The organism is Acinetobacter sp. YH12120 (genome assembly GCF_013418795.1).
Taxonomy (GTDB): domain Bacteria; phylum Pseudomonadota; class Gammaproteobacteria; order Pseudomonadales; family Moraxellaceae; genus Acinetobacter; species Acinetobacter towneri.
In genome coordinates, this window is sequence record NZ_VPBI01000013.1 from 1 (window position 1) to 57,671 (window position 57,671).

A 57,671-nucleotide genomic window follows, 5' to 3' on the forward strand; every position below is an offset into this window, starting at 1 on the left:
GTTCCTGCTTCAGCTTGCTTCAAGATACTCATGATCAAGCTGTCTGAATACTTAGATGTTTTCATAGAAAATCTCCTTAAATCAAGGTTATTCGATTTTCTACTTTTAAACTCAATTATTTTTAGGGGGGATTACCATTGGATCCGCATCGAAGTATACGATTTACACCTAGATCATTATTTCCGATCTAACTCTACTAGACCCTGTCTTGCTTCTGTAATGATCAGCTGAATTTCTTCATTTTGCTTTCTCTTTTGTTCAAAATACACATAAATGCCTAGAGAAAATCCCACAGCTAAAATGATCAGCGTCATCATGATAATTGCATTATGATTCATTATATTTAGCCCCTTTAAACTTCCTCACTATTGTGAGATGCAAGGACTATACACAGCAATAACAAAAATGCTCAATTGCAATAAAGAAAATACACTGTTTTTTTTAATTTTATCTAAGAAAAACACTTTATTATTTAACAATATAATAAAAACCAAAATGTAACACGCATTCAAAAAATACGTTAAAATTCAATTATATTTTGTTCTATCTGTCATGATTATATTTTTAAGATATTTTAATTAATTTTCTCTCTATCTCAATTATCAGTCTGTTAAAATAAAAATTGATCTAAAAAACATAAGCTTATTTAAGCCATTACAGCCCGTTTGAAAAATGCTAATCTACAAAAATACCAACACAAATATGTGACGTAGTTAGCATTTTTAATCAATTCTTCAATTTTTTCTTGTGATGTGAAATACAATTTTTTGCATCCAGTGACTAAAAAAACACCAACTTCGATACGCTCCACTGATGCTCAATCATTCTGCTGTTATATTGAAGCTCTGACTAATCTAGATTGAAATGACTTTAAATCACCAAAACTCTGACAATGATGGTTTGATGTTCTTCATTTTCCTCAATCAACTGTAAACGCTTTTGTTCTTTACTCACCACTTTAAAGCGCAAGTTTTGATATTCAATAATGCTTGGAATTTGGTCAAAATATTGTGCATCAGCATCAATTTCATCCTCAAATAATGATGTACCAAGTTGATAGTCCAAACTTTTTAAAACGATATATTTCACCGTTGTTTTCATCACAGCATCCTTTTTATTACTTTTTGCTTTACTTTTATTTGTATCACCGTTCATGCCACGATTAAACCTATAATTGTAAATTTTGCTGTATTTATAGGCAGTTAAATCGTGAACATTCTTATTTTAGCATTTCACTTTTTGATGTTTTTTCGCACAAGTCGACAAAATTCAGTACACTTGAGCAACTTATTCTATTCACTTGCAGATTTATCATGCTCAAACAATGCTGTGCCATACTTGAACAACGCCAACAGACTGTGGCTTTTATTGAAAGTGCCAGCTCAGGTTACTTATGTAGTCAGTTTTCTATTTATAAAAATAGCGGTGCCAATATTTTACTTGGTGGATTAGTCAGTTACGACCCAAGCATTAAACGTGAGATTTTGCATGTGAATAGTGACTTAATTGCCACCTATACCGCTGAATCCGCAGAAGTCACACAAGCCATGGCAGTTCAAGGCAAAAAACTATTTCAACATGCAGATTTTATTGTGGCATGCACAGGGTTACTGAAACCAGGCGGCAGTGCCACACCAGAAAAACCTGTAGGGACATTTTTTATCGCCATTCATTATCAGCAGCAAACTTTTCAGTACAAATATTTTTTAGATGGCAATCCATTACAACGACTAGAACAGCTCACTCTGTTAGTCGCTCAAGACCTGATTGATCTAATGCAAGATACAAACATTTGTACTGCACCCTGAAGTAAACCTATCTTTTTAAGTCTCTATAAAAATTCTCATGACTGCCCAATTTTAAAAGATAGTAGTGTCATGATTTCGTCATCACTCACAGAGTAAGCCAGTAGCACAAGCTGTTTGTCCATTTTAAATTTATAAACAAATACTCCTGCTAAATCCCCCACTTTAGCTTCTCCGATATCAGGATTATTCCAAACGGTTATTACGGCATTATCAACATCTTTTTTCTGCTGCTTGGTTAGTTTTTTCACTGTCCGTTCAAATAAGGGAGTTTGTTGTATATTCATTGAACTCAACCAAAGCTATATGGTGTTGTATTCCCTGCTTTGACATGCGCCATACTAAGCAACAAATCTGCTATATCTTGAAAAGTTAAATCGGGATTGTCTTGTGCGATTTTTCCAATTTTAGCCCAGTACTCAATTTGTTTAGTTGCACTTCTACTTTCAGCCATCCCGTAAATCTTTGCTGATTCAACAATATCGCTGTCGATTTTAACTGCTACATGTGACATTGCTTTTTCCTCATATTAATTATGGAATAAATTTTAGCCAATCATGCAACCATTTACAACCTTAAGAAACAAAATACAACAACCTTCTTTTATGATCAAATATTTAAAAATGCGCTATCGTACGCCCGATCTTTTTTAATTCTCTAACGCTTCAATAATTACTCATTGTATTTTTGACTACCCTCATCCAAACCTCAAAAAAAATAAGGTTCCATTGCTTAACAATGAAACCTTATCTTCAGCCTAAACTGCTGCATCACATGATGTTCATGCACGGTACAGCTTTTTAGACAACCAATTAAGCAGCCGAACGCTCTGCAATTGGTACAACTTTACGCAATTCTGGGCCTGTATAATCTGCACTTGGGCGGATAATACGGTTATCTGCACGCTGTTCCATCACGTGTGCTGCCCAACCTGTTACACGGCTCATCACAAAGATTGGTGTAAATAGTTTGGTCGCAATACCCATAAAGTGATACGCAGACGCATGGAAGAAGTCAGCATTACAGAATAATTTCTTCTCACGCCACATCACTTCTTCACAACGCACCGATACAGGATAAAGTACTGTATCACCTACATCTTGCGCTAAACGCTCAGACCAGATTTTGATGATGCCGTTACGTGGATCATTGTCTTTATAAATCGCATGACCAAAGCCCATGATCTTTTCTTTACGTTCCAACTTGCCTAGCATTTCACGTTCAGCTTCTTCTGGCGATGTCCAATTTTCAATCATTTCCATCGCTGCTTCATTCGCGCCACCGTGTAATGGGCCACGTAATGAACCAATCGCGCCTGTAATACATGAATGCATGTCAGACAAAGTTGATGCGCAAACACGTGCTGTAAATGTTGATGCGTTGAACTCATGCTCTGCATACAAAATTAATGACACATTCATGACTTGTTCATGCAATTCATTTGGTTTTTCACCACGTAATAAATGCAGGAATTGTGCGCCAATTGAATCATCATCCGTATTTTCTTCAATACGCACGCCATCGTGGCTATAACGATACCAGTAGCAAATAATAGATGGCAAAGTCGCCAAGATGCGGTCTGCTACATCTTGTTGCTGTTCAAATGACTGTTCGGTTTCTAAGTTACCTAGCATTGAAACACCTGTACGCATCACATCCATTGGGTGTGAATCTGCAGGAATACGCTCAAGCACTTCTTTGAGTGCTTGAGGCAATGCACGTAAAGATTTCAATTTTGCTTTATAGGCAGCCAATTGCTCTGAAGTCGGCAATTCACCAAAGAAAATCAAGTATGCAACTTCTTCAAACTGACAGTTTTCTGCCAAGTCTTGCACATCATAACCACGGTAAGTTAAGCCTGCGCCACTTTTACCAACAGTTGAGAGTGAGGTTTTACCTGCCACTTGTCCACGCAATCCTGCGCCTGTGAGTACTTTTCCTTCAGCCATTTTTTTAATTCTCCTGTTTGAACAGCTTGTCTAATGTATTTTCAAAAGTATGATAATCAAGGAATTCGTATAATTCTTTACGTTGTTGCATTTTGTCTAAGACATTCACTTGCGTGCCATCTTTACGAATGGATTGCATCACTTCAAGTGCTGCTTTTTGCATAGCACGAGTTGGTGAAAGTGGATACAACACCATGCGAATGCCCTGCTCAGCCAATTCTTCAGTGGTGTAATAAGGGGTATCACCAAACTCGGTAATGTTTGCCAATACAGGTACACCTACGGCATCACATACAGTTTTATACATGGTAATATCAGTCATAGCTTCTGCAAAAATTGCATCTGCACCCGCTTCCACACATGCGCAAGCACGGTCAATAACCGCCTGTAAACCTTCTTTTTGCAAGGCATCAGTACGTGCCATGACTACAAAGTTTGAATCGGTTTTCGCATCAACAGCCGCTTTAATACGATCAACCATTTCTTGCTGGGTTACAATTTCTTTGTTTGGACGATGTCCACAACGCTTTTGTGCAACCTGATCTTCAATATGAACTGCAGCAGCACCCGCAGCAATCATTTGTTTAATACTGCGGGCAATATTGAATGCACCGCCCCAACCTGTGTCAATATCCACCAATAATGGTGTATCAACACGCTCAGTAATACGACGTACATCTTCCAAGACGTTGTCTAAACTGGTCATGCCCAAGTCAGGTAAACCGTAAGAATAGTTGGCAACACCTGCACCAGATAAATAAATGGCTTTATAGCCCACTTGTTTTGCCATCATGGCAGCATAAGCATTTACCGTGCCGATAATTTGTAATGGCTTTTCGACTTCCAAGGCTTGTCTGAATCTTAAGCCCGCAGATGTTTGTTCTGTCATCTTCCTTTCCGCTTTTCTTACTATATTTTTCGAGATTCGAGTATATCGAGAATGTGAGATCACGCCATGGCTTTTTAGAATCTATACTCTAAAACTTTAGTCAAATAATTTTCAAATTTATTGCACAATAAATTTTCGTGATGTTGGTTATTCTTTATTTTTGATAAACACAGCTTTTTAGTACACTAAATGAGCAAAATTTAAACTATTTTCTAAAAATATGGCTTTTTCAGCTCAAATCATGCCATGTGCAAGTACACTTCGACACAGCACGCTGTACATATATTTGTTATAATGACAATCTCCCTTCTATTTAATTGATGATTTTTTACTCAATATGCACGAACTCGCCCATTTCGCTCCTTTAGGTAAAGATATACCACCAACCAAGCGTGGTCATGAGCGATGTGTAGCGTTATTAGTCAGTGCAACTGAGCTATTTTTAGAGCGTGGTTACGATGCCGTATCCTTAGATGATATTGTGCAACACGCAGGCGGTTCTAAAGCGTCGATCTATAAATACTTTGGCAATAAAGAAGGGTTATTCAAAGCTATTTGTGATTATCGCCGTGATAAATTTTTTCAGGATATTCACATTCCCTTTGAACAAATTGATTCAAATTTACGTGGTTATTTGATTCAAACCTTATTGAATTTTTATCATCATATTTTGGAACCAGAAAATGCAGCCTTTATGCGTCTGGTATTAGAGCAAAGTCAGCGCAATCCTGATATTGCCTTACACATACATGAGCGCGGCCCTTTGCATGTGCAACTTTGTATTGCCAAAGTATTGGAACATGCCAGTCAGCAAGGTTTAATTTGCTGTGAACAGCCTATTTATTCTGCACAACTGTATTTCGGTATTTTAAGAAATTTTGAATGGCGTATCATCATGGGTATTCCAAAACAAGAAACAGAACAAGAAACAACCAATTATGTAAGTTATTGTGTAGATCGCTTTCTAGACGCACATCAAAAAGCTTAGATTTTTTGCAATTTCTGCATCCTATAGTATATTAGCCGATTCCCTTTTTCACTTAACCAACCAACAACTAATTGTTGTTTTTTCTCATTCAGCAATTATTGTGGAGTAACGAATGGCTCTACGTCACTTTCTAACATTACGCGATTTATCGACTTTAGAACTGAATCAAATTTTGCAACGCGCCATTGAGCTTAAGCGTAAACAGCATAACAATGAAGTTTTCCAGCCTTTTCCTGGCAAAGTCATGGGTATGATTTTTGAAAAATCCAGCACCCGAACCCGTGTATCGTTTGAAGCTGGCATGAGTCAGTTTGGTGGTAGCGCAATCTTCTTATCATCACGTGACACGCAATTAGGTCGCGGTGAGCCAATTGAAGATTCTGCTCGCGTCATTTCAAGTATGCTTGATATTGTGATGATTCGTACCTTTGGTCACGACATTGTAGAACGCTTTGCTTCTTATTCTAAAGTTCCTGTGATCAATGCCTTAACTGACGATCATCACCCATGCCAACTCCTTGCAGACATGCAAACCTATGTTGAACACCGTGGTTCAATTGAAGGTAAAACTGTGGCGTGGATTGGTGATGGCAACAATATGTGTAACTCATATATTGAAGCAGCACACATGTGGGGCTTTAATTTAAAAATTGCTACACCAAAAGGTTATGAGCCAGAACAGCGTTTCCTGTCTGAATTTGCACACTGCGTAGAATTGGTCGATTCTGCTGAAGATGCAGCAGTGAATGCTGACCTAATTGTGACCGATGTATGGGCAAGCATGGGACAGGAAGAAGAACAAAAAATCCGTGAAAAAGCGTTTGCAGACTATCAAGTGAATGAACGCTTGATGGATTTAGCACATCCTGATTGTTTATTTATGCACTGCTTACCTGCGCACCGTGGTGAAGAAATTTCTGAAAATATGCTCGATCACAAAAATGCTGTAGTGTGGGATGAAGCAGAAAATCGCTTACATGCTCAAAAAGCATTGGTTGAGTTTTTATTGAATGAAAATCTTAAAAAAGACTAAGCTTTAAAACCCGTCTTAAATATTCGCAAAACTTTGATGAGTTTTGTTACAAACAGCACCAAAAGGTGCTGTTTTTTTATTTGGCTCGCTATAATCTTGAGTTATGGTCTATTTTTCTAAAATTTCTAAAAGAGCCTAGATGAACAATATGATTTATAAAACACTTGCTACAATTACGCTGTGCACCACTACACTGATCGCGAGTGCTTCACTCTATGCCAAAGCCAGTGAATTAGATCAATATTTAGTCCAACAAAAGATTTTAAGTGCAGATTATAAAATTCAAAATGTTGCTGCATTAAATGAAATTTTAGATGTCATTAGTGATGAAGATTCTCGTACTATGCCTTATCAGGTCGATCAAAATACAGTGATTGAACAAAGTACGGCGACAGACAAACAAATCAATATTCGTGGCATGATTATTTCACCTGACTTCAGGCAGTTTGTAGAAAGTACGGGTTATAACAATGTCAAAAATATGATTAAACAAAACTTAATTCATAATTGTGAATCTATTTTTGAGCATCAGTTCCAACGGGTAAATCCCTATGTATTGAACTTAAAACTCAGTGCAGAAAAAACCCAGTTTAATGTGCAATTGGCAAATAGCGAGTGCCAATTTAAAGCAGACTGAACTGTATTTAAAACTAAAACAACCTCAGCTTTAAGATTTAATGCCTAAGGTTTAATGCGTAAACCCAAATATAACCTAACGTATTAAACCTTGCGGTTGTAAAATAATGATCAATGCGCCTAAAACTACTATCATTCCACCGAACATATCCCAACGTGTTAAATTGACTTGATCTACATACTTTAACCAAATCAAGGCTGTACAAATATAAATACCACCATAAGCCGCATAAATTCGCCCCGATGCCGCAGGATGTAGAGTCAATAACCACACAAAAGCCGCTAAGGCTAAAATTGTTGGCAGCCATAACCACTGTGATTTCCCCTGATTTAAAATCAAATAAGGAAAATAACAGCCTAATATTTCCATAACTGCCGTAACAAAAAACAAGAACGTTGTGCTGGCAATTTTAGTGATCTGAAAATCCATAAATCCTGTGTGGTCTCTCTTTTAGCAGTAACGATTCAAGTTCACGCATCTGCGAATTCATAAAAAATAACCCATGTTCAACATGGGTTATTTTCAAAATTCAAATAAGGATTGATTAGGCTGGTTCAGCCGTTTGATCTTCAAAGACTTCAAGTTTCAAACCGACTGCCTTACCGTTCTCTTTCTTCACAGAAACAGCCACATTACCGCCCTGTTCTGCAAGTTCACCAAACAGAATCATTTCTGCCAATGGCTTTTTCAAGTGTTCCTGAATCAGACGTTGCATTGGACGTGCGCCCATTAAGCGATCATATCCATGCTCAGCCATCCATTCACGCGCATCTTGATCAACCTCAAGAATGACTTTTTTATCATCCAACTGCGCTTGTAATTCAGTCAAGAATTTATCCACTACATTTTCAATTACTGTAGTAGGTAAAGCTTTAAATTGAATGACCCCATCCAAACGGTTACGGAACTCAGGTGAGAAGGCTTTTTTCATCGCTTCTTGGTTGTCATTACTGTTGTCTTGATCCATGAAACCAATGCTCACGCGGGAAATACTTTCCGCACCAATATTAGTGGTCAGAACCAAAATCACATTACGGAAGTCTGATTTACGACCATTATTATCGGTCAATGAACCATGATCCATAATTTGCAGCAATAGGTTAAATACATCAGGATGCGCTTTTTCAATTTCATCCAACAACAACACACAATGCGGATTTTTATGAATCGCATCGGTGAGTAAGCCACCCTGATCAAAACCGACATAGCCTGGAGGTGCACCAATTAAACGTGAAACGGCATGGCGCTCCATGTACTCAGACATATCAAAGCGAACCAATTCCACACCCAACAGTTTTGCCAACTGCTTGGTAACTTCGGTTTTACCAACGCCTGTCGGGCCAGCAAATACAAAACTACCCACTGGTTTGTCTGGTGTTTTTAAACCAGCACGTGACAGTTTAATTGCTGATGCTAACGCTTCAATAGCTTCATCTTGACCAAAGACCACACGTTTTAAATCACGCTCAAGATGTTCAAGTACAGTCTTGTCATCTTTCGATACGGTTTTAGGTGGAATACGTGCAATTTTAGAGACGATATCTTCAATGTTTTCTACTGTGATTAAAGTATCATCTTGCTCAGCTCTTAAACGGCGCTGCGCACCTGCTTCATCAATCACATCAATGGCTTTGTCTGGCAAGAAACGGTCATTGATAAATTTGGCCGATAACTCTACCGCAGACACCAATGCTTTATCATCATATTTAACATGGTGAAATTCTTCAAATTTCGATTTTAAACCACGTAAAATATCAATCGTTTCTGAAATTGAAGGCTCATTCACATCAATTTTTTGGAAACGGCGTGAAAGTGCATGGTCTTTTTCAAATACCTGACGATATTCTTGGAATGTCGTCGAGCCAATGCAACGCAAAGTACCATTTGCCAACGCAGGTTTAATTAAATTTGATGCATCCATCGTGCTACCCATGCTTGAGCCTGCACCAATAATCATGTGGATTTCGTCAATAAATAAAATGGCATCAGGTTTCTTTTTCAAGGCATTTAACAGTTGTTTTAAACGCTTTTCAAAGTCACCACGGTATTTTGTACCCGCTACCAACGCACCGATATCCAAACTATATACTTCGGCATTTTCGAGTGGTTTTGGCGCTTTACCATTCACAATCAGCCACGCCAGACCTTCGGCAATAGAGGTTTTACCCACGCCTGGATCACCCACCAACAATGGGTTGTTCTTACGACGACGGCATAGAATTTGTGCAGCACGCTCAATTTCTTTTTCACGCCCAATTAACGGATCGGTTTTACCCTTTTGCGCTTCAGTATTCAAATTTAGCGTGTAAAGCTCTAACGGGCCAGCATTGGCAGAGCTTGAACTTTCGCTATCTAATTCTTCAACCTCTTCTTCCGCTTGCGTTTCGTCTTTACGTGTACCGTGCGATAAGTATTGCGTTAAGGTCAAACGGTTAATTTGATGACGCTTGAGTAGATACACGGCAAATGAATCACGTTCAGAGTACATTGCCACTAAAATATCTGCGCCTTCAACCGTACGGTCACCACCGCTAGATTGCACATGGAAAATACCACGCTGCAAAATGCGGTCAAAACTTTCGGTCGGGTGCGGCGCCTGATCGTTATTTTCAGCAAGTTTAGGGGTATGTTGTTCTACATATTCTTCGAGTTCTTTACGCAGCACAATAACATCTGCACCACACGCCTTGAGTGCATTGACTGCCGAATCATTGTCTAATAAAGCCAATAATAAATGTTCAACCGTTAGAAACTCGTGTCTCTTTTGACGAGCCATGCTAACAGCCAAACGTAGTGATACTTCTAATTGACGACTGAGCATGTAACCCCCTTAATCTTTAGGCTCAATCTGACAAAGTAATGGATGACCTTGTGATCGAGCGTAATTATTGACTTGGTTCGCTTTCGTTTCCGCAATATCCCGCGGATAGACCCCTGCGACACCTTTTCCTTCATAGTGTACAGTTAGCATTACTTGAGTCGCTTGGTCAAGATTCATTGCAAAGTATTGTTGTAAAATTTCAATTACAAAGTCCATTGGGGTGTAATCATCGTTCATTAAAACGACAACATATAAAGGTGGGCGTTTTAATTGTGGCGGCGCAGTTTGTACCGCAATATCACCATCATCTTCATGTCCTGCATCATCCACACTTAAACGCGGGGTTAAATGCCAATCGACATAGCCAGATTGATGAAAAGTGGTTTTAATTTCATTTAAACAGATGGATCTTTTTTGGGTTCGCATAAGTTTTACATATCACACATTATTGAGCGCTAGCTTCTGCTTGTGGAATTTCAGAAATAAAGGCAGAATCTGCCTCCACGGCTTTGCCTTTGCTCCAACTGAAGCGTTTAATCACAGGAGTTGCGCCATTTAAACGGACTTCAATAAAGTCTGGATTAAAGCCTTTAGGCATGCTCCAGCGCCCTGTTAAACGCTCATAATTATCAAAATTAAAATTGCTGTCTTCCATCGGAACAACCAGCACTTCTGTGCCTTGAATTAAACGCAGTTCTACCGTACCACTTGCACGTCGCTTGTTTGGACTCACTTGTACCAAATCGACCTGATATTCATAAGCATTGTCTGGTAATGGTTTCACCCCAAGATTTTGCACGGTCAGGCTTAAACCACCACGTTGACGCAAAACTTCACGATAAATCGCACTCATGCCTTCAGTACGTTGCTTATCTTCAGTTGCTTGAGTGAAAGCTTGATACAAATCATTGGAGTTACTGACCGCAACATCGCGTTCTTGAACCGCAGCATTTAAGCTCTTATTCAGACTTTCCAAACGCGTTTTTTGTTCTTGCACCACTTCAACCAGTTGTTCTGCATCGGCATCGTAACCAACCACAGTTAAGCCCTGACGATGCCCGACTGAATAGCCCAAAAAGCCACTACCTAAAATTAAAATGGCAGCACCAATTGCCAAAGGCGCATTGCTTTCAAGAAATGGCTTTTTTTCTGGCGGTGTAGATGAGGGTGTCATGCTTGAATTCGACTGTGACGTGGTTTCTGTATCGGTGTTATGCATCGTCATCTCTTGTTTTGATTCATTCAAAACACACATTTAAATCGAAATCTAAATGTGTGTGAAGTTGAAAAACGTGTTCTTATGGTAATAAACCAATCACCTCAAGTCCTGCATGTTCTGCAAAACCAAACATGAGGTTCATATTTTGTACTGCTTGCCCTGCTGCACCTTTCACCAAGTTATCTTGTGCCACCAAAAGTACTAATTTTTTCGGTTGTGGCTTATACAATGCGATACGCAACTGGTTAGCGCCACGTACTGAGCGTGTTTCTGGTGAACTGTTGGCTGGCATGACATCTACAAACTGTTCATTGGCATAAAACTGCTCATACAGGCTTTGTAAATCTGCTGCATCACCTGCATCAGTTAAATCTACATAAATGGTGCTGAGCATACCGCGAATCATAGGTACTAAATGCGGTACAAACACAATGTGATTAAACACATCTTTTTGACCCGAAATATTTTCCAATGCTTCTACAATTTCTGGATGATGACGATGCCCCGCAACGCCATAAGCCTTAAAGTTGTCTGCATTTTCAGAATAAATCATGCCCAAACTGGCTTTACGGCCTGCACCAGACACACCTGATTTTGCGTCAATAATAATGCTTTCAGGTTTCACTAAAGCTTCAGCTTGTTTAAATAATGGTGCTAAACCAAGTTGCACTGTGGTTGGATAACAACCTGGGTTACCAATCACCTGTGCGTGTTTAATTTGCTCACGGTTGAGTTCAGACAAGCCATAAACTGAATCTTTTAAAATGTCTGGGCAAGCATGTTGCATGCCATACCATTTTTCAAACTGTGCTAAATCTTGCAAACGGAAGTCTGCTGCTAAATCGACCACTTTGGTGTTGGCTGCAACAAGCTCCGCAGCATGTTGCATTGCAACGCCGTGCGGTGTAGCAAAGAACACCACATCACACTGTTTTAATTCTTCGATGTTTAAATCGGAGTAGCACAGGTCTGTGTGTCCACGCAGGCTTGGGAACATATCATCTACACGGCGACCCGCTTCTGTACGTGAAGTCAGTACATTTACTTTCACATTTGGGTGTCGTAGCAAAAGACGCAATAATTCAACGCCTGTATAACCTGTACCACCGACAATACCAACTGAAATCACGTGCATTACCTCAATTCAAAAGCATGTTTAAGCTAACGCTATAGTATGACAGGAAGTTTTGGTTTTCTGAACTGTTTTACTAGGGTTTTGGGGCTTTTCTTTATTCTGTTGATTTTATAAAAGATGATTTGGATTGTAGTCAATACGTGCAACACCTTTGCATTGTAGTCTTATCATGTGGGTGTTGGCTTTATTATTGATACCACCACCAAGGCAAAGACGTTGTTTTTAACTGCTTGCGATGCTGCAAATAGTGCGCATCATGCCGTTGTACTTCAACCCAAAATGCAGGACTATGATCAAAATGTCGTGTATGCGCCAACTCATGCACAGCAACATATCGCACAATTTGTTCAGGAAACAACACCAAGGCGCTATTGAGCATAATATGCTGTTGCGTACTGCAACTGCCCCAACGGGTTTTCGGTTGACGAATTGCGCACTGTTTAAATGGCAAAGCAATTTCATGACTGACTGTTTGCAAATATATCGGCAACATTTGTTTGGCATAAGCAATAACAAAGGCTTTTAAATATGCCGCAGGTTGGCGGTCACTAACCCATAGGCAATGCTGTTTTAAATCTAAAATAAAACTGTGTTTTTGTGTTTGATAATGAATATTTAAAGGCTCAGGCAAATTAAAAAGTGATAACTGATTTGGCAATTCACGCCGAACAAGTCCTTGCTGCGCCTGCTGTTTATGCCAAGTTTCAATCATCCACTGTTCAGATTGCTGCAAAAAATCCTGAATTTGTCGCTGAGTACAATATTTCGGTACAGTTAAGCGAATTTGATGCGGCTCGACACGCAAACGTAAACGTGTTGCTTTTGCATGTGGTGTGATTTGAATTTCAGGTAAGTCGGATAATGTCATTGTTGTTCTTTTATTAAATCCTCCCCGACCCCTCCTTTAATAAAGGAGGAAGAAAAGTCCCCCATTAAAAACAAGGGACTTGGGAGACGAATTAAACCGCAGTACGTTCTTCAATGCCGTTATTGGTCGCTACAATTGCAATATCTGCTTTATTGATGGCAAAAATACCATTGGTCACAACACCCGGAATATCATTCAAGGTTTTTTCTAATTCCAACGCATTTAAAATATTTAAATTATAAATATCTAAAATCACGTTACCGTTATCAGTTACCACACCTTCACGGTAAGCAGGATCGCCACCTAAAGCCACAATTTTACGTGCTACCGCAGAACGAGCCATTGGAATGACCTCGATTGGCAATGCAAACTCACGTCCTAACTGCTCTACCCATTTTGAATCATCGACAATACAGATAAACTTACGTGCAATAGAAGCCACAATTTTTTCACGGGTCAACGCTGCGCCGCCGCCTTTAATCATGTGCATGTGACGGTCAATTTCATCTGCACCATCAACATAAGCATCTAAACTGCCCACAGAGTTCATATCGACCACTTCAATACCAAGTTTCTTTAAGCGCTCCGCAGTCGCTTCAGAACTTGCCACAGCTGCTTCTAATTGTAATTCAGGCAATAAATCAATCAGGAAATTCACTGTACTGCCTGTACCTACCCCCAAAATCCCGCCTTTAGGCAAATGTTTTAATGCTGCTTTGGCAGCCGCTTGCTTCTTTTCATCTTGGGTAGCATACAGACTCATGACTTCACTCAACTATTTTTGACATTTGTTGCCGATTTTACAGCGCAAATGTGCAGGGGTTTGTTACAATAACCCCCTATTTTAAACTGTTAGATGGAAGATTAACATGCTGTCTCGTTTGGTTCGACAAATTTTACAAGCAACGGTCTACGATGTTGCAATCGAAACCCCACTCGACGCAGCGCCACGAATTAGTGAAAAACTGAACAATAACATTCGCTTTAAACGTGAAGACTTACAACCTGTATTCTCTTTTAAATTGCGTGGTGCGTATAACCGTATTAGCCAATTACCCAAAGACCAACTTGAACGTGGTGTAATTACTGCCTCTGCAGGCAACCATGCGCAAGGTGTAGCATTGTCTGGGCAAAAACTGGGCATTCGCGCCATTATCGTTATGCCTAAAACCACGCCAGATATTAAAGTACAAGCGGTAAAACGCTTGGGTGGCGAAGTGGTATTACATGGTGACTCATTTGATGTTGCCAACAAATATGCAATTCAACGTGCCCAAGATGAAGGCATGACTTTTATTCCACCGTATGACGATGAATTGGTCATGGCAGGTCAAGGTACGATTGCCAACGAAATTTTGCGTCAATGGCGCGATGTCGAATATGTTTTCGTTGCTGTTGGTGGTGGCGGTTTAATTGCAGGTGTTGCAGCCTACTTGGGCGATGTCGCACCGCATGTCAAAGTCATTCCTGTAGAATATGATGAATCGGCTTGCTTAAAAGCGGCTTTTGAAGCCAATGAACGGGTTATTTTGCCGCAAGTGGGTTTATTTGCCGATGGTACTGCTGTCGCACAAATTGGTGAGAAACCGTTTGAAGTTTTACAACTACAAAAATCAGATCAATCAGGCCCAATTGTTGAGCGCGATGTAGTTTTGGTGAATACCGATGAAGTCTGTGCGGCAATTAAAGACACCTTTGATGAAAACCGCAGCATTGTAGAACCTTCAGGTGCAATGGCTTTGGCAGGCATCAAAAAATATGTCGAGCAACACCAATTGCAAAATAAAAATATTGTGTCAATTGTCTGTGGCGCAAACATGAACTTTGACCGTTTACGCTATATTGCGGAACGTACTGAACTCGGTGAACATAAAGAAGCAATTTTTGCCGTGACCATTCCAGAAGAAAAAGGTGCGTTCCTTAACTTCTGCCGTGCGCTGCAAGGTCGTAATATCACCGAGTTTAACTACCGCGCCAGCGATGCTACTGCTGCACAAGTCTTTGTCGGCATCAGCTTAAAATCTGGTGAAAAAGAACGCCACGACATTTATGAGTTACTCAAAACCCAGTACGATGTTGATGATTTGTCGGATGATGAAGTAGCAAAACTACACATTCGTTATTTGGTCGGTGGTCATGCCGATATTGAAAATGAACGTCTATTCCGTGTGGAATTTCCAGAGCGTCCGGGTGCATTACTGACTTTCTTGGAGCGCTTAGGCCCAACCCATAACATCACCCTGTTCCATTACCGTAACCACGGTGCAGCGGAAGGTCGTGTATTGGTCGGTTTAGAAGCTTCGGATGCCAAACAGAACCCAGATGGTTTAATTGAAACTTTGGAAAAGATCACTTATCCATACCAAGAGATTACTAATAACTTGGGTTATCAGCGTTTCTTAAAATAACCGATCACACATCTCAATAAGTGCAAAAAACCGCTGATTTCAGCGGTTTTTTAGTCATATTGCTACAGTATAGAGCCCTAAAATATTTTAGAATATTGGAAGAATAATATAATTTTTCAGGATGATGCTATGACACAATTTGCTGTCATTGGTTTAGGTAGCTTTGGTGCAACTGTGGCGACACAATTGGTCAAACTCAACCATGATGTCATTGGGATTGATAGCAATAAAAAGTTTGTAGAAAACATTGCCGATCAAATTACCCATGCGGTGATTGCCGATGCAACCGATGAACACGTTTTGGAAGAACTGAATATTCAAAATTGTGATGCAGTGGTGGTCGCCATTGGTGAAGATATTGAAGCCAGTATTTTGTGTGTCTTAAATTTAAAGAATTTGGGTATTTCTAAAATTTACGTTAAAGCCAAAAGTAAAGCGCACACCATGATTTTGACCCACTTGGGCGTAAGTAAAATTATTCACCCTGAAGAAGATATGGGCGTTCGCATCGCGCAATCGCTGAGTTATCCGATGGTGAGTCGTTATATGAGCCTAAACGACAACCACTATATTGTAAAAGTAAAAATTAAAGACAACTTGCATGGCACGCGCATTCATAGTCTGATGTCACATGCACCCGAGGTTAAACTTTTACTGTTTAAACGTGCCGAAACGATTTTCTATACGCTTGAATCCAATTTAATGCTACAAACAGATGATATTTTGGTGGTTGAAGGACAACTTGAACCATTAAAACGCTTATCTAAACAATTTAAGTCAGAATGAAAAAAACAGCGAAACAACCAATCAAAACTGTCAATTTAAGCCCACCCAGTCTTTTGGCACTGGGCTTTTTAAGCTTTATTAGCATTGGCACAATCTTGCTGAAACTGCCCATTTCCCATCATGGCGAGATGAGTTGGATTAATGCCTTATTTACTGCTACATCTGCAGTGACGATCACTGGATTGTCTGTAGTGAATATTGGCGATGCTTATACCGTATTTGGGCAAATGGTCATTATGTTGTTGTTACAATGTGGTGGCTTAGGTTTTATGACTTTTGCGATTTTAGCGGTTTTAAGTTTGTCATCCAAAATTGGTTTAAAACAACAAATCATGGCGCAAGACACCATTGGGCAAACCAACCTGTCTAAAGTGTCGATGACCATTAAAAGCGTGTTGCTCTACTCATTGTTTTTTGAAGGGATTGGCACGGTTATTTTAACCTTGGCATGGATGCAGGATTATCCATTTAGCGATGCATTTTTCTATGCGGCTTTCTATAGTGTTTCAGCCTTTAACAATGGTGGATTTTCATTATTTCCCAATAGCTTAATGAGTTTTGCAGATCAATACCTGATTACCTTAACTATTAGTATGCTGTATATCATTGGCGGTATTGGTTTTGTGGTACTCATGGATATTAAACGTGCCAAACGCTGGAAAAAACTCTCACCCAATAGCAAGCTGATTTTATCGACCATTGCTGGTTTAAACTTTGTGGCCTTTCTGCTGATTTGGGCGATTGAAGCCAATAATCCACATACCCTTGCTGCTATGAGCATTGGCGATCAAGCCCTCAATGCATGGTTTCACGCTACCGTTCCTCGCTCATCAGGCTTTAATAGTCTAGATGTCGCAAGTATGCAAAATAGCTCGACCTTGCTCACCATGCTTCTGATGTTTATTGGTGGTGGTTCGCTCAGTACCGCAGGCGGTATTAAAGTTGGCACATTTATTATTGTCATTTTAAGTGTGATCAGTTTTTTAAGACGTTCAGATGAGGTGCGTGTGTTTAATCATGCTGTACCTGAACGTACCACCTTTAAAGCTTTGGCGGTGATCAGCATCACAGGTATGTTAATTTGCCTCGGTTTGTTTAGCTTACTTGCCCTTGAACCGAAACTGAATTTTTTAGACCTGTTGTTTGAGGCTGTATCTGCAGCGTGCACGGTGGGTTTATCCCGTGGTGTTACAGGTGAATTACAACCTGCCAGCTTAATTATTTTAATGTTGTTGATGTTTGCAGGTCGTTTAGGGCCGCTGACTTTGGCTTATTTAATCGCCACACCACAAAAAAGCCGACTTAAACATCCAACCGCAGATATTCAAGTTGGATAAAAGCTGGATACGATCCGACTTCAAAAACAAACGCCAATCTTCAAGATTGGCGTTTTAAATTCAGTTAAAACCGTTTTTAAATCAATGCTAGGTCATTAAAACCAATTCATTAATGAAACACCTAAACCCACATAGGTTGCACGGTGATTATAGTCAATCAAGCTTTCGCCATAACCATCAAACAATTGGAAGTGACCACGTAACTTACCACTAATCGGGAAAACCCAATCAAACTGTGCCGCACCGTGCGCGTCATCACCACCTTTTAGGCTATGACGTAACATCAAAGAAAAGTCATGCTCTTTCCAACGATAAAATGCCAACATGTCACCACGCCCGATATAGTTTTTAATATCTGGGTTGTTGTCATCAGCGCGGTCTTCTTCAATGCGATACCAAGGACGCAACATCAAAGCAAAATTGTCTTTTTCAAAACCAAGATTGAAAATTACTCGATTCCAGCTACGTGACAAAGGGTCTGAACGACCATTGGACTGGTGATTCAGCGTCAGCCCCATCAAACGCCCATGTAAACCAAAAAGCTGATAATTGGTACGGAACATTAAACTGGCTTCAGGCTCATAATTGGTTTCACGAAATGGACGTGACTCATCACCATTATAAACCTGCCAACGTGATGACTGGGTATAACCTAGCCACACATCACCGTTATCACCCAACAGATTTTCTACCGCTTTGGTTTTTAAAGACAGCTGAAATTTGGTTTCCATTGAGGTCAGGTTTTGCTCCTTACCCACGGGAACGGTATTTTGCTCATTCAAGCTTTGTGGACGTTCATTTTTATCGGACGTCCAAAAAGTAGGCATCAAATACACAGGTTGATAAGCACGTAAATTCCATGTACCCAACTTACTGTCTGCCGAAAGTTCCCAACGCTTATCCAGTAAAGATACATTCGGATCAAGCTTTGGTACATCAAAAGAAAATAAATTGCTTACGCTTACTGCAATTTTTTCTGTCACCGTTTCGGGTTCAGGCGCTAGTGCCTGAGCAGCTTGACGTTCGCTAATCAGCGCTGTTTTTTCTGCTTCAGGAATTTTAAACAGAGCATCGTAACACACCAAACGATCAGCATTTGACTCTAAAGCCACACAGGCTTCAGGTGTTGCAGGTGCAACTAAGCTAGCTGGGTCTTGTGCATAGGTTTTCGCCACAAACACAGTGCTGAGTGCGGCAACACTCAGCGACAGTCCTGTGCGTTCAAACAGTTTGAACGCGCTCATAAATCCCCCTAAGTTTTCGTTGTTATTTCACGTATCAGTTCACTTGTTTAATTTCAAAACCAAGTTCGAGCAATGCTTCACGTTTTGACACAGGTGCGACTACGGCTTTAGATGCTTGCTGCTGACGCAAATATTGCTCCGCAACACGTTTTAAATCGTCTAAAGTCACCGCCAATAAACGCTCACGTAATACTGTGCGGAATGAGGGTGTACGCGCGTGCAATAATGCATAACATGCAGTAATCGCTTCACCTGCAGGCGAACCCGGTTTATCCATGCTGGCAATCAAACCTAAAATCGCTTCTTCTAGTTGATGCGGCAACTGCTCTGCATTAAATAACCAATCAATACTCGCTTCAAAGTCTGCAAAAGTTTCTGCCAAGCGTGGGTCACGATAACTATAGAAACGGAATGAACATGCATTGCCATCGTAGCTTGCACCGCCACCGTAAGCGCCGCCTTTTTCACGGATTGCGCTGTGTAAGAAACCATTGCGCAAATATGCAGCCAATACCATCAAAGGTGCAGCATCAGGATGCGACACTTCCACCGCAGGATACGCTGCTGCACAGAATTGCACATTGGCTTGAATCAACCATGCTTGATCTTGCGCTGAATCATCTACAGGAACTTGAGTTAAAGCAGCAGGATTTTCTGCAACAGTAAGTTTATCCCAAACTTCTTGAACTTCTTCGACCAAACGGTCAGATTGATGTTCTTCACATACCAACAAAAATTGTTTAGGTGCTTGCAGTAATTTATGGTGAATCAATTGCAATTCAGCAATCAGTTTCTCGTACTCCGCTGTATCTTTTTCAATTTTAGCAACCAAGTCAGCCAACCAATTTAATGCGCCCAAACCTGTGTTGTTGTAATCACGCTGCGCCAAAGCACTGTGATGACGTCCTGCAATTTGCATGGCATAACTATGCCCCGAACCCGACAAACGCGACTGCCAACGGGTTTTACGTTGTTGTAATAGCTCGATAATACGGTCTTTTTCATCAAAACGTAATTGCTCAAATGCCAGTTTCAGCAAGCGGATGGCTTCAAGATTATTCACCAAAGACTTAGTGGTTAAAGTGAGCCATGCACTGATCTGATTTTTGTCATCGACTTTAGAGCGTAAAGATGCGCCCATGCCCAAACCACCGCTGACTGCGGTTTGTAGCTGTTGTAATTCTAAATAGTCGTATTCACCTGCACCCACTTCGCCCATCAAAATAGACAGCAAATTAAAATATGGCGATTGAACAATTTCATCAGGAATTTGAATCAATACTTGCTGATAGTAAATTCCATTGGTTCCTGCATGATATAAATTTAAAGGATAATCAATGCGGTTACTGATAATTTCACGCAACTCACCCTGCACAATATGCAAAGCTGCAGGCACATCTTCCAAACCAACTTTTGGCAATAAATTCAAATCATCTGGCGTATCTTGACGGACTTTTAAAGCTTCCGTTTGCGCGACGATTTCTGCTTTTTGCTCATCTGTGAGTTGTGCGCCTATCTCAGCCAGACGTGCTTTTTCAAGTGCAGCATCTTTGGCCGATTTTTCTGCATCTGGAACCAAAGTCATTTGAACACGGTGCGGGTTATCAATTAAATGCGTCTGAATTAGCCGTGATAACCACATTGGATCTTTAAGTTCTTCTTTGACTTGCTCAATCGCAGTATCTACATCCCACACCTGAATTGGGTCATTGTGGTGAATTGCACTGCTTAAACCATTTAAAATCAAGCTCAATCCGTATGGCATACCATCGCCATTAATTTCACGCTGATGCAATTCAATTTGATGCAAAATTGCATCGACCAATGCCGTATCCACAGGCTGTGCAGCCACGTCTTGTAAAACTTTTAAAACGCCCGCCTGAAATTCTGCTGCATGTTCAGGGTTAGAACCTTGCACACCACAGAAGAAGGTCATTTCAAAGTTGGAATCATCCACGCCCGTCAATGGCCCTGTAGATTGTGCATGCGCCCAAGTTTCCAAATAATGACGCAGTGGTGATGCAGAATTTTCAAGTAAAACACCTTCAACCAAACGCATACCTAAGCGTAATTTAATATCGCTTGCTTCAGGCAATAACCACGCCAAAACATGATAAGTTTTATCTTTCAGTTCTTCTGCATCGACTGCATAACTTTCAGTCACTGCCACTGGCGCAGCTAAACGACGCTCAGGCTTCGAATACAACGTTTCGCCCTGTTCAAATTTCGCCAAAGCCAACTGTTCAAACTGTTCTTGTAAATCGTATGCAGGCGTATTGCCAAAAGTCATAAATACCGCATTACTTGGGTGATAATGTGACTTATAAAAATCTACCAATTCTTGATAGGTTAAATCTGGAATATCTTTCGGGTCGCCACCTGAATTGTAGTGGTAAGTTGTTTCAGGGAATAAATGATAAGCCAATTGGTGATAAAGCTGATCGGATGGCGAACTCATCGCACCTTTCATTTCATTAAATACCACGCCTTTATAAACAGGCTCACCATTTTCCAACTCAATACGAATACCTTCCTGAGCAAAATCGAGAGGATTTAAATTGGCTGCAAAAGCCGCATCCATATATACCGCAAGCAGGTTTTGGAAATCTTTTTTGTTTTGTGTTGCAAATGGATAAGCTGTCCAATCCGCCGAAGTAAATGCGTTCATAAAAGTATTCAAAGAACGACGAATCATTAAAAAGAACGGGTCACGTACAGGGAATTTTTCAGAACCACACAACACAGTATGCTCTAAAATATGCGCCTCACCTTTGGAATCCATCGGCAGAGTGCGAAATGCGACTAAAAAAACATTTTCATCATGTTCTGTCGCTAAGTGATAATGCACCGCACCTGTAACTTTATGTTTAAATTCAGACACTAAAATGTCTAAGGCTTCAACATGGTGTTGACGTACCAACTGAAACGCAGGATGTACAGTCTGGGAAATGGTTTCAGTGACATCTACAGTCATGTGATCTCCTAAAAATAAGCAAATAAAAAACTAAAGCCATTATAGCTTTAGTTCTTTAGATAATTCACGTTGAAAACCCGACTAAATTGATTGAAATTTGCAAAGTATCAACAAAATCCTGCCTACACTGCTTGTAGCAGAAGCAAAACTAGATCAGGTATTTAAAATAACTATAGTTTGGATGATTTTCGACATACACATAATTCTGTTTTTGATAAAAATGCGCTGCCGATTTAGTATCAGTGTTTAAACACAACGCCGAAAAATTAGCACGTGCTTTTTTCTCTAAATGTTGCAAGAGCTGTTTGCCTACGCCATGTTTACGATAATTTGGCAAAACATAAAAACGACGTACACGTCCAATACGACTTTCAATATCTTGCTCATTCCATTGCTGGTTTAAGCCACCACATGCAACCAATTGATCACCATCGTAAACAAACAATAAAAACTCACCAGGCTGATTAAAGCGGTTTTTACCACTTTCCCATTCTTCAATTAAACGATGGACAAAATCAAAGCCTTCTTGAGCAGCATGTTTGGCCAAAGTCTGAATTTGCGTTGGTAACTCTTGTGCTTCTTTAATTTCGATGTTCATCTAACCTTCCTGATAACTCTGCTAAACCCCTATTTTTCATCAATAACATTCATTCAGCTGAATTTTATTCATGAAACTACAGCAATTCTGAGCATTGGTGTAAACTTAGCGTTTTTAATTTTGACTGTGATTTAAAGACATGGCAACTGTTGACCTTTTTGCAATTGGTAATGCATTAATTGACCAAGAATTTCAAGTCTCGGATGACTTTCTCATTCAACATAGCTTGCAAAAAGGTACTATGCAATTAACCGATGGTGAAACACAAGCAAATTTATACAACAACTTAATTAAAACACAAAGACATAAAGGCCAAGCTTCGGGTGGTTCTGCCGCAAATACCACCGTTGCATTTAGTGCTTTAGGTGGTCAAGCCTTCTATGCCTGCCGTGTTGGTAACGATGAATTGGGTGATATTTACCTCAAAGGCTTAAATGAAGCAGGTATTCACACTACAACCAAATCGGTCAGTGAAGGCGTTACAGGGACTTGTATGGTACTTGTGAGTGATGACTCTGAACGTACCATGCACACTTACTTGGGCATTACCGCAGAACTTTCTGCTACACAAATTGATTTTGAGCCACTTAAAACAGCAAAATGGCTTTATATCGAAGGTTATTTATCTACTAGTGATACTGCACGTGCTGCGGTAAAACAAGCGCGTGAAATTGCCAAAGCCAATCAGGTTAAAATTGCACTGACTTTATCTGATCCTGCCATGGTGCAATATGCGCGTGAAGGTTTGGATGAGTTACTAGATGATGGTGTGGATTTGATCTTCTGTAACCAGCAGGAAGCCATGATGTACACAGGAACGGAAACGGCTGAAGCGGCATTAGAACAACTAAAACAAAAAAGCAAATACATTGTCATTACATTGAGCGCACAAGGTGCCCTAATTTATGATGGCAACAACGCTTTTTCTGTACCAGGTCGTCAAGTCACTGCTGTTGATGCCAACGGTGCGGGTGATGCCTTTGCAGGTTCATTCCTGTATGCACTCAATGCAGGCTTAGGTTTCCAAACTGCAGCTCAACTTGCCATTCTGATTTCAAGTGAAGTGGTTTCTCAATTCGGCCCTCGTCTTGCGGTAGAAGATTACGCTAAACTTTTGCATAGCATTCAAAAGGAATCTGCATAATGAATAAAATTTGTATGATGGAAGACATTCCTGAGCGTGAAGCACGTGCCTACGAAACGCCAAATGGTGACACAATTTTTATCACCCAACGTGATGGCATGTATTACGCTTACCAAAACGTCTGCCCACACCTACAAGTGGAATTAGAATTTTTAGAAAACCAGTTCTTAGACCGCGACCAAGAATATATCGAATGCTCAACGCATGGTGCATTGTTTATGGTTGAAACAGGTGAATGTATTTCTGGCCCTTGTTTAGGTCAATCACTTGAAAAAGTCGAGATCAGCGTTCATTCAGATGGTGGGATTTACTTGATCAACGACTAACTTTTTTGCAACTTTCAGAAAGAAGCGAAAAGTTCCAAATCTTAGCTCTATACAAAACTAGATCATTTATCTATGCTCTCTAAGCAGAGCTAGATCAATGATCTGTGTCTAAATAGCATCACCTATAAATATTTCAACACGTGAGTTTAGCGCATGCATGAGTTTTTATCTGATTTGAACTTAATGCCCTTTCACCTCAGCCTAGTTGTTTTATTGCTACTCAGCACTGTCGAAACGATTGGTTATTACTTTAATTTTCGTCCAAGTCAGTTGCTCAAACGTGCATTTTCACAACGAATTACAGAATCGCCACTTTTAGATGTTAAATTTTCTAAAGTACTGATTTTTGTTTTTTTACTGATGAATTTCAGTGTTGCAGGATATTTTTTACAGTTTTTGATTTACTCACAACAACAACATTTCGTTCCTGCTTATTACATTATTATTCCAGCGTTTATTATTGCCATCTTTTTTACAGTCTTCATGATTCACTGTTTAGACCAAGTGATTAAGCCCAAATATAGCGTGCGCCAAGTCGATTTACTCGGACGTTTAGCCACAATTTCCAGTGGTAATGCCCGTCCTGGTTTTTCTGCACAAGCACGTGTACGTGATGAGTTTGGGCAACTGCATTATGTGCAGGTTGAACCTGAATTTGGTGAGCTTGAATTTCAAGCTCAAATTATTATTGTGCGCAAAAAAAGATCTCACTATCTTGCCAAAAAAATTTCGGCATCAAATAACCTATTTAGCAATCAATAAGTTATTTTTTAAGATTTAAAACCAATCTTGCTGACCTAAGAAAGTTAAAATTTTTCACTCAAACTCAACACAATCTGTTTGTTTATAAACGATACATTTCATGTGATCTGAACAATATTTACACAAAATCATTATGAAAAAATGCTGTTTACCCTAGACTAAGCCAAAGACAAAGCACCACTACATTGTAGGGAAATAAAAAAATATGCGGAATCGTCATTAAACTTTAACAAAAGAATGAGAATAATTATTAGCTGATAATATCTCTAATTTATTGCTATTTTTAGATTGATTTTTATTCATAGCAATTTAGTCTGATTTGCTTTTTTAAAATATAAGTATTTTAGTCAGATTTGGAATTATTAATTACAAGTGTTTCTGTCAAGTTTAAAAAATATTACTTTCCTCCATTTACTCTGCAACACCCAAAAACAAACTATTGATTTATAATAAGTTAACAATATATTTGCATTTTAACTGTGCCAGCTATTTTTTTTTGTATGTTTTTGTTTAATAATATAAAACACAGTTTAAAAAATAGGCTTATAAAAGTGAGCTTAGTTCCTAAAGATTTAAATAGAAAAGTAGTTCGTGAACTCACGATCATTTTAATAATTAAGGTCGTGCTGTTAATGGTCATCAAAAATATTTGGTTTGATGCCCCAACTATTCCTCAAAATTTTGATTCACAAGTTGCTGAGCGTATTGCTGGCAGTCCTTCCTCAATCAAGGAGACACGTTGATGATTTCTGAAAGCGTGGTCGATCTCTCGCGGTTCCAATTCGCAATGACCGCGATGTATCACTTTATTTTTGTTCCACTGACTTTAGGTCTGGCTTTTATTCTTGCCATTATGGAAACCACGTATGTGATTTCTGGTAAAGAAGTTTATAAAGACATGACCAAATTCTGGGGAAAACTCTTCGGTATTAACTTTGCCTTAGGGGTAACCACTGGTTTAACCATGGAGTTCCAGTTTGGTACAAACTGGGCGTATTACTCACACTACGTGGGTGATATCTTTGGTGCACCACTCGCAATTGAAGGTTTAATGGCCTTCTTCTTAGAATCGACCTTCATTGGTTTATTCTTCTTTGGATGGGATCGCCTCTCCAAAGTGCAGCACTTATGTGTAACGTGGCTGGTTGCGCTTGGTTCTAATATGTCCGCTCTCTGGATTTTAGTTGCCAACGGCTGGATGCAGAACCCAGTGGGTTCTACCTTTAACTACGAAACCATGCGTATGGAATTGGTTGACTTCGGGGCGTTAATTTTTAACCCTGTTGCGCAAGTTAAATTCGTACACACTGTTTCTGCAGGTTATGTAACCGGTGCTATTTTCGTTTTAGCAATTTCAAGTTATTACTTATTGAAAAAGCAAGACTTACCATTTGCGCGTCGTTCATTCGCAATTGCAGCAATTTTCGGTTTAGCTTCTACTTTATCTGTAATTCTACTTGGTGATGAATCAGGTTATGAATTAGGTGATGTTCAAAAAACCAAACTCGCAGCAATTGAAGCAGAATGGGATACTCACCCTGCTCCTGCAGCGTTCACTTTATTTGGTATTCCAAACGAAGAAACGCAAACGACAGATTACGCAGTTAAAATTCCTTATGTAATGGGGATTATTGCAACGCGTTCTATCACCGAAGAAGTGACTGGTATTAAAGACCTGATCGCAAACCACGAAGTTCGTATTCGTAACGGTATGGTTGCTTATCAACAACTTGAGCAATTACGTGCGGGCGACCAATCTGCTGAACTTAAAGCTGCATTTGAGCAAACCCAAGTTGACTTAGGTTATGGCTTATTGTTGAAAAAATACACGCCAAACGTAGTAGATGCGACTGACGAACAAATTAAAATGGCTGCTGCGGATACTATTCCACACGTACCAAGTTTGTTCTGGGCATTCCGCGCCATGGTTGCTTCTGGTTTCTTAATGCTGTTGTTATTCGCTCTTGCAACTTTTGCAGTGGCTAAACGCAACGCAGAAAGCAAACCTTGGTTATTAAAATTTGCATTATTCTCATTACCATTACCTTGGATTGCAGCGCAAACAGGTTGGTATGTCGCAGAAGTTGGTCGTCAACCATGGACAATTGGTGAAGTACTTCCAACACACTTGTCTGCATCTTCACTCAGCACTGGCGACGTATGGGGCTCAATCATTGCATTGGCAGCGTTCTATACCGTATTGCTGATTATTGAAATGTACTTGATGATCAAATTCTCACGTCTAGGCCCAAGCTCGCTTCATACTGGTAAATACCACTTCGAGAAAATTGAAGCTGCGAAAAAAGCCAATGAGGAGGCTTAAGCATGATCGAATATGAATTACTCAAAATCATTTGGTGGGTGTTAGTGGGTGTATTACTCATTGGCTTTGCCCTCACCGATGGCTTCGACATGGGCTCAATGGCGATCATGCCATTTGTAGGTAAAAATGACGAAGAACGCCGTGCTGCAATCAACACGATTGCACCGCACTGGGATGGTAACCAGGTTTGGTTCATTACAGCGGGTGGCGCGTTATTTGCTGCTTGGCCAATGGTATATGCAACAGCATTCTCAGGCATGTATTGGGCACTACTCTTAGTTCTGTTTGCCCTATTCCTGCGCCCAGTTGGTTTTGACTACCGCTCAAAACTTGAAAACACCAAATGGCGTACATCTTGGGACTGGGGTTTGGCTGTAGGTGGTGCAGTTCCTGCATTAGTGTTCGGTGTTGCGTTTGGTAATATGTTCCTTGGCGTACCATTTACCCTAGACGAAACTGTACGTTCAACATATACAGGCAGCTTCTTTGCATTATTAAACCCATTCGCTTTAGTGTGTGGTTTAGTCAGCTTGTCTATGCTTTGCGCGCATGGTGGTGCATGGTTAATGCTGCGTACCGATGGTGACTTACGTGCACGCTCTGCAAAAGCAACGCAAATCATGGGCATTGTGTTCCTTGTGTGTTTCTTGGGTGCAGGCGCATGGCTATACTTCGGTGGTATCGAAGGTTATACCCTAGTCACTCCATACGACACGAACGGCGTAGCAAACCCATTGGCTAAAGAAGTTTTAACCAATGCAAACCCAGGTTGGATGAACAACTACTCAGCGTACCCTATTACCATGATTGCACCAATTATGGGCATCTTGGGCGGTATTTTGATTATTCTTGCAGCAGGTAAAAACAAAGCTGGTTTAAGTTTCACAGGTTCATCTTTAGCGGTGATCGGTGCGATTTTAACTGCAGGTTTTGCATTGTTCCCATTCTTAATGCCATCAAGCCTCAACCCAGTTGCAAGCTTGACCATGTGGGATGCGGTATCAAGTAAAAACACATTAACTGTAATGACTGTTGCAGCATGTATCTTCGTACCAATTATTTTGCTATACACCACTTGGTGTTACTACAAAATGTGGGGCGTTATCACCAACAAGCACATTAAAGAGAATTCACACAGCCTTTACTAAGGCTGTGTCTAAGGAGAATAAATTATGTGGTACTTTGCATGGATTCTCGGTATTCTGATGGCATGCTTTGCAGGTGTCTTGAGTGCCCTGTATATTGAATCTCATCAAGACCTTGACGAGGAATAATTAGATGACAGACACTGCAGTGAACGCTGAAACAACAGTTCAAAAACCGAACAAGATTGCGATGGTTATTTCATGTTTATTGGCATTCCCACTCGCAGCCGTTCTGCTTCTTCATCCAGCAGCAATGCTGGATGCCAACGGTGAATATAGCCACCGTGCCATGATGTTTATTATGATTGGTATTTCAGGTGGCTTTGTACACGGTGTTGGTTTTATTCCACGCTTCTGGTTTTGGAAATGGTTATTTAGCCCATTTGTGGCTTGGCCATTGATGATTTGGGGTTATTACACTTGGTTTCTTTAATGAGGTGTAAATAAATTCCTTGAAAAGAGCGCAATATGCGCTCTTTTTTATTGGCTTAATATTTAGGAGCCGCAGATCATTCCTCTGCATCTTCACCATATAAAACAGCGTATAAAATTTTGAAACTTACAATCTAAAAGAAGAACTAAGCTCAAAACTCAGGCAGAAAAAAGCCAAACACTACGGTTTGGCTTTTTTCACAACATATTTTCGCACTTGGCAATGATTATGCACCTTGCTTAAAGCATATTGTTATTTCGGCTCAATGGGTGCAAACGGTGCAACCACATCGGCATTCTGCGCACGATGACGCATGAAATGATCCATCAATACAATCGCAAGCATAGCTTCTGCAATTGGCGTTGCACGCACACCTACGCAAGGATCATGGCGTCCTTTGGTCAGTACGTCTGTATCTTCACGGTTTAAATTAATGGTTTTACCAGGTGTAGTAATACTGGCTGTTGGTTTTAAAGCAATCGCAACACGAATATCTTGACCACTAGAAATACCGCCTAAAATACCGCCTGCATGGTTCGCCAAAAAGCCGTCAGTGGTCAGTTCGTCACGGGTTTCATGCCCAAACTGCGCTGCCACTGCAAAACCATCTCCAATTTCAACGCCTTTCACAGCATTGATAGACATCATGGCATGGGCAATATCGGCATCTAAACGATCAAAAACAGGTTCCCCCCAACCCACAGGAACTTTTTCAGCCACAATTTCCAGTTTTGCACCACAGCTTGTACCCTGTTCACGCAAAGACGTTACCAAAGCTTCAAAACGTGGTACAGCATCGGCATCGCCACAGAAAAATGGATTGTTTGGTACTTCGTTCCAATCTAGCTTTTCAGCTTTTTCTGTACCAATTTGAGTGACGTGACCACGAATCACAATTCCAAATTTTTCGAACAGGTATTTTTTTGCAATTGCACCTGCTGCAACGCGCATTGCTGTTTCACGTGCGCTTGAACGTCCACCACCACGATAATCGCGGAAACCATACTTTTGCGTATAGGTATAATCTGCATGCCCAGGGCGGAAAGTCTGTGCAATATTACCGTAGTCTTTCGATTTTTGGTCAGTATTACGAATCAGTAAACCAATTGAAGTTCCAGTGGTTTTACCTTCAAAGACACCTGAAATAATTTCAACTTCATCGGGTTCTTTACGCTGTGTCGCAAACTTAGACGTACCCGGTTTACGGCGATCCAAATCTTTTTGTAAATCTTCTGCAGACAGTTCAATCCCCGGTGGCACGCCATCGACAATCGCCATCAGACCTACGCCATGAGATTCACCACAAGTCGTTACACGGAAAAGTTGCCCTATACTATTACCTGCCACGTCCAACGACTCCTTATGCTTGAACAGATTGAATAAATAAATCGCGATATTGACGGCATTGTGCTGCAGTCAATGCAAAAATACCTGAACCACCTTTTTGGAATTTTAACCAGTGCAAATCAACCGTGTTGAAATTCTGTTTCATCGCCCATTCAGAATTACCTACTTCAATCACAATCAGACCATCTTCAGTTAAGTAATCTGCCGCCTGCGCCAACATTTTACGGACTAAATCTAAGCCGTCTTGCCCTGCTGCCAATGCCAATTCTGGCTCATGATGGAATTCTTCAGGTAAATCTGCCATATCTTCCGCATCAACATACGGCGGGTTAGATACGATTAAATCATACTGATTTTCGGCTGGGATTTTGGCGAATAAATCAGACTCAAGCAACGCCACTTGGTATTGTTTGTTGTGATGTTCACAGTTAATTTGTGCGACTTCCAAAGCATCTTTTGAAATGTCAGTTGCATCGACTTCAGCATCTGGAAAAGCATAAGCCAAAGCAATCGCAATACAACCTGAACCCGTGCACATATCCAAAATACGTTGTGGGGTTTTAGGCGCAGCATTGGCTGGTAAATTGTTATCTGCTTCGCGCATTTGACCTTCTTCATCTAGGCAATATGGCGCAAAACGATTTTCAATTAGCTCGGCAATAGGTGAACGTGGAATTAGAACACACTCATCGACATAAAATGGTTTTCCGAAGAAATACGCCAAGTTTAATAAGTAAGAAGTTGGTACTTTTTCATTGATACGACGTTCGAGCAAGCTTAAAAATTCAGCTGCTTCGCTCGGCAATAATTTTGCATCTAAAATTTCAGCGTCTGCATTCCAGTCTAAAGACAAAGTTTGTAACACCAATGCAGAACTTTCTGCAAAATAATCTTCTGTACCTTGACCTAAATGTGCATCGTATTGACGTAGTGCTGTAACCCCAAAGCGAATAAAATCACGAATGGTTGATAGGTTTTCAGCAGCTTCCTGCAAATGTTCAGGGCTAATTGTCGGTCGATCCACTTAAGGCGCTCCAAGGTCAAATTTTAAAACGCCTTATGATACCTTGTTTTGCTCGGTTTTATAATGTTTAAGCAGTTTCCAAGTAATTTATTTACTATGGTTTTACTTATTTGATTCCCACAAACTGACCTTGATAATAATCAGCGCGCTCTGCTGTTTGCAGCAAAACACATTGTGCACGTTGTAATGCGGCAAAATCGCTTTGAGTCGATAAATAACAGCGTTGTTTTACACGGTTTTCCCAAAGTTGATGCTGTTGTTGAATATTACTGGCATTGCCTGCGCTGCGTTTTACATAGGCTTTATAGTGTTTTTTGAGTCGTTTGGTTTGTGCTTTTTGCTCAGTTTTAATACATTTTTGCGATTGGGAAATTTTGCCATAACTATTGTTCATACATTGCGTATAGCCTTGTGAAACGCCATTCGCCCAAACTTGAGCTGTACCCAAAGTCAGCATCCCCAATAGTGTAAATATCCAAACTTTCATATTTTCCCCTGAGCGCAGTCTGTTTTTAAAGCGCGGTAAATTTTCAATATTTTATAATTTTACAAAACCCAAATTGCTGCATTGATGCTACAAGATTCAGGTTAAAAAGCATATAGTCAATCCCCTGCTTTTTATGATTCAGTCTATGATAAATGCACAACAATCATTGAAAAATGTGACAATATCCCAATAATTGAATTACTCATTTTATAGATGAAACTTTCAGCCTTATGAGCTACAAACACAATAATTTGATGGCCATGCGCCAAAGCTATTGGAACGACAACCACTCCGAAGCAGTCTTGATTGAAAAACAATTTTTTCAGCAAATTTTGATTGAAAACGGCATTTTTGAAAATTCGTCATTAGATGATGCCAAATATCTATTTTTTAGTTTGCCCAGCGTGATTATTGTTAAGGGATATGCGCATGGTTTTTTACACGATTCTGTAAAATTGATGATTCTCAAATTTATCCAAGACAACAAAGCGCAATTGATGAAAAAAGCCGAAACCAAAGTGCAATATCGGATGTAAAAGTACTTTTAAGCCGTTTTTCATACTTTTTTCACGAGGAAACTCGTCGTTCAGCAAGTTGAACTTTTTTAATACGTTAAGACGCGCTAATATCCGTTACAATCTAATTTTCCTGCGTATTGCTGATTTAAGGATTGATTTTAATGTCAGATCAGAACGATAAGCTTAAACAACTCAAGACTTCCTCTATGGATCGACGCTTATCCATCGCAAAGGCATCTTTACTTGCAGGAACACGATGGGCAGCCTCGAATGCCACCTCTATGTTTTCAAGCGAAGAAGAAAAAGAACGTAAACGAAAAAAAGCCATGAAAGAACAAGCCGATTACTTGGTGGCTGAAATTGGCAAACTCAAAGGCTCTATCGTGAAGATTGGGCAAATGATGGCGCTGTACGGCGAACATTTTTTACCTGAAGAAATTACGCAAGCACTCAACACGCTGAATAACCAGACTGTCGCATTGGCATGGCCTGCGATTAAACAGCAATTACAGGCACAGTTAGGTGCCAAACTTGATGATCTCACCATTGATCATGAGCCATTAGGTACAGCCTCTTTGGCTCAAGTTCACCGCGCGACCCGCAAGTCGGATGGTTTGGAGTTGGTATTAAAAATCCAATATCCAGGCGTAGCAGATGCGATTGACTCAGACATGAGCCTATTTAGAAATATGCTCAAATTGACACGCATGGTGCCGCAAACCCGTGAATTTGATCAGTGGTTTGATGAAGTGCGTGAAATGATGCATCGTGAAGTCAACTATCAAATTGAAGCGGAAACGACACGTCGTTTTGCTGCCCGTTTAAAAGATGATCCGCGCTACATTGTGCCGCAAATTGTGGATGAATACTGTAGCGACCAAGTGCTGTGTATGACCTTTGAACGTGGCGTACCGATTAACAGCCCTGTCATGCTCTCATTACCTCAAGAACGCCGTAACCAATTAGGCGAAGCCTCTTTAGAAATTGCTGTGCGTGAAGTATTTGAATGGGGCGAAATGCAGACTGACCCGAACTTTGGCAACTACTTAGTTCGCTTAGGTAATGGTGAAGATATTCACGATAAAATTGTACTGCTCGACTTTGGTGCTATTCGTCAATTTGATCAACACTTGCTGACTGTGGCGCGTAATTTGATCAAGGCGGGTTATTACCACGACCCACAAATGATGGTGAATGCCATGACGGGTTATGAGTTTTTTGACAGCATCCCTGAAAGCATTAAACCTGACATGGCAAAAGTGTTTCTATTGGCAACCGAAGCCTTTAGTCACTTAGACAATAACCGCGATTTACCTGCAGGCGTGATGGATGAACAATCGCGCTATGACTGGAAAAAAAGTCAGCTGCATAGCCGTGTCATGCAACAAGCATCTAAATCGATGGCTTCGCGTTACTTTAGTGTGCCGCCTAAAGAATTTATGTTTATTAGCCGTAAATTTATTGGTGCCTACACCTTTATGACCGTGATTGATGCGAAAACCAATGTCCGCAAAATGATTCAAAAGTTTATTTAAGTCCCAACTTTTATTTCTTTGATCAAAGCTGTTATATAGACCTAAATGATTGTTGCCCACTCGATGCAATTGTCATTTAGGTCAATTTATTTTAAAAGCGTAGATTTCTATAAAATTAATAATCTATAAAAATCCACATATTAGTCCAGTTATAAGAAAATTTTTACCGTTTATCTTTGACAATTCTGCATGTCAGCAATGACATAGTTTTTTTATAGTCTGCATGTCAGCATAAAAAACAAGCATTCTCTGTGTAGGACAACACAATCATGAGTCAAATGATAAACAAAGCCCAAGGATTCGGCTTAGCGCTACTCACTAAAATGGCATCGAGTGATCTGCTCGATCAATTCAAATTACGCAAATGGGTTGAACAATCTCTATATCACTCAGCCAAAGCAGGTTTTAAAACCTTTGAAACCACTCAAAAAAATTTTAAAAGCACACAAAAATTACCGCAACAACGACTGACACGTCAATCCAAAGATTTATTTGATTTGTCATTGAGTGAAGAACAGCAAATGCTGGTCGATGCCATGCAGCAATTTGCTACAGAAGTGATCTATCCATTGGCACATCAGGCAGATCATGATGCGAAATTCCCACAAGTATTATGGCAATACAGCACAGATTTAGGTTTGAACACCTATGCTCTGCCCGAAGCTTTAGGCGGTGTTGCCACTGAACAAAATATTGTCAGCCATATTTTAATTGCCGAACAATTGGCACGTGGCGACTTTGGCTTAACCGCAGGATTACTTTCCACATTTGGCGTAATGAATGCCATAACTCGCTGGGGTTCAGAACAGGTTCAAAATCAGTATTTATCTGCGTTTTCCGAAACAGACGCGAACCATCCAACGCCACTTCAAGCCACTTTTGCGATTCAGGAAAATACTGCTGCGTTTAATCCGTATCAGCTAAAAACCAAAGCGACTTTGCAAAATGGACAGTACCTAATTACAGGTGAAAAAACGCTGGTGATTTTGGCCGAAACAGCAGATTTATTTTTGGTTAGTGCAGAGCTAAATGGTCAAGCCGATGTGTTCATTGTGCAACGTGATGCTTCTATTCAATTTAAAGCAGCGCCTGCAATGGGCTTAAAAGCCTGCGAAACGGCGACTTTAAAGTTTAATCAAACCCCTGCGGAGCGTTTAGGCACAGATGATTTCGATTACAGCGCATTTTTAGATTTAGGCAATCTCATGTGGTGCGCCATGGCAGTTGGTTGCTGTGAAGCAGTGAAAAGTTATTGTATTCGCTATGCCAATGAGCGCACTGCATTTGGCGAACCAATTTCACATCGTCAAAGTGTGGCTTTTATGATTGCAGATATGGCCATTGAAATTGAAGCCATGCGCATGCTGTTGCTGAATGCAGCGAGTCTTGCCGAATCGGGTAAAAACTTTCATCGAGAAGCATATTTAGCACGTCTGCTCTGTGCAGAAAAATCTATGCAAATTGCCACCAATGGCGTGCAAATTTTAGGTGGTCATGGCTTTACCAAAGAACATCCTGTAGAGCGTTGGTATCGTGATTTACGTGCGACTGCAATTATGCATTCAGGCTTGCATGCTTAATCTCACACCATCAATAAACGATAGCCAGCTAGAAAAATAAGGAATACATCCATGAATTTACAAAATCCAAAAAAATTCAAAATGTTGGTCGATCAGGCACATGAAGTTGCTTTAAATGTATTACGTCCCATTTCAAGGAAATATGATAAAGCCGAACACGCCTACCCGAAAGAATTAGACATGCTTGCCGCCTTAGTTGATGGTATGAACCAAGCGGGCGATGGCATGAATGCAGGTGCAGCAGTCAACAAACGTGGTGACACATCTACAGGTAACAAAAATGGCGTAAATATGTCTACCGCACTGAGTATTGTCGAAATGTGTTATGGCGATACAGGTTTATTACTCAGTATGCCACGCCAAGGTTTAGGTAATTCTGCGATTGCTGCGGTGGCCAATGAAGAACAATTACAACGCTTTAATGGTGTTTGGGCAGCCATGGCAATTACCGAACCCAACTGTGGTTCTGACTCTGCGGCTATTCGTACCACTGCCACCAAAGTAGACAATGAATATATTTTAAATGGTGAAAAGATTTTTGTGACCTCTGGTGACCGCGCCGATGCCGTTGTTGTGTGGGCAACCTTAGACAAAAAACTGGGACGTGCTGCGATCAAATCCTTTGTTGTGACTAAGGGCACACCTGGCATGACCGTGGAACGCTTAGAATATAAATTAGGGATTAAAGCCTCGGACACAGCAACAATTCGATTTGAAAATTGCCGTGTTCCTGCGAGCAACCTTTTAGGCAATACAGAAATTGATGTTGCCAAAGGGTTTGCAGGTGTGATGGAAACCTTTGATAACACTCGCCCTTTGGTGGCAGCTATGGCCGTTGGTTGTGCCAAAGCCGCTTTAGAGCGGATTAAGGAAATTTTTAAAGACCAATTAGATGCAAATTATGCCACGCCCTATTTACAGTGTTCACATATCGCAGCACAGACTTATCGGATGGAAGCAGAATGGGAAGCCGCACGTTTATTGATGCTCAAAGCAGCATGGATGGCAGACAATAAACAGCCTAACTCACGCGAAGCTTCTATTTCCAAAGCCAAAGCTGGTCGCGTGTGTAATGAAATCACGCTCAGGTGTGTCGAGTTAGCTGCATCGGTGGGTTATAACGAAGATGAGTTATTGGAAAAATGGGCACGTGATTCGAAAATTTTAGATATTTTTGAAGGTACGCAACAGATTCAGCTATTGATTATTGCCCGTCGTGAATTAGGTAAAAGTTCGAGTGAGCTCAAGTGATTTTATGATTTAAGGCATATAGTAAAGTAAGATAAAAGACAGATTTTCATAGAAATATTGCTATAAATTTCTGTCTTTTTCTATATAAATTAATCTTCAGGTGAAAAAATTGCGATATATCTTGCTAAAACCTCATCCAAAACATCTGCGTGCGAGGATTCTAAAAACCGCGCGTGTCTAGCTTCAAAATCTAAAGCTCTAGATTGATCACAACGCACAATACCTGTAGTTTTCCCACCAATAAGCTCTACAGCGAAACCCATATTTCGTGCAAAGTTTCCACCAGAAGTAATAGGCAAAACAATCGGCATTTTAGTAATAAGATTAAATGACTTAGGTGAAATAACAAATACAGGTCGCTTACCTTGTTGTTCATGTCCAAGTGTTGGATCTAATGAAATCAAATAAATATCGCCTTGATTCATTAGATTTCTTCTCGCCCAACTGCTTTTACATCATGCCACGCATCTTGCTCTAATGCTAAAGCTTGATGCTCTTGCAGCAAGTCAGCCAATTTATAAGATGGCTTCGCTTTAGGTTCGACCACTAACTTACCATTCACAATGCTCAGAGAAACTTCCTTTCCCGCATCTAAACCTAAACTTTTTAATAATGTAGGCGGTACGGCAAGCATGACCGAACCACCTACTTTTCTCAAGTTTGTATGAATCATACCCACCTCAATATTATATAAATATATAACTTTATTATGCGCCAAAATGAGATGAAGTCAATTCATAGTAAGATGAGTGAAAATAGACATCTGGTATACATCTCAATCTTTCCTTTGAAAGATATATACAAAAGAAATATCAAAATGAATATTAAAAAATAATCTTAATAATTCAATCAATTATCCACCACACCAAATTTCTTAAAAATTCGTGCACGGCGTTTAGGCTGAATATTGGCTTTGTTTAAATTGCCTTGATAATGTTCAAATACACGTTTATCCATAATTTTAAACCACAAAGGTGGAATCATGGCAGGCAGCAACATGCTGGCATAACCGCTTGGTAATTCAGGCGCTTCATCAAAATGTCGCAAAGCCTGAAATGGTCGGGTTGGATAAGCATGATGATCGGAATGACGTTGTAATTGATACAAAAACAAATTGGTCACAATATTGTTATTATTCCAGCTGTGTTCAGGCATAGTGCGCTCATATTTGCCATGCGCATCTTTTTGTCTAAGCAAGCCATAATGTTCTATATAATTAATTATTTCAAACAGGCTAATGCCATAAAAAGCCTGTGTCGCCAAATACGGAATGATCCCAGTACCAAAACGCGCCAACAATGCAGCATGAAATGCCGCACTCATGCCCCAGCCTTGTAATAATTCATTGTCTTTCGACCAAAAACTTTTGCCTTTACGTTTTAAACGCTGAGTTTCAATTTGCAGTGCAGACTTAAACGAACCTTTTACCGTGCGGGGCCAAAACTCATAAAATGTTTCTCCCATACGTGAAGATGCAGGGTCTTCAGGTGTCGCAGCACGTTTATGATGCCCATACGGATGCTCAACCCGAAAATGGTTATATCCTGTTGGTGCTAAAGCCAAATGTGACAGTAAGTGATCTATTTTTGAAGATTTATGGCTGAGTTCATGCGCAGTATTGACAGCAATACCATTCACCATCCCCATGGAAATACCCAGAAAAATTTTATCGACTAACGAGGTTTGTGGCCGTCCAACCAAATAAGCTGCATAAATATTGGCGGCATATTGCAAAGGAATAAAACTTTTCACCAAACGCGAATAATACCGATCTTCCTCAAGTCGTTTCACATCTTCATTGCTTGGGTTATTGGCATCTTGACCAATTAAAGTATCAATTGTTGGAATAATCACATGCAATAATAAAGGGCCACCTAGAGCAAAAACTTTTTTCGCAGGCTTCGGAGCGAATTGATAACCCGCCAAAATCCCCATCCCCAATACAGGTAAAAATGGGCTGATCAACCATAAATAACGCTTTTTATCGAGTTGAGCCGCGCTTTTATAAGGAACATCCTGTTCCATCTCTTTAAGCAAATGAAGTGGTGCGTTCATCTTATTTTCTTCCTTCTACGCTGTTCTACCTATATATTTGAGGAAAGACACGAGAATGAACAGTTGCAGACGTCCAAAAAAGCTATGCAAAAGTCTTTGGCGCAAAAATGCGCTATATTGTCCTGAAATCACAGGTTTATTTTTTATAATGATTTATGCTTAAAATATGGATGCTTTAAGTAAAATTTTTGATGATATACATCTGCACCAATCAGAATATATCTATTTAAATCCTCAAGGAGATTGGTCATTTCAATATCGTGACCAAGGGGCAATGCTGGCTTATGTAGTACTACAAGGCTCGCTGCATATCCATTTATCTGCACAGACACACCTTCACATTGATGCAGGTGATATTGTCCTGATTCCATCGGGTTGCAGTCATTACGCAAGTGCAACTGCAGACACTCACTGGACAGAACACTTTGATATTTCGGATTTATTTCAAATTCAGTCACAGCAGTCAATAAATTTTGGCACGATAAATCACACACAAGCTGAAGACGCATTTATTTTGGTGATTCAATGCCACATGGACACCACCATGGCAAAACCGCTTTTAAGTGCCCTACCCGAATATCTGCATATTCCGCATATCATGTGCAGCACAGCGCCCGAGTGGTTACAAATTGGCTTGCAATTTTTAGCGGTGGAAAGTCATCAAATCCGACCGGGACGGGATAAAATATTAGATCACTTGGTCAGTATTTTACTGATTGAATGTGTGCGTGATTATATTTTTCAGCTTGATGACTCAAATAACTGGCTCGGCGCTTTGGCACATCCTGAACTTTCCAATGCGCTCGCAGCTATTCATGGTCAACCCGAAAAAGCATGGACGGTAGAAAGTTTGGCAGAACAATGTTGCATGTCACGTTCTAAATTTGCCAATTTGTTTAATCAGGTGATTGGTGAGCCGCCTTTGGCATACTTACAACAACATCGGCTACGCTTGGCATCGCATTATTTACAGCAAGGACAATTGTCGATTCAACAAATTGCCCATCGTGTCGGTTATTCTTCCGAAACCGCCTTTAGCCAAACTTTTAAAAAGCAATTCGAGCTAACACCTAGCCAGTATCGGCAGCAGTTTCAAAACAACAATGCAATCACGAAATGAACAGTTTAACGATCTAAAATCGCCAAAATTGCTTGTGCAGGGTCTTCGCTGTTATCGGACAATAATTGCTTATGCATAGTGATATGTTGCATCACTTGAATTTGTGCAGTTTCGATATAAATTAACTTTTCAATTTCTGCTGCCAAACGCTCTGGTGTTGCATCATCCTGAATTAATTCCTGAATCACCTTTTTACCTGCAATAATATTTGGCAATGAATAATAAGGAATTTTCACCAACAGTTTCGCAATCCAGTACGTAATGCGATTGAGCTTATAAAACGTAACCATTGGACGATGTAATAGCATCGCTTCTAACGTCGCCGTGCCTGAAGCCAGTGCAATCATATCGGACGCATTCATTACCTGACGACCAATTTTGGATTCTGTGCCACGATTTTCCATCAATTGCACTTTGTCTTGTAATGCACTCGGATAAGACTGCAGTAACGCTTCAATTTGTTGTTTACGTGCATCATTAATTGCAGGAATTAAAAACTTAAACTGCGGATATTTTTGCGTCAAAATATAAGCCGCATCTAAAACTAACGGCCCTAAACGCTCAATTTCACCACGTCGGCTACCAGGCAATAACGCAATATGTTGTTGCTGTTGGTCTAAACCCAATTCTTGTTTTGCTGCAGCAATTGGATTTTCCAACGGCAACTGACTCGCCAAAGGATGTCCGACAAAGGCTGCAGGCACATCCCATTTTTTAAAAAAGGCTTTTTCAAACGGAAATAAACACAGTACCAAATCTATACTGGCTTTAATGCCATGTACCCGACCTTGTCGCCATGCCCATACCGAAGGACTGACATATTGCACGGTTTTAATCGGCAAGTTTTTCTGTTTTAAACTTTTGGCAAGACGTAAATTAAAATCAGGCGCATCAACTCCGACAAAGACATCGACGGGATGTTGAGTCCACTTTTCGACCAAACCATCCCGTACTGCAAAGAGTTTTTTCAAATCTTTCAGCACTTCAACAATGCCCATTACCGATAAAATATCCATCGGATAATAACTTTTAAAACCTTCCGCAATCATTTGTGGGCCACCAATGCCTTCAAACTCTGCATCAATGCCTTGCTCACGAAAACGTCGCATGAGTTGTGCCCCTAAAGTATCACCCGATACTTCTCCCACAACGATACCTATTTTAAGTTTCCGATTTTGCAAGCGTTTTGTCCTCTAAATTTTAATGGATATGAATTTTCGCATTTTAGCATAGCCACTGTATTTTGTAAGAAACAGAAAGTAAGCCGTGGCTTGAATCTGCGATCTTTTGCACTGATTTTCCACATTGACTATATCTGTTTTAAGAATAAGTAAATCATTAATCAAGACAACAGCTTATTGCCAAAAGTCATAATATATTCACGATTTTTGACTTCGGCATATCTTCATGGTTGGTCCTTTAGAGTTTATTTTGGCAGGTGTATTGGTCGGCTTCTGCGTGGGTGTGACTGGCGTAGGTGGCGGTTCACTGATGACTCCCATTCTGATCAGCTTGTTTAAAATTGAACCGCATATCGCAATTGGAACAGACCTACTTTATGCCGCCATTTCAAAATTCTGCGGCTCATTGGTTCATGCCAAAAAAATGAATATTGTATGGCCCATTGTCATTTGGCTTGCGGTGGGCAGTATCCCTGCTTCATTTGCGACCCACTGGGTTTTAGAGAATTATTTAAGCCAATCTACCCATTACAAAATGGTACTGACCGTGGTACTGGGCTTTATGTTGACCTTAACTGGCATCTCAATTGTGTTTCGCAGTCAAATTGAAACGTTTTTTAATAAATACCATAAACAAGAATTGCCCGATATGACCCAAGACCTTGAAAAGGTCAAACTACAGGCTGCAGATAAGCGTGCCCTCATTGTAATTATGGGAGTTGTACTGGGTGTATTTGTCACACTTTCTTCAGTGGGTGCAGGTGCTTTTGGCATCATGGCATTGGTGCTGATGTTCCCGAATCTACCGATGATTCGTATTATCGGTTCAGATGTCGTGCATGCCGTCTTACTTACCCTAGTTGCAGGCTTAGGTCACATGAGTTCAGGCAATGTCGACTTTCACCTATTGGTTTGGTTGTTGGTTGGCTCGATTCCTGCAATTGTGGTGGGAACTTTAGTCAGTTCACGTTTACCTGAAAAAGTGATTCGTAAAGTTTTAGGTATTACCTTATTTATTATCGGGATTAACTTTATGGTCAATCCTGTGAAATCAAAACCTATCAGCACACCAGAAACTGCAACAGCAGTTTCTGAGGCACAAGCCAGCCAATAATGAATGCTTTATCTGACAGGATTTTGCTAAAACAGACCGTTTAATTTATCTACCCGATTCATCACTTATTTTTTAAAGAAGTATTCATCTTTTTATAACAAAATACAGTGAAATTCATGTTATATTCAGACTATTAAACAATCTTTTGTATGATCAAACCAGTGACGGCAATGAATACTTTACAGTCTAATCCTCTTACACAATCAGACATCGATGACGTGAATATTGAAAGTATTCAGCCACTCGTGACTCCTGCAGAATTAAAAACTGAGTTACCTTTGACTGAAAATGCTTATCAAACCGTTCTTCGTGGTCGTGAAACAATCCGCAATATTTTAGATGGTAAAGACAAGCGTCTATTTGTGGTGATTGGTCCATGTTCTATTCATGACCCTGCTGCTGCACATGAATATGCAGATCGTTTAAAAGTATTAAGCGAAAAAGTAAAAGATTCTCTTTATATTGTGATGCGTGTTTATTTTGAAAAACCACGTACTACAGTGGGCTGGAAAGGCTTAATTAACGATCCAGACATGAATGACTCTTTTAACATTGAAAAAGGCTTGCGTCTTGGTCGTAAACTTTTACTTGAGTTAAATGAAAAAGGTTTGCCATGTGCGACTGAAGCACTTGATCCAAACTCTCCGCAGTATTATCAAGATTTAATTTCTTGGTCTGCAATTGGTGCACGCACTACAGAAAGCCAAACGCACCGTGAAATGTCATCTGGTCTTTCTTCTCCAGTCGGCTTTAAAAATGGTACAGATGGCGGCTTAACAGTTGCTACCAATGCCATGCAGTCGGTAAAACACGGTCACAGCTTCTTGGGTCTTAATGATCAAGGTCAGGTTTCAGTAATTCGTACTAGCGGCAACCCGTATGCACACGTGGTTTTACGTGGTGGTAATGGCAAGCCTAACTACGATGCAGGCTCTGTTGCAGATGCTGAAAATGCATTAAACAAAGCCAAAGTCAGCACCAAAATCATGATTGACACCAGCCATGCTAACTCAAACAAAGACCCATTCTTACAGCCATTGGTATTAAAAAATATCACTGAGCAAATTTTAGATGGCAATAAGTCTATTGTTGGGATTATGGTCGAAAGTCACCTGAAAGGTGGTCGTCAAGATATTCCTGAAAACTTATGCGATTTAGAGTATGGTAAGTCTGTGACTGACGGTTGTATCGACTGGGATACCACTGAAAAAGCATTGCTTGAAATGCATGAAGCATTAAAAGACGTTTTAGTGAATCGTTAAGATTTAAAAACGCCATCTTCATGATGGCGTTTCTATTTGTAGCATAGGAAATTCTGCGCGCATGAATGACATTGAAACCCAACTTAGCCAAATTAAAAATTTCCAGTTCATTCATGAGCGTTTGTTTTCTTCAGGTCAGCCTACGGCTGAAGAATTAAAACAAATTAAAGAATATGGTATTGGCACTGTCATTAATTTGGCTGAAAGTGATGCGGAACACGCCCTTCCCCATGAAGACAAAATTTGTCTGGATGTTGGACTAAACTATATTCAACTGCCAATTTCATGGGAAACACCATCCTCTGATCAATGTTTATTATTGCTCGATTTGGTCAATCATTTATTAGAAAGCCAAATGGTGTGGGTACATTGCAGCAATAACAGCCACGTCAGTAGTTTGATGTATTTATATCGTCAATATTTTATGGATGTGGATATTGCAACTGCTCAAGACTTATTACATGATATTTGGAAACCAAATGAAACTTGGACAGGCTTAATTCACGCCGTTTCTTTGCAATTACAAGGTCGTAAAGCCACGCAAGATTTACAACAAGCTTTAGAATCTGCTGAACTTTCTTAATTCAGCAGATTACCTAGTTAAATTGCAATGCGATTATTTTGTATGAGAAATCAATACAGTCGCGGTTGCTAAAATACCTTCCTGACGTCCAGTAAAACCTAATTTTTCAGTAGTTGTCGCTTTAATACTAATTTGCGTGACCTCTACACCCAATACATCAGCGACACTTTGGCGCATTTCTAGCGTATGCGGTGCAAGTTTAGGACGTTCGCACGCCACAGTAATATCGGCGTTATTCAGTTTATAGCCACGGTCTAAAATGAGTTGATAAACCTGTTTAAGCAATACCCGACTATCTGCACCTTTATAATTTGGATCGGTATCTGGAAAATGCTGCCCAATATCCCCCAGCGCCAAAGCACCTAATAATGCATCGCATAGTGCATGCAGCACTACATCACCATCTGAGTGTGCTTTTAAACCTTGTGTATGAGGAATTTGAACACCTGCAAGCGTCACAAAATCTCCCGCTTCAAAGGCATGAACATCTAATCCTTGTCCAATACGAATCTGTGCAACCATGTTCAACTCCTGTAGAAATAAATCATTGAAATCTTGTATTCATACTTTCGATTTCGCTATATTAGACCTAGCGCAACATAGTGAAAGTATAAGCGATCATGCTGTTGAAATCTGAGATTCATCTTATCAAAAACTTAAGTACACTGCTGTTATTTGGCTGTTTATATTCATCTTTCTCTTATGCACAAGGGATTGATTGTAGATCTACACCCAATAAAAAGTTGGCGCAGGTGTGCACAGAAAATTTCTCAGAATTGCGTGAAAAATTAAGTGATCAACATTTAACAGCTTATTTGATGAGTGATGCGCCTATTCGCTTGTTAGAAGATACTCAGCAATTGTGGATCCAACGCTTACAGCAATGCAAAAGCTTAAATTGTTATACTCAGCAATTTGATTTTAGAATTGATCAACTGAATTTTTTCACTTCAATGAATCAAAGCATGACTCAACATTATTTAAAATATGAAAATGGTCAATTTGCTGCACAACCCGTACATTTACAAATTCATCAACTCAATAAAAACAGCATTAAAATTGAAGGTATTGCTTATCGCAATCCAAATAACCGCCTTGAAAGCCAAAGTATTGCCTTTTTAGCTTATACAACACCTGATCAAAAAAACAAAATCATCGACAATGAGCACGATTGCAGTTATGAGTTTAATTATTCTAAAGCAATCTTAAAAATTCAAACCAAACAAAAAGGTTGTGAACGCTTTGCGGGCATCTATCGTTTATACGATTAATGCTGAACAATAGATTGTATTAGACAGATTAAATGAGCAACCACAACACAATTGGCAAAGTTAATGCGGCGAATACGGTTTGCAAGCTAATAATTGAAGCCATTAAACGACTATCTCCCCCTAAAACTTGTGTAAGTACATAAGCTGCCGATGCAGTAGGTAAAGCAAAAAACAAGACTAAAATTTGCGACTCCAACACTGGAACATTTAAGCTCTGACAAATTAGCCAAGCCAAAGCAGGCATAAATAACAAACGCCCGAACACATTCAATGCCAATGCGAATACATCTCGTTGCAAGCCATTAAATTGTAATGCTGCGCCCACACACATTAATCCCAAAGGCAAACTGCATAACGCTATTTGACGAATAAAATGCGCTGCACCTTCCCACAAGCTCAAACCTGATAAATTAAATAGACCGCCAACAATACACCCTAAAATTAATGGATTTTTCATTAATGACCATAAGATTTGCTTTGCCTGTAAAGTCTTAGTATCGCTTAAAGCCAGCACAGATAAAACATTCACCAATGGAATGCAGAACACCAAAATAATCGCAAACAGCGCCATGCCCTGCACCTGAAACAATGCTGCGACCAAAGCCAAACCGATATACGTATTGAAACGTACCATGCTTTGCATATACACCCCAAAACGGACTGCGGGTGTTTTGAAATAGCCGCGCAAGGCATATAACAGACAACTTACTAAAGCCACAATAATCCCTACGACCGACAAAATCTGTGCGATTGATTTCGCTTCAATGTTTGCTGTAGCGAGGTTTAAAAACAACATGCTAGGAAACAAAATATAGTAATTTAACTTTTCTGCACCCTTCCAAAATGGCTCATCCAACATACGTGATTGCTTAAGCAGATAACCCATTGCAATTAAGGCAATCAAAGGGAAAAGTGCAATAAAAATTAAATGGGTCATGGGGTGCTCTGTGTTACTGTTATGCTGTTCTTTTTAAATTATTGCTTAATAAATAAAGTAAATTTACTGGATATTATAAGGATTGTTTTGTGTTTATCCTAATTGCTTAGGCTTTTTAAAACCACAAAAAGAGAAAAAGATGATAATAGCAAAACTCACCTACATCATCTTTGAGATGGATTCTGTATTAACGATGAGTATGGATAGACATCACAATCCCCATACTCGCCAACATGGAAATAACAGCCGTTCCACCATAACTCATCAGCGGCAATGGGTCACCCGTTACAGGTAAAATACCACTCACCATCCCTGAGTTTAGAAATACAAAGAAAAAGAAAGTCAGACCAACCGTGCCTGCATACAAACGTCCAAAATTATGGAAACAATTCATCCCAATCATCAAACAACGTAAAATAATGGCAGCAAACAAACTGAACAGTAAAAATACGCCAATAAAACCAAATTCTTCGGCATAGGTCGACATAATAAAGTCAGTATGATGTTCAGGCAGATAACCCAAATGTGATTGCGTTCCTTCTAAATAACCTTTACCTGTAAAGCCGCCTGAACCAATGGCAATTTTAGATTGAATAATATTCCAGCCTGCCCCCAAGGCATCCGACTCTGGGTCAAATAAGGTTAGTACCCTTTTCTTTTGGTACTCCTGCAAAAAGAACATCCAAAGCAATGGTGCTGCGAGCGCCAATGCAGTGATTGCTCCTAAGATTAATCGCCATGACATGCCACTTAAAAATAGCGCAAAGACACCAGGAATAATCAAACCAATGTTTAAATCGGGTTGCAATGCCACCAAGACAAAAGGAATCATCATAATCACTAAAGCGACAATGATATGGATCAATTTAGGCGGGAAAGCACGACGCGAAAAATACCACGCCATCATCAATGGCATGGCAAATTTCATAGATTCACTGGGTTGCATACTGCCAATACCCGGCAAGCTGATCCAGCGTTTTGCCCCCATACGGGTTTCACCAATGACCAAAACCAAAGCCAGCATGATGACTGCAAAGATATAAAAATATGGACTGGCAGCTTGATATACCTTAGGCGGAATTTGCGCCAAAATAATCATGGCGATAAAACCAATGCCAAAACTGGTTGCTTGACGCAGCACCATCCCCATATCTTGCGCGGTGGCACTATATACCACCATTAAACCCAGAATCGCATTTAAAATCAGAAAACACAGCAACCATGGATCTAAATGTAATTTAGTCCAGCGTGAGGAATCATTTTTAATGCTTCTACCATCACGTAATGAGTGACGTAAAAAACGATACTGCTGCGATGGATTCATGCGACTCAAAGGTATTTAAAATAGACAGGATGGACAATTATAGAAGCAAAGCGGCACAGAGTGAATCATTAAAGCTTAATCGTTGAAGATTCAAGTTTAACGCGGTGTTAATTACACTAGATTTTTATCATCCATGTTGTTGTGAGGCTAAAATTAAACGTGCCAGCTCTAAATCATCGGGATAGGTGATTTTAATATTATCCGAACGACCGTGCACAACATTTACAATTTGCCCTGCTGCTTCTAAAGCACTGGCCTCATCGGTAATCGTCAATTGCTGTTTTAATGCAGATTCAATGGCTGTTTTAAGCACATCAAGTTTAGCAATTTGCGGAGTTTGCGCTTGCCAAAGTTGGTCACGGCTTACCGTGGTTTCAATTTTTGTGCCTTGGCTTACCTTTTTTAAAGTATCACGCACTGGAATAGCCAAAATTGCACTTTGATCTGTTGCCAGTGCAGTCTGATACAACTGTTCAAGGCAAGCAGCTGTCACACAAGGACGCGCTGCATCATGCACCAAAACCCAGTCATCTACATGGGCGATTTCAGATAAATAATGCAGTGCATTCAAGACTGAATCCACTCGCTCTGCACCACCTACGCAAAAATGTGCTTTTTCTTTTTCTGCCAAGTTTAGGTTTTGCGCCACATCATCTGCTTGACCAATCGCCAAAACATAACCCGCTAAAGGCAAGTGATTTAAACGTGCGATGCTGTGCGCTAAGACTGTTTGATCTTGAATATACTGATATTGTTTAAGTTCAGTTCTAGAAAAACGACTACCAGAACCCGCTGCGGGAATAACCGCCCAAAGTTTAGGGTGTCGGGGCGGTTGCTGCTGCAGGTTGTTGTGATTCATTGGTGCGTAAATCTACTGTGGAATTTGGTTGAATATAAATTGGTTTATATTGTGTGCTGATGGTGCTCATTTGCACAAAGGTTTCATGTGGCTTAATTAAGCCTAAATCTAAACGGGCATGCTCTTCAATGGCTTCTACCCCATTTTTTAAATCATAAACTTCTGCTGCAAGTACACGATTGCGCTCCTTCAGCTCTGTATTTAATTCTATTTGTTGTTGGATTTTTTCTGTCAGTGCAGCATGGTCACGATAACCACCTTCACCAAACCAGTGTAAATATTGAAACCCTGCGATCAAAAAGATCGCAAGGCCCAACAATGCTTTACTCGCTTTGGAGTCAAATACATTTAATAATGACATCTACTGATTTCGCTTAGTTCAAACCTTTGAACTCAGCTTTACCGCGATATGCAGCATTCGTCAATTCTTCAATACGAAGTAATTGGTTATATTTTGCTACACGGTCAGAACGGCACAGTGAACCAGTCTTGATTTGACCTGCTGCTGTACCTACTGCAAGATCCGCAATTGTAGAATCTTCAGTTTCACCTGAACGGTGTGAAATAACAGTTGTGTAACCATTGGCTTTCGCAAGGTAAATTGCATCAAGCGTTTCAGTCAAAGTACCAATTTGGTTGTACTTGATCAGGATTGAGTTACCTACTTTTTCATCGATACCGCGTTGTAAGATTTTCGGGTTAGTAACGAACAAGTCATCACCGACCAATTGAATCTTGTCACCTAAGATCGAAGTGAGGTAAGACCAACCTTCCCAATCAGACTCATCTAAACCATCTTCAATTGAGATAATTGGATATTGATTTACAAGACCAGCTAAATAGTCAGAGAATTGGTTGCTTGTGAATGCTTTGTTGCCTTCACCTGCAAGAATGTACTGACCATTTTTGTAGAATTCTGAAGATGCACAGTCAAGCGCCAACATGATGTCAGAACCCGCTTTGTAGCCAGTCTTCTCAATAGCTTCAAGAATAACTGTGATTGCTTCTTCGTTAGAACGTAAGTTTGGCGCAAAACCACCTTCATCACCCACTGCTGTGTTTAAACCTTTTTGATTCAATACAGATTTTAATGAGTGGAAAATTTCTGCACCAGCACGTAATGCTTCAGAGAATGAAGTAAAGCCCACTGGCTCAATCATGAACTCTTGAATATCAACGTTGTTGTCTGCGTGTGAACCACCATTTAAGATGTTCATCATTGGTACAGGCATGGTTAAAATGCTGTTGTTACGAAGGTCTGCGATGTATTGGAAAAGAGGAATTTTCTTTTCATCAGCAGCAGCGCGCGCAGCAGCCAAAGACACGGCTAAAGTTGCGTTAGCACCTAATTTTTCTTTGTTTTCAGTACCATCAAGCGCAATCATGGTGTTGTCGATGTCTTTTTGTTCAAACACAGACTTACCAAGTAAAGCATCACGAATTAAAGTATTGACGTTATTTACCGCAGTTTTAACGCCTTTACCCAAGTAACGTGCTTTATCGCCATCACGAAGTTCTAGAGCTTCACGAGAACCAGTTGAAGCACCTGATGGTGCACATGCACGGCCAACTACGCCAGATGCTAAGATTACGTCTGCTTCGATGGTTGGGTTACCACGAGAGTCCAAAATTTCACGTGCACGAATGTCAACGATTTGGCTCATGAACAATTCCTCAGTTGATTAATAACGTGATGCTTTAGGCATCAATGAGTCTATAATTTAATATGGATCTAATTTAGTGTGTATCTAGCTTTTGGAAACCTTTTACCAAGGTATCCAATTCTTTAAGCTGTGCCAAGAACGGCTCAAGTTGTGATAGACGCAATGCACATGGGCCATCACACTTTGCCTGCTCTGGTTCAGGATGTGCTTCTAGGAATAAACCTGCCAAGCCAGTTGCCATACCTGCACGTGCCAAGGTGGTAATTTGTGCACGACGACCACCTGCCGAATCTGCACGACCACCCGGAGTTTGCAAAGCATGGGTTACATCAAAGAACACAGGTACATTCATTTCTTTCATGATGTCAAAGCCCAGCATATCGACAACCAAGTTGTTGTAACCAAATGCTGAACCACGCTCACAAAGAATCAATTTGTCATTCCCTGCTTCTAAACACTTATGCAAAATATGACGCATTTCGTGCGGCGCAAGGAATTGTGCTTTTTTGATGTTGATAATGGCTTGAGTTTTTGCCATCGCTTCAACCAAATCGGTTTGGCGACTTAAAAACGCAGGAAGCTGAATAATATCTGCCACTTCTGCCACAGGCGCAGCCTGATACGGCTCATGCACATCGGTAATAATTGGCACATTAAAATGCTTTTTAATGTCAGCCAGCCATTCAATACCTTTTTCTAAACCGGGACCACGAAATGAGTTCAGGCTAGAACGGTTGGCTTTGTCAAAACTGGCTTTGAATACATACGGGATATTTAAGCGTGTGCAAATATCCACATAAGTTTCAGCAATTTCAAATGCAAGGTCTTTAGACTCAAGTACATTCATGCCGCCAAACAATACAAATGGCAAATGATTCGCCATTTGTATATCACCCAAACGTACAATTTCTTGTGGTTTTAATTGTGACATTTCAACTTCCTAGTTTATCCCTAAAGCCATCTTATTTGGTTTTTTGATGCTGTTGTTTTGCCGCACCGATAAAGCCAGCAAACAATGGATGTCCATCACGTGGCGAGCTGGTAAATTCTGGGTGGAATTGTACCGCAATAAACCAAGGATGTTGCGGAATTTCAACAGTTTCAACCAAGTGCTGAATTGGTGAATAACCCGAAATTTTAAGACCTGCTTCTTCAAGCACAGGAATATAACGGTTATTCATTTCATAGCGATGGCGATGGCGCTCTACAATTTCTGCAGAACCATACACTTCACGAGTTTTGGTACCTTCAACCAATTCAGATTTTTGTGCACCTAAACGCATAGTGCCGCCCAAGTCAGAATCGACAGAACGCTGTTGAACTTCGCCGCGCTCATCTAACCATTCAGTAATCAAACCAATAAGTGGCGACTTAGTCGAACGGTTAAACTCTGTTGAACTTGCATCGGCAATACCTGCCACATTACGTGCATATTCAATCACAGCCAATTGCATACCCAAACAGATTCCCAAGAATGGGACACCGTTTTCACGTGCATATTTGATGGCTTGCATTTTACCTTCGGTACCGCGCTCACCAAAGCCGCCCGGAACTAAAATTGCATCGGCATCTTTAAGTACAGTATTAACGTCTTGGCTTTCAAGGTCTTCTGCATTGACATAGTCAATTTCAACTTTGACGCGGTTTTGAATACCCGCATGCAATAATGCTTCGTTTACAGATTTATAGGCATCTGGCAGTTCAACATATTTACCCACCATCGCCACACGAACGCTGTATTCAGGGTTCAATAATGCATCAACTACGTTATCCCAATCAGATAAATCTGCTTCTGGAAGATCATTGAAGCCAAAACGCTCACAAATTAAATCATCAACGTCTTGTTCATAGAATGTACGCGGAATTTGGTAGATGGTTTTGGCATCTTTACATACCACAACCGCACGTGCTTCTACGTTGGTAAATAACGCAATTTTACGGGTAGTGTCAGCATCAACATCATGTTCAGTACGGCAGATGAGAATATCTGGCTGAATACCGATAGATAACAATTCTTTAACTGAGTGTTGAGTTGGCTTGGTTTTTAACTCTGCCGCAGATTTGATATATGGCAATAAAGTTAAGTGCATGAGCATAGTACGCTTATGCCCTAATTCCACCATCAATTGACGTACAGATTCCATGAATGGGAGAGATTCAATGTCGCCTACTGTACCGCCAATTTCTACGATTGCGACATCGTAGCCTTCGCCAGCGCGAAGTACACGTTCTTTAATATTATCGGTAATGTGTGGAATCACCTGAACAGTACCGCCCAAGTAATCACCACGGCGCTCTTTGTTTAGAACGTCTTGATACACGCGACCAGATGTAAAGTTATTTAACTTGGTCATTTTCGCACGACGCAAGAAACGTTCGTAATAACCCAAATCTAAGTCAGTTTCGGCACCATCCTCTGTGACAAAAACTTCACCATGTTGGAAAGGACTCATTGTCCCTGGATCGACATTAATGTATGGATCCATTTTGACCATGGTTACTTTTAAACCACGGGCTTCTAAAAGTGCAGCAACTGAAGCAGCTGAAATACCTTTACCTAGTGATGAAACTACACCACCAGTCACGAAAATAAAATGGGTCATTGGGTTTCTCGTACAATCGAGCCTAAATCGGCCTGCAATGTTGCGCAATTTTACTTTACTCTGCACCAATAAAGCAAAGTCATTCCGCATCAATTCATAGAACAATAAACAATTGGTTATTCTATCAGCATTTCCTATAAAAAATTAGAACTTCTTGAGAGGATTTTCATCTGTCATTTTATTGCTATAATACGTCCGTCTATCCGATCTTTTATTTTGTGCAATTATGAATAAGAAACTTTTAATTTGTGGTGCAATTGCAACGGCGTTGTTATTAACTGCATGTGTAAAAAAAGAACAGCCAAAGCAAGATGAGCAAGAACAAGTAGAGGTTCAAACTGAACAAACTACTGAAACTGCTCAATTTGAACCACTAGAACCTGTTGAAAACATTCAAGATGCTGAACCAGAAGCGCCTGCACAGGTAGAAGTGGAGCGCACTGAAACAGTGAACACCACAACTGAAATCCGTCGTGAAACACCTGCACAACCTGCTGCTGCACCTGCGCCTGCGCCGAAAGCGGCAGCTCCTGTAGCAGAAGATAAACCAACTCAAGCACGTCCAAGCAATAACACAGGTGCTCAATCTGAAGATGATGCTGTTGCCGCTGCGATTGCTGCTGCAACCCCAGCACTTGAGAACTAAGTGCTCACTTAAAACTAAGCTTTAAGTTAAAGTCAGTTTTAAGGTGTAAGTTCTTATCTTAGATTTGAATTGACGTTAAAAAACCCAGTCATTGTGTACTGGGTTTTTTATTCATTTGGATGAGTCTTCGCTGAGATAACTCGTGAATACATTTGCAATACAGCTACCTATTTCTATATAGGTTTGTGCGCTTCACTTTAACTTGCCTGCAGCAACTGCGATTGCACTTTAAAATAATTAGAAATTAAACGCGATGCCCAAGATTTAGTAAAACCGACACCTTCATAAAAACCACAATGACTGCCTTTACGGGTCGTCACTACCATAATATTTGGCATTTTCCGTATGGTTTCTTTATAAGGGTCAAAGTTTTTGATGTGGCACACTGGGTCATCTTCTGCATTTAAAACCATAAGCGGAATTTTGACATTCTCAAACACATAAATTGGGTTAATGGCTTGTGTGTAGCTGTCATAATCTTCAAAACCCGCCAATTCAAAATACGCCTTTTCAAACTCTGCCAATGTAGTCGCACTTAACACTTGCGATAAAGATTTTACGTTTTGCCAAATGTCCTGATGGGGCTGAATAAAAAACTGGAATAATTTTTTGGTCATCACTTTACTGTAAAAAGGATGCACATGCTGAAAGCCTAGTTCAGTGTTATATCCTGGGCACAGTGCAAACGCGGCTTTAATTGGGGTTTGCTCGCCTTCTTCGCCCAAATAGCGCACCAATAATCCTGTCCCTGCGGAAGAACCAACAGCATATAATTCAGATTGTGGAAATTGTTGCTGAATAAACACTATTTGTTCACGCAAATCATGCGTCGAACCAAACAGATTCATTTGTGGTACAGGCATAGGTAAATTGCCATGCCCACGACGTAAACATAAGGCAATACGCCACTGTGTCTGCTGATGTAAATCGCGCACCAACTCACGCATACTTTCCAAAGAACCTGTAATGGTATGCATTAAAACAATTGTGGGAGTATCTGCAGGTAAGTCATAACCCACCCAAGCAACTGCGGTGATACCGCCATCTTGCATAGTGAGTTGATCAACCCGATCATACTGCTGACGAATGGTTTTCTTTTTAATTAAATCAAAATATAAAAGATGCGCATGTGTATTGGACAGCCACGGTGTTGGACGGTATTTTTCTTTGAGCTGTGGTAAATAATCCAATACCCGACGGATTTCTCCATGTGGATGATAATACAACGTTGGTAAATCTGCGCCTGTGACCTGATCTAAAACCGCTTGTGTAATTTTCGCTATTTTTTGTAATGTAGACATCATTTTACTCCCAAGCAATACATGCACTTTCAAGCATGCCAACCCAAAACCGATTTCTATAAAACAACTTCATTGCCATACACACGCGGTATTTTATTTTTCGGTTGGCATAAAGGCAGCCATACGTTGTCCCATTTGCACAGCCAATGCCTCTAAACCACTTTTCGGGCGAATCATCACTTCAAAGTCCACAATTTGTCCTTGTGTATTGAATTGAATCATATCAATTCCTTTAAGTTTTTTATCTCCCACATTGGCGGAAAATTCAAGTACAACATTGCAACCATCTTCAGTATAAAACTCACGGTGATAAGTAAAGTTTTCAAAGACCTGAATTACATTGGTCAAAATAAAAAATACCACTTGTTTACCCGCATAAGGTTGGTACGCTACAGGTGAACGAAACACCACATCATCTGCCAGCAATTCACTCAAAATAGACATATCATGGTTTTGCAGCATTGTATGCCAACGCTGTACCGCTAATTTTGTTGTTTCCAAAGTCATGTTAAGTTCCTTTTTTTTGTTTTGATATTTCATTTCTATGCAGAGTCCCTGAGTGAGACTGAAGCACTGCTGCACTGGGCAGAAGCGATTATTAACTCTCTCCCCAGCCCCCTCCCAAAGGAGAGGGAGAAGGAATTACATTAAATTTTCGCTGCCAATTCAGCACCCTGACGAATTGCACGTTTGGCATCTAACTCGCCTGCTTCTTTCGCCCCACCAATTAAATGCACATTTTTGCCTGCTGCCTGTAATTGCTCATACATGGCGGTGTAAGACTCTTGCCCTGCACAAATCACCACATGATCAACTTCGAGCACTGTACTTTGACCATTGACGGTGATGTGCAAGCCTTGATCATCAATCAGGTCATAACTTGCCCCTGCAATCATTTTAACGTCACGGTTTTTTAAACCTGTACGATGAATCCAGCCTGTTGTTTTACCCAAGCCAGCACCCACGGATGATGCTTTACGTTGCAATAAATAAATTTCACGTGGCGATTCTTCAACTTTTGCTGCTTTTAAACCACCGACATGCGCATAATTGGTATCAATTCCCCATTCATCGTAGAATTTTTCAGGATTTAGACTACCACTTTCACCTTCATGGCTTAAATATTCTGCAGTATCAAAACCAATACCACCAGCGCCAATAATCGCAACACGTTGACCTACAGGCTTACGCTCTTTTAATACCTCAATATAGCTCAGCACTTTAGGGTGATTAATACCTGCGATATCCAATTGACGCGGGGTTACACCTGTTGCCACAACCACATCATCGAAGTCAGCATTGAGCAATTGTTCAAAACTAGCCGTATGATTCAATACCAATTTAATATTCGGTTGCAGCTCAATTTGGCGTTTGAAATAGCGCAAAGTTTCGTAAAACTCTTCTTTACCAGGAATGGTTTTAGCAATATTAAACTGCCCACCAATTTGATTCGATACTTCAAAAATCGTCACCTGATGCCCACGTTCTGCAGCATAGGTTGCAAAGCTCAAACCTGCAGGCCCTGCACCAATCACCGCAATTTTTTTAGTCTGTGTTGCTTCTTTAAAAATGAGTTCTGTTTCATGGCAAGCACGTGGATTGACCAAACATGAAGCAATCTTCATTGAGAAAATATGGTCTAAACAAGCTTGGTTACAACCAATACATGTGTTGATTTCATCACTGCGACCTTGCTCTGCTTTTTGCACAAAGAAAGCATCTGCCAACATTGGACGTGCCATCGATACCATATCGGCATGTCCTGCAGCCAAAACATGCTCAGCCATTTCAGGGGTGTTAATACGGTTTGAAGTGATCAGTGGCACTTTAACCAAACCTTTTAATTTCTCTGTCACCCATGTAAAAGCTGCGCGAGGGACTTTGGTAGCAATGGTTGGGATACGTGCTTCATGCCAGCCAATCCCTGTATTGATAATGGTTGCACCTGCTTTTTCAATCGCTTGTGCCAATTGCACCACTTCTTCAAAACTCGAACCGCCTTCGACTAAATCCAACATCGACAAGCGGTAAATAATAATAAAGTTTTCACCCACTTCTGCACGGGTACGTTTAACAATTTCAATTGGGAAACGAATACGGTTTTCATAACTGCCGCCCCATTCATCATCACGATGGTTGGTACGCGCAACAATAAACTCATTAATTAAATAGCCTTCCGAACCCATGATTTCGACACCATCATAGCCTGCGTATTGTGCCAATTTGGCACAATTCACAAAGTCGGCAATGGTTTGCTGTACTTCTGCCGATGTTAGTGCATGTGGTTTACTTGGGTTAATCGGTGCCTGAATTGCTGACGGTGCGACAATATCGGGCTGATAGGAATAACGTCCCGTATGTAAAATCTGTAAAGCAATTTTGCCGCCTGCATCATGCACAGCCTGAGTCACCACTTTATGTTTTTCTGCTTCTTGACGAGTATCAAGTTTATTGCCGCCCGCAAAGGTTAAGCCTGCATCATTCGGTGAAATACCACCTGTTACAATCAGCCCAACGCCACCTTTGGCACGCTCTGCATAAAAAGCCGCCATACGTTCGTATCCACCCGGTGCTTCTTCTAGTCCAACGTGCATTGAACCCATTAAGACCCGATTTTTTAAAGTGGTAAAGCCTAAATCTAAAGGCGCAAGTAAATGTGGATAGTCAGACATAGAATCTCCCTGCTGGCAAAAATGCTGGCTATTTTATGCTTAATGCAACTTGTTGCATACTTTTATATTCTAGATTTAATTTTTATGCAACATGTTGCATAATTAAAGCTGAAAAAAATAAAGTTGCTCTGTTTATGTCGCTCGCTCACGTTTTATTGACCAGTTTAATTGAAAAACCCAGTAACGGTATTGAATTGGCACGCCGTTTTGACCGCTCTATGGGGTTTTTCTGGAATGCGACCCATCAACAAATTTATCGCGAACTAAATACAATGCTGAAAAAAGGTTGGATTTCAACCTTAGAAGATGAAGATTCTAGCAGTCGTAGCAAAACCTATCAGGTAGAAGCTTTGGGGCGGCATGAACTGGCAAACTGGATGGTCGAGCAAAGCCCGCCTGCACAATTACGCGAAGAACTTATGGTACGTTTACGTGCCGAAGCCCAACTTGGCGGCAACAGCGTCTTACCCGAACTAGAACGACATTTGCTGCTTCACAAAGCCAAGTTGCACA

The 57,671-nt window shown here is 40.3% G+C and carries 60 protein-coding genes (1 of these 60 running past the window's edge); 26 read left to right on the forward strand and 34 right to left on the reverse strand.

Translation table 11 applies throughout. The annotated features are described in order from the left end of the window. Positions 1-176 precede the first annotated feature (176 nt). Entirely contained in the window at positions 177-338 is a 162-nt protein-coding gene (locus FTU58_RS09300; RefSeq protein ID WP_004973471.1) for a hypothetical protein, read from the reverse strand. 532 nt (positions 339-870) lie between these two features. After that, positions 871-1,101, reverse strand: a complete 231-nt coding sequence (locus FTU58_RS09305) for a hypothetical protein (RefSeq protein WP_026438431.1) — start codon at positions 1,099-1,101, stop codon at positions 871-873. Positions 1,102-1,313: 212 nt separating this feature from the next. On the opposite strand from FTU58_RS09305, the gene FTU58_RS09310 reads away from it, so the two are divergent. Next, a complete protein-coding gene (locus FTU58_RS09310; protein ID WP_180062379.1) occupies positions 1,314-1,808 on the forward strand; it encodes a CinA family protein in 495 nt (164 codons plus the stop codon). 35 nt (positions 1,809-1,843) lie between these two features. Here FTU58_RS09310 and FTU58_RS09315 read toward each other — a convergent pair whose 3' ends face one another. The 4 genes from FTU58_RS09315 to prpB all read right to left on the reverse strand — a co-directional run bounded on the left by FTU58_RS09315 (position 1,844) and on the right by prpB (position 4,643). Continuing rightward, positions 1,844-2,092 (reverse strand): type II toxin-antitoxin system RelE/ParE family toxin, encoded by a 249-nt coding sequence (locus FTU58_RS09315; protein WP_257222355.1) that lies wholly within the window; start codon positions 2,090-2,092, stop codon positions 1,844-1,846. Between the two features lie 5 nt (positions 2,093-2,097). After that, positions 2,098-2,319 carry a hypothetical protein gene (locus FTU58_RS09320; RefSeq protein ID WP_004973462.1) on the reverse strand — a complete coding sequence of 74 codons (222 nt, stop codon included), beginning with the start codon at positions 2,317-2,319 and terminating at the stop codon, positions 2,098-2,100. A 298-nt stretch (positions 2,320-2,617) separates the two neighbouring features. Then, the gene (prpC, locus tag FTU58_RS09325; protein WP_167846031.1) at positions 2,618-3,754 is read right to left on the reverse strand and encodes a 2-methylcitrate synthase; all 1,137 of its coding nucleotides are present in this window, start codon (positions 3,752-3,754) and stop codon (positions 2,618-2,620) included. Positions 3,755-3,758: 4 nt separating this feature from the next. Then, positions 3,759-4,643 carry a methylisocitrate lyase gene (prpB, locus tag FTU58_RS09330; protein ID WP_004973459.1) on the reverse strand — a complete coding sequence of 295 codons (885 nt, stop codon included), beginning with the start codon at positions 4,641-4,643 and terminating at the stop codon, positions 3,759-3,761. A 337-nt stretch (positions 4,644-4,980) separates the two neighbouring features. On the opposite strand from prpB, the gene FTU58_RS09335 reads away from it, so the two are divergent. From FTU58_RS09335 to FTU58_RS09345, 3 genes are all read left to right on the forward strand, one after another. Then, positions 4,981-5,631: a TetR/AcrR family transcriptional regulator gene (locus FTU58_RS09335; RefSeq protein WP_096901590.1), complete on the forward strand. Its 651-nt coding sequence runs from the start codon at positions 4,981-4,983 to the stop codon at positions 5,629-5,631. A gap of 112 nt (positions 5,632-5,743) precedes the next feature. Continuing rightward, a complete protein-coding gene (argF, locus tag FTU58_RS09340) occupies positions 5,744-6,664 on the forward strand; it encodes an ornithine carbamoyltransferase (RefSeq protein WP_004973455.1) in 921 nt (306 codons plus the stop codon). 139 nt (positions 6,665-6,803) lie between these two features. Further along, positions 6,804-7,301 (forward strand): hypothetical protein, encoded by a 498-nt coding sequence (locus FTU58_RS09345; protein ID WP_167846032.1) that lies wholly within the window; start codon positions 6,804-6,806, stop codon positions 7,299-7,301. A 75-nt stretch (positions 7,302-7,376) separates the two neighbouring features. Here FTU58_RS09345 and FTU58_RS09350 read toward each other — a convergent pair whose 3' ends face one another. The 7 genes from FTU58_RS09350 to rpiA all read right to left on the reverse strand — a co-directional run bounded on the left by FTU58_RS09350 (position 7,377) and on the right by rpiA (position 14,107). Next, on the reverse strand, positions 7,377-7,730 hold the full coding sequence (locus FTU58_RS09350; RefSeq protein WP_004973443.1) for a YnfA family protein: 354 nt from the start codon (positions 7,728-7,730) through the stop codon (positions 7,377-7,379). Positions 7,731-7,845: 115 nt separating this feature from the next. Continuing rightward, positions 7,846-10,122, reverse strand: a complete 2,277-nt coding sequence (gene clpA, locus FTU58_RS09355) for an ATP-dependent Clp protease ATP-binding subunit ClpA (RefSeq protein WP_004973441.1) — start codon at positions 10,120-10,122, stop codon at positions 7,846-7,848. 9 nt (positions 10,123-10,131) lie between these two features. Then, on the reverse strand, positions 10,132-10,548 hold the full coding sequence (clpS, locus tag FTU58_RS09360) for an ATP-dependent Clp protease adapter ClpS (RefSeq protein WP_004973438.1): 417 nt from the start codon (positions 10,546-10,548) through the stop codon (positions 10,132-10,134). Between the two features lie 19 nt (positions 10,549-10,567). Next, on the reverse strand, positions 10,568-11,341 hold the full coding sequence (locus FTU58_RS09365; RefSeq protein ID WP_096901621.1) for a DUF6776 family protein: 774 nt from the start codon (positions 11,339-11,341) through the stop codon (positions 10,568-10,570). Between the two features lie 79 nt (positions 11,342-11,420). Beyond that, entirely contained in the window at positions 11,421-12,476 is a 1,056-nt protein-coding gene (argC, locus tag FTU58_RS09370; protein ID WP_178867407.1) for an N-acetyl-gamma-glutamyl-phosphate reductase, read from the reverse strand. A 187-nt stretch (positions 12,477-12,663) separates the two neighbouring features. Continuing rightward, positions 12,664-13,344, reverse strand: a complete 681-nt coding sequence (locus FTU58_RS09375) for a M48 family metallopeptidase (RefSeq protein ID WP_180062380.1) — start codon at positions 13,342-13,344, stop codon at positions 12,664-12,666. Positions 13,345-13,435: 91 nt separating this feature from the next. Then, positions 13,436-14,107 (reverse strand): ribose-5-phosphate isomerase RpiA, encoded by a 672-nt coding sequence (gene rpiA / locus FTU58_RS09380; RefSeq protein ID WP_179995374.1) that lies wholly within the window; start codon positions 14,105-14,107, stop codon positions 13,436-13,438. Between the two features lie 106 nt (positions 14,108-14,213). On the opposite strand from rpiA, the gene ilvA reads away from it, so the two are divergent. The 3 genes from ilvA (at position 14,214) to FTU58_RS09395 (ending at position 17,875) form a co-directional block, all read left to right on the forward strand. After that, a complete protein-coding gene (gene ilvA, locus FTU58_RS09385) occupies positions 14,214-15,752 on the forward strand; it encodes a threonine ammonia-lyase, biosynthetic (protein WP_180062381.1) in 1,539 nt (512 codons plus the stop codon). A gap of 129 nt (positions 15,753-15,881) precedes the next feature. Then, positions 15,882-16,538 (forward strand): TrkA family potassium uptake protein, encoded by a 657-nt coding sequence (locus tag FTU58_RS09390; RefSeq protein WP_096901585.1) that lies wholly within the window; start codon positions 15,882-15,884, stop codon positions 16,536-16,538. Continuing rightward, positions 16,535-17,875 carry a TrkH family potassium uptake protein gene (locus tag FTU58_RS09395; RefSeq protein WP_004973423.1) on the forward strand — a complete coding sequence of 447 codons (1,341 nt, stop codon included), beginning with the start codon at positions 16,535-16,537 and terminating at the stop codon, positions 17,873-17,875. Before FTU58_RS09390 ends, FTU58_RS09395 begins: the two co-directional genes overlap by 4 nt. A gap of 95 nt (positions 17,876-17,970) precedes the next feature. Here the strand turns inward: FTU58_RS09395 and FTU58_RS09400 are convergent, their stop codons facing one another. The 3 genes from FTU58_RS09400 to FTU58_RS09410 form a co-directional block, all read right to left on the reverse strand. Further along, a complete protein-coding gene (locus tag FTU58_RS09400; protein WP_180062382.1) occupies positions 17,971-19,119 on the reverse strand; it encodes a phospholipase A in 1,149 nt (382 codons plus the stop codon). Positions 19,120-19,153: 34 nt separating this feature from the next. Further along, positions 19,154-22,093, reverse strand: coding sequence for an insulinase family protein (locus tag FTU58_RS09405; protein ID WP_180062383.1), 2,940 nt, complete (start codon positions 22,091-22,093; stop codon positions 19,154-19,156). A gap of 148 nt (positions 22,094-22,241) precedes the next feature. Next, entirely contained in the window at positions 22,242-22,691 is a 450-nt protein-coding gene (locus FTU58_RS09410; RefSeq protein WP_004973417.1) for a GNAT family N-acetyltransferase, read from the reverse strand. Positions 22,692-22,830: 139 nt separating this feature from the next. Between FTU58_RS09410 and FTU58_RS09415 the strand changes: the two genes are divergently transcribed. The 8 genes from FTU58_RS09415 (at position 22,831) to FTU58_RS09450 (ending at position 28,824) form a co-directional block, all read left to right on the forward strand. After that, positions 22,831-23,835: an adenosine kinase gene (locus FTU58_RS09415; RefSeq protein WP_004973415.1), complete on the forward strand. Its 1,005-nt coding sequence runs from the start codon at positions 22,831-22,833 to the stop codon at positions 23,833-23,835. A 14-nt stretch (positions 23,836-23,849) separates the two neighbouring features. Further along, positions 23,850-24,161, forward strand: coding sequence for a Rieske 2Fe-2S domain-containing protein (locus tag FTU58_RS09420; protein WP_179988655.1), 312 nt, complete (start codon positions 23,850-23,852; stop codon positions 24,159-24,161). A gap of 153 nt (positions 24,162-24,314) precedes the next feature. Further along, a complete protein-coding gene (locus FTU58_RS09425) occupies positions 24,315-24,923 on the forward strand; it encodes an OB-fold-containig protein (RefSeq protein WP_096900848.1) in 609 nt (202 codons plus the stop codon). Positions 24,924-25,474: 551 nt separating this feature from the next. Beyond that, the gene (cydP, locus tag FTU58_RS09430) at positions 25,475-25,666 is read left to right on the forward strand and encodes a cytochrome oxidase putative small subunit CydP (protein ID WP_070155611.1); all 192 of its coding nucleotides are present in this window, start codon (positions 25,475-25,477) and stop codon (positions 25,664-25,666) included. Next, positions 25,666-27,246, forward strand: a complete 1,581-nt coding sequence (locus tag FTU58_RS09435) for a cytochrome ubiquinol oxidase subunit I (RefSeq protein WP_180062384.1) — start codon at positions 25,666-25,668, stop codon at positions 27,244-27,246. The genes cydP and FTU58_RS09435 overlap by 1 nt, the downstream gene beginning before the upstream one ends. Before the next feature lie 2 nt (positions 27,247-27,248). Continuing rightward, positions 27,249-28,394 carry a cytochrome d ubiquinol oxidase subunit II gene (cydB, locus tag FTU58_RS09440; RefSeq protein ID WP_004973405.1) on the forward strand — a complete coding sequence of 382 codons (1,146 nt, stop codon included), beginning with the start codon at positions 27,249-27,251 and terminating at the stop codon, positions 28,392-28,394. 24 nt (positions 28,395-28,418) lie between these two features. Beyond that, positions 28,419-28,520, forward strand: a complete 102-nt coding sequence (gene cydX / locus FTU58_RS09445; RefSeq protein ID WP_004860610.1) for a cytochrome bd-I oxidase subunit CydX — start codon at positions 28,419-28,421, stop codon at positions 28,518-28,520. A 4-nt stretch (positions 28,521-28,524) separates the two neighbouring features. Next, entirely contained in the window at positions 28,525-28,824 is a 300-nt protein-coding gene (locus tag FTU58_RS09450) for a cyd operon YbgE family protein (RefSeq protein ID WP_004973403.1), read from the forward strand. A 252-nt stretch (positions 28,825-29,076) separates the two neighbouring features. Here the strand turns inward: FTU58_RS09450 and aroC are convergent, their stop codons facing one another. From aroC to FTU58_RS09465, 3 genes are all read right to left on the reverse strand, one after another. After that, a complete protein-coding gene (aroC, locus tag FTU58_RS09455; protein WP_004973401.1) occupies positions 29,077-30,171 on the reverse strand; it encodes a chorismate synthase in 1,095 nt (364 codons plus the stop codon). A gap of 13 nt (positions 30,172-30,184) precedes the next feature. Further along, a complete protein-coding gene (prmB, locus tag FTU58_RS09460) occupies positions 30,185-31,195 on the reverse strand; it encodes a 50S ribosomal protein L3 N(5)-glutamine methyltransferase (protein ID WP_180062385.1) in 1,011 nt (336 codons plus the stop codon). A 106-nt stretch (positions 31,196-31,301) separates the two neighbouring features. Continuing rightward, positions 31,302-31,682 (reverse strand): DUF1311 domain-containing protein, encoded by a 381-nt coding sequence (locus FTU58_RS09465; RefSeq protein WP_004973395.1) that lies wholly within the window; start codon positions 31,680-31,682, stop codon positions 31,302-31,304. Between the two features lie 230 nt (positions 31,683-31,912). Between FTU58_RS09465 and FTU58_RS09470 the strand changes: the two genes are divergently transcribed. The 4 genes from FTU58_RS09470 to FTU58_RS09485 all read left to right on the forward strand — a co-directional run bounded on the left by FTU58_RS09470 (position 31,913) and on the right by FTU58_RS09485 (position 36,566). Further along, positions 31,913-32,218: a hypothetical protein gene (locus FTU58_RS09470; protein ID WP_154320717.1), complete on the forward strand. Its 306-nt coding sequence runs from the start codon at positions 31,913-31,915 to the stop codon at positions 32,216-32,218. A 143-nt stretch (positions 32,219-32,361) separates the two neighbouring features. Further along, positions 32,362-33,735, forward strand: a complete 1,374-nt coding sequence (locus FTU58_RS09475; RefSeq protein WP_004973390.1) for an AarF/ABC1/UbiB kinase family protein — start codon at positions 32,362-32,364, stop codon at positions 33,733-33,735. A 269-nt stretch (positions 33,736-34,004) separates the two neighbouring features. Beyond that, positions 34,005-35,315, forward strand: coding sequence for an acyl-CoA dehydrogenase family protein (locus FTU58_RS09480; RefSeq protein ID WP_004973388.1), 1,311 nt, complete (start codon positions 34,005-34,007; stop codon positions 35,313-35,315). Between the two features lie 51 nt (positions 35,316-35,366). After that, positions 35,367-36,566, forward strand: coding sequence for an acyl-CoA dehydrogenase family protein (locus FTU58_RS09485; protein ID WP_154320715.1), 1,200 nt, complete (start codon positions 35,367-35,369; stop codon positions 36,564-36,566). Positions 36,567-36,655: 89 nt separating this feature from the next. Here the strand turns inward: FTU58_RS09485 and FTU58_RS09490 are convergent, their stop codons facing one another. From FTU58_RS09490 to FTU58_RS09500, 3 genes are all read right to left on the reverse strand, one after another. Continuing rightward, positions 36,656-36,991, reverse strand: a complete 336-nt coding sequence (locus FTU58_RS09490; protein ID WP_096900853.1) for a type II toxin-antitoxin system PemK/MazF family toxin — start codon at positions 36,989-36,991, stop codon at positions 36,656-36,658. Then, a complete protein-coding gene (locus FTU58_RS09495; RefSeq protein ID WP_004973383.1) occupies positions 36,991-37,239 on the reverse strand; it encodes an AbrB/MazE/SpoVT family DNA-binding domain-containing protein in 249 nt (82 codons plus the stop codon). Before FTU58_RS09495 ends, FTU58_RS09490 begins: the two co-directional genes overlap by 1 nt. Before the next feature lie 176 nt (positions 37,240-37,415). Then, the gene (locus FTU58_RS09500) at positions 37,416-38,621 is read right to left on the reverse strand and encodes an alkane 1-monooxygenase (RefSeq protein WP_004973378.1); all 1,206 of its coding nucleotides are present in this window, start codon (positions 38,619-38,621) and stop codon (positions 37,416-37,418) included. 166 nt (positions 38,622-38,787) lie between these two features. Here FTU58_RS09500 and FTU58_RS09505 point away from each other — a divergent pair, with 166 nt between their 5' ends. Next, positions 38,788-39,741 (forward strand): AraC family transcriptional regulator, encoded by a 954-nt coding sequence (locus FTU58_RS09505; protein ID WP_096900855.1) that lies wholly within the window; start codon positions 38,788-38,790, stop codon positions 39,739-39,741. Between the two features lie 5 nt (positions 39,742-39,746). Here the strand turns inward: FTU58_RS09505 and lpxB are convergent, their stop codons facing one another. After that, the gene (gene lpxB, locus FTU58_RS09510; RefSeq protein ID WP_004973375.1) at positions 39,747-40,922 is read right to left on the reverse strand and encodes a lipid-A-disaccharide synthase; all 1,176 of its coding nucleotides are present in this window, start codon (positions 40,920-40,922) and stop codon (positions 39,747-39,749) included. Positions 40,923-41,148: 226 nt separating this feature from the next. Between lpxB and FTU58_RS09515 the strand changes: the two genes are divergently transcribed. From FTU58_RS09515 to FTU58_RS09525, 3 genes are all read left to right on the forward strand, one after another. After that, positions 41,149-42,036 (forward strand): sulfite exporter TauE/SafE family protein, encoded by an 888-nt coding sequence (locus tag FTU58_RS09515; protein WP_004973373.1) that lies wholly within the window; start codon positions 41,149-41,151, stop codon positions 42,034-42,036. Between the two features lie 170 nt (positions 42,037-42,206). Then, the gene (locus FTU58_RS09520) at positions 42,207-43,298 is read left to right on the forward strand and encodes a 3-deoxy-7-phosphoheptulonate synthase (RefSeq protein ID WP_042068745.1); all 1,092 of its coding nucleotides are present in this window, start codon (positions 42,207-42,209) and stop codon (positions 43,296-43,298) included. Positions 43,299-43,359: 61 nt separating this feature from the next. Beyond that, a complete protein-coding gene (locus FTU58_RS09525; protein ID WP_104852075.1) occupies positions 43,360-43,881 on the forward strand; it encodes a protein tyrosine phosphatase family protein in 522 nt (173 codons plus the stop codon). Positions 43,882-43,914: 33 nt separating this feature from the next. Here FTU58_RS09525 and ispF read toward each other — a convergent pair whose 3' ends face one another. Then, entirely contained in the window at positions 43,915-44,403 is a 489-nt protein-coding gene (gene ispF, locus FTU58_RS09530) for a 2-C-methyl-D-erythritol 2,4-cyclodiphosphate synthase (protein ID WP_104852076.1), read from the reverse strand. A 98-nt stretch (positions 44,404-44,501) separates the two neighbouring features. On the opposite strand from ispF, the gene FTU58_RS09535 reads away from it, so the two are divergent. Next, entirely contained in the window at positions 44,502-45,152 is a 651-nt protein-coding gene (locus FTU58_RS09535; RefSeq protein WP_004973366.1) for a hypothetical protein, read from the forward strand. Positions 45,153-45,180: 28 nt separating this feature from the next. On the opposite strand, the gene FTU58_RS09540 is transcribed toward FTU58_RS09535, so the two are convergent. From FTU58_RS09540 to FTU58_RS09570, 7 genes are all read right to left on the reverse strand, one after another. Next, positions 45,181-46,089 (reverse strand): AEC family transporter, encoded by a 909-nt coding sequence (locus tag FTU58_RS09540; protein WP_154320714.1) that lies wholly within the window; start codon positions 46,087-46,089, stop codon positions 45,181-45,183. A 187-nt stretch (positions 46,090-46,276) separates the two neighbouring features. Next, positions 46,277-47,413, reverse strand: coding sequence for a rod shape-determining protein RodA (gene rodA, locus FTU58_RS09545; RefSeq protein WP_180062386.1), 1,137 nt, complete (start codon positions 47,411-47,413; stop codon positions 46,277-46,279). Positions 47,414-47,540: 127 nt separating this feature from the next. Then, positions 47,541-48,272 (reverse strand): 2-C-methyl-D-erythritol 4-phosphate cytidylyltransferase, encoded by a 732-nt coding sequence (gene ispD, locus FTU58_RS09550; protein WP_167846042.1) that lies wholly within the window; start codon positions 48,270-48,272, stop codon positions 47,541-47,543. Next, positions 48,229-48,633, reverse strand: a complete 405-nt coding sequence (locus tag FTU58_RS09555; RefSeq protein ID WP_167846043.1) for a septum formation initiator family protein — start codon at positions 48,631-48,633, stop codon at positions 48,229-48,231. The genes ispD and FTU58_RS09555 overlap by 44 nt, the downstream gene beginning before the upstream one ends. Positions 48,634-48,646: 13 nt before the next feature. Next, positions 48,647-49,936 carry a phosphopyruvate hydratase gene (gene eno, locus FTU58_RS09560; protein ID WP_004973347.1) on the reverse strand — a complete coding sequence of 430 codons (1,290 nt, stop codon included), beginning with the start codon at positions 49,934-49,936 and terminating at the stop codon, positions 48,647-48,649. A gap of 73 nt (positions 49,937-50,009) precedes the next feature. Further along, on the reverse strand, positions 50,010-50,867 hold the full coding sequence (kdsA, locus tag FTU58_RS09565) for a 3-deoxy-8-phosphooctulonate synthase (protein WP_004973345.1): 858 nt from the start codon (positions 50,865-50,867) through the stop codon (positions 50,010-50,012). 31 nt (positions 50,868-50,898) lie between these two features. Beyond that, the gene (locus FTU58_RS09570) at positions 50,899-52,539 is read right to left on the reverse strand and encodes a CTP synthase (RefSeq protein WP_004973343.1); all 1,641 of its coding nucleotides are present in this window, start codon (positions 52,537-52,539) and stop codon (positions 50,899-50,901) included. A 226-nt stretch (positions 52,540-52,765) separates the two neighbouring features. On the opposite strand from FTU58_RS09570, the gene FTU58_RS09575 reads away from it, so the two are divergent. After that, a complete protein-coding gene (locus FTU58_RS09575; RefSeq protein WP_096900861.1) occupies positions 52,766-53,185 on the forward strand; it encodes an internalin in 420 nt (139 codons plus the stop codon). Between the two features lie 197 nt (positions 53,186-53,382). Here FTU58_RS09575 and FTU58_RS09580 read toward each other — a convergent pair whose 3' ends face one another. The 3 genes from FTU58_RS09580 to FTU58_RS09590 form a co-directional block, all read right to left on the reverse strand. Continuing rightward, positions 53,383-54,489, reverse strand: a complete 1,107-nt coding sequence (locus tag FTU58_RS09580) for a YheT family hydrolase (protein ID WP_026438425.1) — start codon at positions 54,487-54,489, stop codon at positions 53,383-53,385. A 90-nt stretch (positions 54,490-54,579) separates the two neighbouring features. Continuing rightward, the gene (locus tag FTU58_RS09585) at positions 54,580-54,993 is read right to left on the reverse strand and encodes a nuclear transport factor 2 family protein (RefSeq protein WP_004973337.1); all 414 of its coding nucleotides are present in this window, start codon (positions 54,991-54,993) and stop codon (positions 54,580-54,582) included. A gap of 140 nt (positions 54,994-55,133) precedes the next feature. After that, positions 55,134-57,158, reverse strand: coding sequence for an NADPH-dependent 2,4-dienoyl-CoA reductase (locus FTU58_RS09590; RefSeq protein WP_180062387.1), 2,025 nt, complete (start codon positions 57,156-57,158; stop codon positions 55,134-55,136). A gap of 134 nt (positions 57,159-57,292) precedes the next feature. Here FTU58_RS09590 and FTU58_RS09595 point away from each other — a divergent pair, with 134 nt between their 5' ends. Further along, a protein-coding gene (locus FTU58_RS09595; RefSeq protein WP_004973333.1) for a PadR family transcriptional regulator crosses the window boundary here: on the forward strand, positions 57,293-57,671 show its 5' portion. It continues 173 nt past the right edge of the window; the window shows 379 of its 552 coding nt (coding positions 1-379); the start codon lies at positions 57,293-57,295; its stop codon lies off the right edge, out of view.

Coding starts and splice junctions, on each gene's coding strand:
- FTU58_RS09300 (WP_004973471.1), bottom strand. CDS start 338: ATGAATCATAATGCAATTATCATGATGACGCTGATCATTTTAGCTGTG.
- FTU58_RS09305 (WP_026438431.1), bottom strand. CDS start 1,101: ATGAAAACAACGGTGAAATATATCGTTTTAAAAAGTTTGGACTATCAA.
- FTU58_RS09310 (WP_180062379.1), top strand. CDS start 1,314: ATGCTCAAACAATGCTGTGCCATACTTGAACAACGCCAACAGACTGTG.
- FTU58_RS09315 (WP_257222355.1), bottom strand. CDS start 2,092: ATGAATATACAACAAACTCCCTTATTTGAACGGACAGTGAAAAAACTA.
- FTU58_RS09320 (WP_004973462.1), bottom strand. CDS start 2,319: ATGTCACATGTAGCAGTTAAAATCGACAGCGATATTGTTGAATCAGCA.
- prpC (WP_167846031.1), bottom strand. CDS start 3,754: ATGGCTGAAGGAAAAGTACTCACAGGCGCAGGATTGCGTGGACAAGTG.
- prpB (WP_004973459.1), bottom strand. CDS start 4,643: ATGACAGAACAAACATCTGCGGGCTTAAGATTCAGACAAGCCTTGGAA.
- FTU58_RS09335 (WP_096901590.1), top strand. CDS start 4,981: ATGCACGAACTCGCCCATTTCGCTCCTTTAGGTAAAGATATACCACCA.
- argF (WP_004973455.1), top strand. CDS start 5,744: ATGGCTCTACGTCACTTTCTAACATTACGCGATTTATCGACTTTAGAA.
- FTU58_RS09345 (WP_167846032.1), top strand. CDS start 6,804: ATGAACAATATGATTTATAAAACACTTGCTACAATTACGCTGTGCACC.
- FTU58_RS09350 (WP_004973443.1), bottom strand. CDS start 7,730: ATGGATTTTCAGATCACTAAAATTGCCAGCACAACGTTCTTGTTTTTT.
- clpA (WP_004973441.1), bottom strand. CDS start 10,122: ATGCTCAGTCGTCAATTAGAAGTATCACTACGTTTGGCTGTTAGCATG.
- clpS (WP_004973438.1), bottom strand. CDS start 10,548: ATGCGAACCCAAAAAAGATCCATCTGTTTAAATGAAATTAAAACCACT.
- FTU58_RS09365 (WP_096901621.1), bottom strand. CDS start 11,341: ATGCATAACACCGATACAGAAACCACGTCACAGTCGAATTCAAGCATG.
- argC (WP_178867407.1), bottom strand. CDS start 12,476: ATGCACGTGATTTCAGTTGGTATTGTCGGTGGTACAGGTTATACAGGC.
- FTU58_RS09375 (WP_180062380.1), bottom strand. CDS start 13,344: ATGACATTATCCGACTTACCTGAAATTCAAATCACACCACATGCAAAA.
- rpiA (WP_179995374.1), bottom strand. CDS start 14,107: ATGAGTCTGTATGCTACCCAAGATGAAAAGAAGCAAGCGGCTGCCAAA.
- ilvA (WP_180062381.1), top strand. CDS start 14,214: ATGCTGTCTCGTTTGGTTCGACAAATTTTACAAGCAACGGTCTACGAT.
- FTU58_RS09390 (WP_096901585.1), top strand. CDS start 15,882: ATGACACAATTTGCTGTCATTGGTTTAGGTAGCTTTGGTGCAACTGTG.
- FTU58_RS09395 (WP_004973423.1), top strand. CDS start 16,535: ATGAAAAAAACAGCGAAACAACCAATCAAAACTGTCAATTTAAGCCCA.
- FTU58_RS09400 (WP_180062382.1), bottom strand. CDS start 19,119: ATGAGCGCGTTCAAACTGTTTGAACGCACAGGACTGTCGCTGAGTGTT.
- FTU58_RS09405 (WP_180062383.1), bottom strand. CDS start 22,093: ATGACTGTAGATGTCACTGAAACCATTTCCCAGACTGTACATCCTGCG.
- FTU58_RS09410 (WP_004973417.1), bottom strand. CDS start 22,691: ATGAACATCGAAATTAAAGAAGCACAAGAGTTACCAACGCAAATTCAG.
- FTU58_RS09415 (WP_004973415.1), top strand. CDS start 22,831: ATGGCAACTGTTGACCTTTTTGCAATTGGTAATGCATTAATTGACCAA.
- FTU58_RS09420 (WP_179988655.1), top strand. CDS start 23,850: ATGATGGAAGACATTCCTGAGCGTGAAGCACGTGCCTACGAAACGCCA.
- FTU58_RS09425 (WP_096900848.1), top strand. CDS start 24,315: ATGCATGAGTTTTTATCTGATTTGAACTTAATGCCCTTTCACCTCAGC.
- FTU58_RS09435 (WP_180062384.1), top strand. CDS start 25,666: ATGATTTCTGAAAGCGTGGTCGATCTCTCGCGGTTCCAATTCGCAATG.
- cydB (WP_004973405.1), top strand. CDS start 27,249: ATGATCGAATATGAATTACTCAAAATCATTTGGTGGGTGTTAGTGGGT.
- cydX (WP_004860610.1), top strand. CDS start 28,419: ATGTGGTACTTTGCATGGATTCTCGGTATTCTGATGGCATGCTTTGCA.
- FTU58_RS09450 (WP_004973403.1), top strand. CDS start 28,525: ATGACAGACACTGCAGTGAACGCTGAAACAACAGTTCAAAAACCGAAC.
- FTU58_RS09465 (WP_004973395.1), bottom strand. CDS start 31,682: ATGAAAGTTTGGATATTTACACTATTGGGGATGCTGACTTTGGGTACA.
- FTU58_RS09470 (WP_154320717.1), top strand. CDS start 31,913: ATGAGCTACAAACACAATAATTTGATGGCCATGCGCCAAAGCTATTGG.
- FTU58_RS09475 (WP_004973390.1), top strand. CDS start 32,362: ATGTCAGATCAGAACGATAAGCTTAAACAACTCAAGACTTCCTCTATG.
- FTU58_RS09480 (WP_004973388.1), top strand. CDS start 34,005: ATGAGTCAAATGATAAACAAAGCCCAAGGATTCGGCTTAGCGCTACTC.
- FTU58_RS09485 (WP_154320715.1), top strand. CDS start 35,367: ATGAATTTACAAAATCCAAAAAAATTCAAAATGTTGGTCGATCAGGCA.
- FTU58_RS09490 (WP_096900853.1), bottom strand. CDS start 36,991: ATGAATCAAGGCGATATTTATTTGATTTCATTAGATCCAACACTTGGA.
- FTU58_RS09495 (WP_004973383.1), bottom strand. CDS start 37,239: ATGATTCATACAAACTTGAGAAAAGTAGGTGGTTCGGTCATGCTTGCC.
- FTU58_RS09500 (WP_004973378.1), bottom strand. CDS start 38,621: ATGAACGCACCACTTCATTTGCTTAAAGAGATGGAACAGGATGTTCCT.
- FTU58_RS09505 (WP_096900855.1), top strand. CDS start 38,788: ATGGATGCTTTAAGTAAAATTTTTGATGATATACATCTGCACCAATCA.
- FTU58_RS09515 (WP_004973373.1), top strand. CDS start 41,149: ATGGTTGGTCCTTTAGAGTTTATTTTGGCAGGTGTATTGGTCGGCTTC.
- FTU58_RS09520 (WP_042068745.1), top strand. CDS start 42,207: ATGAATACTTTACAGTCTAATCCTCTTACACAATCAGACATCGATGAC.
- FTU58_RS09525 (WP_104852075.1), top strand. CDS start 43,360: ATGAATGACATTGAAACCCAACTTAGCCAAATTAAAAATTTCCAGTTC.
- ispF (WP_104852076.1), bottom strand. CDS start 44,403: ATGGTTGCACAGATTCGTATTGGACAAGGATTAGATGTTCATGCCTTT.
- FTU58_RS09535 (WP_004973366.1), top strand. CDS start 44,502: ATGCTGTTGAAATCTGAGATTCATCTTATCAAAAACTTAAGTACACTG.
- FTU58_RS09540 (WP_154320714.1), bottom strand. CDS start 46,089: ATGACCCATTTAATTTTTATTGCACTTTTCCCTTTGATTGCCTTAATT.
- rodA (WP_180062386.1), bottom strand. CDS start 47,413: ATGAATCCATCGCAGCAGTATCGTTTTTTACGTCACTCATTACGTGAT.
- ispD (WP_167846042.1), bottom strand. CDS start 48,272: ATGAATCACAACAACCTGCAGCAGCAACCGCCCCGACACCCTAAACTT.
- FTU58_RS09555 (WP_167846043.1), bottom strand. CDS start 48,633: ATGTCATTATTAAATGTATTTGACTCCAAAGCGAGTAAAGCATTGTTG.
- eno (WP_004973347.1), bottom strand. CDS start 49,936: ATGAGCCAAATCGTTGACATTCGTGCACGTGAAATTTTGGACTCTCGT.
- kdsA (WP_004973345.1), bottom strand. CDS start 50,867: ATGTCACAATTAAAACCACAAGAAATTGTACGTTTGGGTGATATACAA.
- FTU58_RS09570 (WP_004973343.1), bottom strand. CDS start 52,539: ATGACCCATTTTATTTTCGTGACTGGTGGTGTAGTTTCATCACTAGGT.
- FTU58_RS09575 (WP_096900861.1), top strand. CDS start 52,766: ATGAATAAGAAACTTTTAATTTGTGGTGCAATTGCAACGGCGTTGTTA.
- FTU58_RS09580 (WP_026438425.1), bottom strand. CDS start 54,489: ATGATGTCTACATTACAAAAAATAGCGAAAATTACACAAGCGGTTTTA.
- FTU58_RS09585 (WP_004973337.1), bottom strand. CDS start 54,993: ATGACTTTGGAAACAACAAAATTAGCGGTACAGCGTTGGCATACAATG.
- FTU58_RS09590 (WP_180062387.1), bottom strand. CDS start 57,158: ATGTCTGACTATCCACATTTACTTGCGCCTTTAGATTTAGGCTTTACC.